Origin of the sequence: Frondihabitans sp. 4ASC-45 (assembly GCF_049472575.1) — a bacterium.
Classification (GTDB): Bacteria; Actinomycetota; Actinomycetes; order Actinomycetales; family Microbacteriaceae; genus Frondihabitans.
The window spans coordinates 171,410-226,766 of the sequence record NZ_JBCEBN010000001.1; the positions used below are offsets into that span (position 1 = coordinate 171,410).

The 55,357-nt window shown below is 68.7% G+C and carries 58 protein-coding genes (1 of these 58 only partly in view); 37 read left to right on the forward strand and 21 right to left on the reverse strand.

Annotated elements, in window-relative coordinates; translation table 11 throughout:
* Positions 1-462, reverse strand: partial view of a S53 family peptidase gene (locus tag VH571_RS00770; RefSeq protein ID WP_423262849.1) — the 5' portion only. The gene continues 1,167 nt to the left of window position 1, outside the view; 462 of the gene's 1,629 nt are visible here — the first part of the coding sequence; the start codon lies at positions 460-462; the stop codon falls past the left edge of the window.
* 116 nt (positions 463-578) lie between these two features.
* Here VH571_RS00770 and VH571_RS00775 point away from each other — a divergent pair, with 116 nt between their 5' ends.
* Together VH571_RS00775 and VH571_RS00780 are read left to right on the forward strand one after the other, a co-directional pair.
* On the forward strand, positions 579-1,130 hold the full coding sequence (locus VH571_RS00775) for a DUF805 domain-containing protein (RefSeq protein WP_423262851.1): 552 nt from the start codon (positions 579-581) through the stop codon (positions 1,128-1,130).
* 443 nt (positions 1,131-1,573) lie between these two features.
* The gene (locus tag VH571_RS00780; protein WP_423262852.1) at positions 1,574-1,996 is read left to right on the forward strand and encodes an organic hydroperoxide resistance protein; all 423 of its coding nucleotides are present in this window, start codon (positions 1,574-1,576) and stop codon (positions 1,994-1,996) included.
* Positions 1,997-2,080: 84 nt separating this feature from the next.
* On the opposite strand, the gene VH571_RS00785 is transcribed toward VH571_RS00780, so the two are convergent.
* Positions 2,081-3,058, reverse strand: a complete 978-nt coding sequence (locus tag VH571_RS00785) for a zinc-binding dehydrogenase (RefSeq protein ID WP_423262853.1) — start codon at positions 3,056-3,058, stop codon at positions 2,081-2,083.
* 75 nt (positions 3,059-3,133) lie between these two features.
* Positions 3,134-3,523: a DUF1304 domain-containing protein gene (locus VH571_RS00790; RefSeq protein ID WP_423262854.1), complete on the reverse strand. Its 390-nt coding sequence runs from the start codon at positions 3,521-3,523 to the stop codon at positions 3,134-3,136.
* A 77-nt stretch (positions 3,524-3,600) separates the two neighbouring features.
* Between VH571_RS00790 and VH571_RS00795 the strand changes: the two genes are divergently transcribed.
* From VH571_RS00795 to VH571_RS00805, 3 genes are all read left to right on the forward strand, one after another.
* On the forward strand, positions 3,601-4,203 hold the full coding sequence (locus VH571_RS00795; RefSeq protein ID WP_423262855.1) for a TetR/AcrR family transcriptional regulator: 603 nt from the start codon (positions 3,601-3,603) through the stop codon (positions 4,201-4,203).
* Positions 4,204-4,265: 62 nt separating this feature from the next.
* On the forward strand, positions 4,266-4,535 hold the full coding sequence (locus VH571_RS00800) for a hypothetical protein (RefSeq protein ID WP_423262856.1): 270 nt from the start codon (positions 4,266-4,268) through the stop codon (positions 4,533-4,535).
* 72 nt (positions 4,536-4,607) lie between these two features.
* Complete coding sequence (locus VH571_RS00805) at positions 4,608-5,231, forward strand: hypothetical protein (RefSeq protein WP_423262857.1); 624 nt, start codon at positions 4,608-4,610, stop codon at positions 5,229-5,231.
* A gap of 33 nt (positions 5,232-5,264) precedes the next feature.
* Here the strand turns inward: VH571_RS00805 and VH571_RS00810 are convergent, their stop codons facing one another.
* Entirely contained in the window at positions 5,265-5,879 is a 615-nt protein-coding gene (locus VH571_RS00810; RefSeq protein WP_423262858.1) for a TetR/AcrR family transcriptional regulator, read from the reverse strand.
* Between the two features lie 124 nt (positions 5,880-6,003).
* Here VH571_RS00810 and VH571_RS00815 point away from each other — a divergent pair, with 124 nt between their 5' ends.
* The 7 genes from VH571_RS00815 to VH571_RS00845 all read left to right on the forward strand — a co-directional run bounded on the left by VH571_RS00815 (position 6,004) and on the right by VH571_RS00845 (position 10,756).
* Complete coding sequence (locus VH571_RS00815; protein WP_423262859.1) at positions 6,004-6,642, forward strand: GNAT family N-acetyltransferase; 639 nt, start codon at positions 6,004-6,006, stop codon at positions 6,640-6,642.
* Positions 6,643-6,729: 87 nt separating this feature from the next.
* A complete protein-coding gene (locus VH571_RS00820) occupies positions 6,730-6,945 on the forward strand; it encodes a hypothetical protein (protein WP_423262860.1) in 216 nt (71 codons plus the stop codon).
* A gap of 66 nt (positions 6,946-7,011) precedes the next feature.
* Positions 7,012-7,860, forward strand: a complete 849-nt coding sequence (locus tag VH571_RS00825) for an alpha/beta hydrolase (protein WP_423262861.1) — start codon at positions 7,012-7,014, stop codon at positions 7,858-7,860.
* Positions 7,861-8,003: 143 nt separating this feature from the next.
* Positions 8,004-8,882, forward strand: a complete 879-nt coding sequence (locus VH571_RS00830; RefSeq protein WP_423262862.1) for an SseB family protein — start codon at positions 8,004-8,006, stop codon at positions 8,880-8,882.
* Between the two features lie 64 nt (positions 8,883-8,946).
* Complete coding sequence (locus tag VH571_RS00835; RefSeq protein WP_423262863.1) at positions 8,947-9,345, forward strand: DUF2809 domain-containing protein; 399 nt, start codon at positions 8,947-8,949, stop codon at positions 9,343-9,345.
* A 398-nt stretch (positions 9,346-9,743) separates the two neighbouring features.
* Positions 9,744-9,947, forward strand: a complete 204-nt coding sequence (locus tag VH571_RS00840) for a hypothetical protein (RefSeq protein ID WP_423262864.1) — start codon at positions 9,744-9,746, stop codon at positions 9,945-9,947.
* A gap of 38 nt (positions 9,948-9,985) precedes the next feature.
* Complete coding sequence (locus VH571_RS00845) at positions 9,986-10,756, forward strand: hypothetical protein (RefSeq protein WP_423262865.1); 771 nt, start codon at positions 9,986-9,988, stop codon at positions 10,754-10,756.
* A 97-nt stretch (positions 10,757-10,853) separates the two neighbouring features.
* Here the strand turns inward: VH571_RS00845 and VH571_RS00850 are convergent, their stop codons facing one another.
* A complete protein-coding gene (locus tag VH571_RS00850; protein WP_423262866.1) occupies positions 10,854-12,266 on the reverse strand; it encodes a hypothetical protein in 1,413 nt (470 codons plus the stop codon).
* Positions 12,267-12,427: 161 nt separating this feature from the next.
* On the opposite strand from VH571_RS00850, the gene VH571_RS00855 reads away from it, so the two are divergent.
* The 3 genes from VH571_RS00855 to VH571_RS00865 all read left to right on the forward strand — a co-directional run bounded on the left by VH571_RS00855 (position 12,428) and on the right by VH571_RS00865 (position 14,284).
* Positions 12,428-13,285, forward strand: a complete 858-nt coding sequence (locus VH571_RS00855; RefSeq protein WP_423262867.1) for an HpcH/HpaI aldolase/citrate lyase family protein — start codon at positions 12,428-12,430, stop codon at positions 13,283-13,285.
* 98 nt (positions 13,286-13,383) lie between these two features.
* Positions 13,384-13,662 (forward strand): hypothetical protein, encoded by a 279-nt coding sequence (locus VH571_RS00860; protein WP_123941748.1) that lies wholly within the window; start codon positions 13,384-13,386, stop codon positions 13,660-13,662.
* A 4-nt stretch (positions 13,663-13,666) separates the two neighbouring features.
* Positions 13,667-14,284: a hypothetical protein gene (locus VH571_RS00865; protein ID WP_423262868.1), complete on the forward strand. Its 618-nt coding sequence runs from the start codon at positions 13,667-13,669 to the stop codon at positions 14,282-14,284.
* Positions 14,285-14,347: 63 nt separating this feature from the next.
* Here VH571_RS00865 and VH571_RS00870 read toward each other — a convergent pair whose 3' ends face one another.
* Positions 14,348-15,340 carry an alpha/beta fold hydrolase gene (locus tag VH571_RS00870; protein WP_423262869.1) on the reverse strand — a complete coding sequence of 331 codons (993 nt, stop codon included), beginning with the start codon at positions 15,338-15,340 and terminating at the stop codon, positions 14,348-14,350.
* 180 nt (positions 15,341-15,520) lie between these two features.
* On the opposite strand from VH571_RS00870, the gene VH571_RS00875 reads away from it, so the two are divergent.
* Both VH571_RS00875 and VH571_RS00880 read left to right on the forward strand, forming a co-directional pair.
* Positions 15,521-16,186, forward strand: a complete 666-nt coding sequence (locus VH571_RS00875; protein ID WP_423262870.1) for a PadR family transcriptional regulator — start codon at positions 15,521-15,523, stop codon at positions 16,184-16,186.
* 221 nt (positions 16,187-16,407) lie between these two features.
* Positions 16,408-17,847 (forward strand): MFS transporter, encoded by a 1,440-nt coding sequence (locus VH571_RS00880; RefSeq protein WP_423262871.1) that lies wholly within the window; start codon positions 16,408-16,410, stop codon positions 17,845-17,847.
* A gap of 114 nt (positions 17,848-17,961) precedes the next feature.
* On the opposite strand, the gene VH571_RS00885 is transcribed toward VH571_RS00880, so the two are convergent.
* Entirely contained in the window at positions 17,962-18,654 is a 693-nt protein-coding gene (locus tag VH571_RS00885) for an NAD(P)H-hydrate epimerase (RefSeq protein WP_423262872.1), read from the reverse strand.
* A gap of 57 nt (positions 18,655-18,711) precedes the next feature.
* Between VH571_RS00885 and VH571_RS00890 the strand changes: the two genes are divergently transcribed.
* From VH571_RS00890 to VH571_RS00900, 3 genes are all read left to right on the forward strand, one after another.
* Entirely contained in the window at positions 18,712-19,512 is an 801-nt protein-coding gene (locus VH571_RS00890) for an alpha/beta fold hydrolase (protein ID WP_423262873.1), read from the forward strand.
* A 146-nt stretch (positions 19,513-19,658) separates the two neighbouring features.
* Positions 19,659-20,996: a M18 family aminopeptidase gene (locus VH571_RS00895; protein ID WP_423262874.1), complete on the forward strand. Its 1,338-nt coding sequence runs from the start codon at positions 19,659-19,661 to the stop codon at positions 20,994-20,996.
* Between the two features lie 180 nt (positions 20,997-21,176).
* Entirely contained in the window at positions 21,177-21,377 is a 201-nt protein-coding gene (locus VH571_RS00900) for a hypothetical protein (protein ID WP_423262875.1), read from the forward strand.
* A 165-nt stretch (positions 21,378-21,542) separates the two neighbouring features.
* Here VH571_RS00900 and VH571_RS00905 read toward each other — a convergent pair whose 3' ends face one another.
* On the reverse strand, positions 21,543-21,752 hold the full coding sequence (locus VH571_RS00905) for a PLDc N-terminal domain-containing protein (RefSeq protein ID WP_370544429.1): 210 nt from the start codon (positions 21,750-21,752) through the stop codon (positions 21,543-21,545).
* A 243-nt stretch (positions 21,753-21,995) separates the two neighbouring features.
* Between VH571_RS00905 and VH571_RS00910 the strand changes: the two genes are divergently transcribed.
* The 3 genes from VH571_RS00910 (at position 21,996) to VH571_RS00920 (ending at position 24,441) form a co-directional block, all read left to right on the forward strand.
* Positions 21,996-22,943 (forward strand): ABC transporter ATP-binding protein, encoded by a 948-nt coding sequence (locus VH571_RS00910; protein WP_123941729.1) that lies wholly within the window; start codon positions 21,996-21,998, stop codon positions 22,941-22,943.
* Positions 22,940-23,830: an ABC transporter permease gene (locus tag VH571_RS00915; RefSeq protein ID WP_423262876.1), complete on the forward strand. Its 891-nt coding sequence runs from the start codon at positions 22,940-22,942 to the stop codon at positions 23,828-23,830. The genes VH571_RS00910 and VH571_RS00915 overlap by 4 nt, the downstream gene beginning before the upstream one ends.
* 122 nt (positions 23,831-23,952) lie before the next feature.
* Positions 23,953-24,441, forward strand: coding sequence for a glutathione peroxidase (locus VH571_RS00920; protein WP_423262877.1), 489 nt, complete (start codon positions 23,953-23,955; stop codon positions 24,439-24,441).
* Between the two features lie 39 nt (positions 24,442-24,480).
* Here the strand turns inward: VH571_RS00920 and VH571_RS00925 are convergent, their stop codons facing one another.
* Positions 24,481-25,386: a helix-turn-helix transcriptional regulator gene (locus tag VH571_RS00925; protein WP_423262878.1), complete on the reverse strand. Its 906-nt coding sequence runs from the start codon at positions 25,384-25,386 to the stop codon at positions 24,481-24,483.
* 102 nt (positions 25,387-25,488) lie between these two features.
* Here VH571_RS00925 and VH571_RS00930 point away from each other — a divergent pair, with 102 nt between their 5' ends.
* On the forward strand, positions 25,489-26,181 hold the full coding sequence (locus tag VH571_RS00930; protein ID WP_423262879.1) for an SDR family NAD(P)-dependent oxidoreductase: 693 nt from the start codon (positions 25,489-25,491) through the stop codon (positions 26,179-26,181).
* Between the two features lie 82 nt (positions 26,182-26,263).
* A complete protein-coding gene (locus VH571_RS00935) occupies positions 26,264-26,593 on the forward strand; it encodes a hypothetical protein (protein ID WP_423262880.1) in 330 nt (109 codons plus the stop codon).
* Between the two features lie 37 nt (positions 26,594-26,630).
* On the opposite strand, the gene VH571_RS00940 is transcribed toward VH571_RS00935, so the two are convergent.
* Both VH571_RS00940 and corA read right to left on the reverse strand, forming a co-directional pair.
* Positions 26,631-26,993, reverse strand: a complete 363-nt coding sequence (locus VH571_RS00940; RefSeq protein ID WP_194603758.1) for a hypothetical protein — start codon at positions 26,991-26,993, stop codon at positions 26,631-26,633.
* 176 nt (positions 26,994-27,169) lie between these two features.
* Positions 27,170-28,168, reverse strand: a complete 999-nt coding sequence (corA, locus tag VH571_RS00945) for a magnesium/cobalt transporter CorA (RefSeq protein ID WP_423262881.1) — start codon at positions 28,166-28,168, stop codon at positions 27,170-27,172.
* Positions 28,169-28,254: 86 nt separating this feature from the next.
* On the opposite strand from corA, the gene VH571_RS00950 reads away from it, so the two are divergent.
* Genes VH571_RS00950 through VH571_RS00960 form a run of 3 tightly spaced genes read left to right on the forward strand, consistent with a single transcriptional unit; the run spans position 28,255 to position 34,201 of the window.
* Positions 28,255-28,863 carry a 4'-phosphopantetheinyl transferase family protein gene (locus tag VH571_RS00950; RefSeq protein WP_423262882.1) on the forward strand — a complete coding sequence of 203 codons (609 nt, stop codon included), beginning with the start codon at positions 28,255-28,257 and terminating at the stop codon, positions 28,861-28,863.
* Entirely contained in the window at positions 28,860-32,912 is a 4,053-nt protein-coding gene (locus VH571_RS00955) for a Pls/PosA family non-ribosomal peptide synthetase (protein ID WP_423262883.1), read from the forward strand. Before VH571_RS00950 ends, VH571_RS00955 begins: the two co-directional genes overlap by 4 nt.
* Positions 32,909-34,201: a M1 family metallopeptidase gene (locus VH571_RS00960; RefSeq protein ID WP_423262884.1), complete on the forward strand. Its 1,293-nt coding sequence runs from the start codon at positions 32,909-32,911 to the stop codon at positions 34,199-34,201. The genes VH571_RS00955 and VH571_RS00960 overlap by 4 nt, the downstream gene beginning before the upstream one ends.
* Before the next feature lie 1,159 nt (positions 34,202-35,360).
* On the opposite strand, the gene VH571_RS00965 is transcribed toward VH571_RS00960, so the two are convergent.
* Positions 35,361-35,888: a GNAT family N-acetyltransferase gene (locus VH571_RS00965; protein WP_423262885.1), complete on the reverse strand. Its 528-nt coding sequence runs from the start codon at positions 35,886-35,888 to the stop codon at positions 35,361-35,363.
* A gap of 107 nt (positions 35,889-35,995) precedes the next feature.
* Positions 35,996-37,441, reverse strand: a complete 1,446-nt coding sequence (locus VH571_RS00970) for a DHA2 family efflux MFS transporter permease subunit (protein ID WP_423262886.1) — start codon at positions 37,439-37,441, stop codon at positions 35,996-35,998.
* A 139-nt stretch (positions 37,442-37,580) separates the two neighbouring features.
* Between VH571_RS00970 and VH571_RS00975 the strand changes: the two genes are divergently transcribed.
* From VH571_RS00975 to VH571_RS00995, 5 genes are all read left to right on the forward strand, one after another.
* On the forward strand, positions 37,581-38,168 hold the full coding sequence (locus tag VH571_RS00975; RefSeq protein ID WP_423262887.1) for a TetR/AcrR family transcriptional regulator: 588 nt from the start codon (positions 37,581-37,583) through the stop codon (positions 38,166-38,168).
* Positions 38,169-38,245: 77 nt separating this feature from the next.
* Complete coding sequence (locus tag VH571_RS00980) at positions 38,246-38,932, forward strand: endonuclease/exonuclease/phosphatase family protein (protein WP_228514196.1); 687 nt, start codon at positions 38,246-38,248, stop codon at positions 38,930-38,932.
* 273 nt (positions 38,933-39,205) lie between these two features.
* Positions 39,206-39,907: a GntR family transcriptional regulator gene (locus tag VH571_RS00985; RefSeq protein ID WP_055959867.1), complete on the forward strand. Its 702-nt coding sequence runs from the start codon at positions 39,206-39,208 to the stop codon at positions 39,905-39,907.
* Positions 39,888-40,595: a GntR family transcriptional regulator gene (locus tag VH571_RS00990; protein ID WP_423262888.1), complete on the forward strand. Its 708-nt coding sequence runs from the start codon at positions 39,888-39,890 to the stop codon at positions 40,593-40,595. Before VH571_RS00985 ends, VH571_RS00990 begins: the two co-directional genes overlap by 20 nt.
* A 228-nt stretch (positions 40,596-40,823) precedes the next feature.
* Positions 40,824-42,272, forward strand: a complete 1,449-nt coding sequence (locus VH571_RS00995) for an O-acetylhomoserine aminocarboxypropyltransferase/cysteine synthase family protein (RefSeq protein WP_423262889.1) — start codon at positions 40,824-40,826, stop codon at positions 42,270-42,272.
* Positions 42,273-42,282: 10 nt separating this feature from the next.
* Here the strand turns inward: VH571_RS00995 and VH571_RS01000 are convergent, their stop codons facing one another.
* The 5 genes from VH571_RS01000 to VH571_RS01020 all read right to left on the reverse strand — a co-directional run bounded on the left by VH571_RS01000 (position 42,283) and on the right by VH571_RS01020 (position 48,869).
* The gene (locus tag VH571_RS01000) at positions 42,283-43,566 is read right to left on the reverse strand and encodes a glycosyltransferase family 87 protein (protein ID WP_423262890.1); all 1,284 of its coding nucleotides are present in this window, start codon (positions 43,564-43,566) and stop codon (positions 42,283-42,285) included.
* A gap of 206 nt (positions 43,567-43,772) precedes the next feature.
* Complete coding sequence (gene araA / locus VH571_RS01005) at positions 43,773-45,287, reverse strand: L-arabinose isomerase (protein WP_055959878.1); 1,515 nt, start codon at positions 45,285-45,287, stop codon at positions 43,773-43,775.
* Positions 45,284-46,006, reverse strand: coding sequence for an L-ribulose-5-phosphate 4-epimerase (locus tag VH571_RS01010; protein ID WP_055959882.1), 723 nt, complete (start codon positions 46,004-46,006; stop codon positions 45,284-45,286). Before VH571_RS01010 ends, araA begins: the two co-directional genes overlap by 4 nt.
* Complete coding sequence (locus tag VH571_RS01015) at positions 46,003-47,649, reverse strand: xylulokinase (RefSeq protein ID WP_423262891.1); 1,647 nt, start codon at positions 47,647-47,649, stop codon at positions 46,003-46,005. The genes VH571_RS01010 and VH571_RS01015 overlap by 4 nt, the downstream gene beginning before the upstream one ends.
* Positions 47,650-47,843: 194 nt before the next feature.
* On the reverse strand, positions 47,844-48,869 hold the full coding sequence (locus tag VH571_RS01020; protein ID WP_423262893.1) for a substrate-binding domain-containing protein: 1,026 nt from the start codon (positions 48,867-48,869) through the stop codon (positions 47,844-47,846).
* Between the two features lie 150 nt (positions 48,870-49,019).
* Here VH571_RS01020 and VH571_RS01025 point away from each other — a divergent pair, with 150 nt between their 5' ends.
* A complete protein-coding gene (locus VH571_RS01025; RefSeq protein WP_423262894.1) occupies positions 49,020-49,232 on the forward strand; it encodes a DUF1653 domain-containing protein in 213 nt (70 codons plus the stop codon).
* Between the two features lie 176 nt (positions 49,233-49,408).
* Entirely contained in the window at positions 49,409-49,873 is a 465-nt protein-coding gene (locus VH571_RS01030; protein ID WP_423262895.1) for a hypothetical protein, read from the forward strand.
* Positions 49,874-49,878: 5 nt separating this feature from the next.
* On the opposite strand, the gene VH571_RS01035 is transcribed toward VH571_RS01030, so the two are convergent.
* On the reverse strand, positions 49,879-50,703 hold the full coding sequence (locus VH571_RS01035; protein ID WP_423262896.1) for a hypothetical protein: 825 nt from the start codon (positions 50,701-50,703) through the stop codon (positions 49,879-49,881).
* Between the two features lie 72 nt (positions 50,704-50,775).
* Here VH571_RS01035 and VH571_RS01040 point away from each other — a divergent pair, with 72 nt between their 5' ends.
* Positions 50,776-51,549 carry a putative protein N(5)-glutamine methyltransferase gene (locus VH571_RS01040; RefSeq protein ID WP_423262897.1) on the forward strand — a complete coding sequence of 258 codons (774 nt, stop codon included), beginning with the start codon at positions 50,776-50,778 and terminating at the stop codon, positions 51,547-51,549.
* Here VH571_RS01040 and VH571_RS01045 read toward each other — a convergent pair.
* On the reverse strand, positions 51,546-52,610 hold the full coding sequence (locus tag VH571_RS01045) for an acyltransferase family protein (protein ID WP_423262898.1): 1,065 nt from the start codon (positions 52,608-52,610) through the stop codon (positions 51,546-51,548). The two genes, VH571_RS01040 and VH571_RS01045, sit on opposite strands and share 4 nt — an antisense overlap.
* Positions 52,611-52,939: 329 nt before the next feature.
* Here VH571_RS01045 and VH571_RS01050 point away from each other — a divergent pair, with 329 nt between their 5' ends.
* Positions 52,940-54,316, forward strand: a complete 1,377-nt coding sequence (locus VH571_RS01050; protein ID WP_423262899.1) for a Wzz/FepE/Etk N-terminal domain-containing protein — start codon at positions 52,940-52,942, stop codon at positions 54,314-54,316.
* A gap of 31 nt (positions 54,317-54,347) precedes the next feature.
* On the opposite strand, the gene VH571_RS01055 is transcribed toward VH571_RS01050, so the two are convergent.
* Positions 54,348-55,340, reverse strand: a complete 993-nt coding sequence (locus VH571_RS01055; protein WP_423262900.1) for a glycosyltransferase family 2 protein — start codon at positions 55,338-55,340, stop codon at positions 54,348-54,350.
* Positions 55,341-55,357 lie beyond the last annotated feature (17 nt).

Consider the following 55,357-nt stretch of genomic DNA (forward strand, 5'->3'; position numbering starts at 1 on the left):
CGGAATGCTGAGCGAGCCGAACCGCTGACGGTGTTCGACCCGCGGTGCCGCCACGCCGGCCGGATCGCCGCCGAGCTGGGGCGACTCGCTCGTAACGATCTCGAGCGAGGTGCCGAAGACCGCTTGGAGCACACGTGACGACCCTGAGACGCGTACGCGTCGGCTCGCTGCGTCGGCCGCGAGAATGGTCACGCCGAGAGGCTGGAGCGTCGCCAGGACGAGGTCGACGTCGGCTGGATCGGCGCCGTGCTCGGCAGCGAACGTGGCGGGGTCGACCGGATCGCCGCTGAGCAGCGCACCGGGAACCTCGGTGCGACGGCGCAGCACGAGCGTCGCCCAGACGATCTCGTCGGCGGTGCGGGCAGACAGGGCCGCCGGACGCACGCCCGGGGCAGGCGGACGCTCGCTGCCGGCCAGGGGCACGAGGTGGAGGTTCGCGAGAGGATCGGTCGCATCGGTCATGCTCCAGGAGTACTCCGGGCCTCCGACATTTGGTTTGTCGCTAGGCTCCGATTGACCTCTGGGCGCCGACACCATCGCCAGGGGCCTGAAAGACAGACACGTTCGAGGGGAACACCATGTCGTCGCACCTGCCGCCTCGCGGCTCCCGGAAGCCCGAACGGCCAGGTCAGCAGCCGCAGCCGTCGAAGCCGGGCGAGGAGCCGCCGCTCTGGGCTCCCTGGTACGGAATCGGCCTTCTCGCCGCCGTCAAGCGGCCGTTCTCGAAGTACACCGATTTCTCGGGGCGGGCCAGCCGGGGCGAATACTGGTGGTTCTTTCTGGCCTACTCGCTCGTTGTCGTGGTGCTGTACGCGATCTTCGGCATTCTCGGAATCATCTTCGGCGTCATCAACGCCAACTCGCTCGGCAACCAGGCGATGGCCGAGAACGTAATGGCTCCCCCCGGCTTCACGGCCGTCAAGGTTCTCTTCCAGATCATTTTCGTCGTGCTCAGTCTCGGGCTCCTCCTGCCGTATCTCGCCCTCACCTGGCGGCGCCTCCACGATGCGAACTACCCCGGGCCGTACTTCTTCCTCGGTCTCATCCCGCTGATCGGACCGATTCTGCTCATCGTCTACCTCGCCGGTGCCTCGAAGCCCGAGGGTGCGCGCTTCGACCGGCCTCGGTAACCCTTCGCGACTCACCGAACCGACCGCGAAAGCGTCACCGGACCGCGAATAAACACGGTCGGGTGACTGAAACACGGTCGGTGCCGCCCAGGAACAGAACAAGCCCGCCGCCTCGTCATCGAGGCGGTGGGCTTGTCGTCGGGAGAGTGATCATCAGCATCCCGTATTGCAGAGTCGCCGGTCATGCTCGCCCTGGTGGATTAGATCCCCCGCTGCGAAACGATAGACCCGCAAGGTGTGCTCGGCTATCAGCCAAAGGGATGATTCGCGAGCATTCCTCCTGTCTTGATTGCGGCGACCACGGGCATTCGAGTTGTGTCGTCTCCCTCTAGCTTCGAACTACCCGTGCGCTGTGCCGTGGTGCGCGTGGCACGCTGGTGGGTGGAGGACAACGGAGTTCGACCCACTCGAGCAACACGACCACCCACAGAAAGGCTCTCCTGATGGACAGCATCTACACCGCCGAAGCACTCTCGACCGGCGCCGGCCGCAACGGCCACGTCGCCACGGTCAGCGGCACCGTCGACCTCGATCTCGCGATTCCCAAAGAGATGGGCGGCGCCGGTGGTGGTGCCAACCCCGAAGAGCTCTTCGCCGCCGGCTACGCCGCCTGCTTCCACTCCGCTCTGCAGAGCGTCGCCCGCATGCGCAAGGTCGCGATCTCCGACACCTCCGTCGGCAGCCAGGTCAGCGTGCACCCGAACGGCGAAGGCGGCTTCGTCCTCTCCGTCACCCTCGAGGTCGTCATTCCCGAGCTCCCGCACGACGAGGCGCAGGCTCTCGCCGACGCAGCCCACCAGGTGTGCCCGTACTCGAACGCCACCCGCGGCAACATCGACGTGACGATCACCGTCTCCGACGACTGACACCACACAAAAGCGAAACGGCCCGGGTCTCATCGACCCGGGCCGTTCGGCTTTCGTGGCGCGCTTACTCAGGGGCGCAGCAGACTACGGACGCAGCAGGATCTTGCCCGCGCGACCGGGAGTGAAGTTCGCGGCGGCGGCCTGGCGGGCCTCTTCGAACGAGTAGGTGGCCTCGACGGGGAGGGTGATCGTGGAGTCCTGGATCCTGCGCACCAACTCTGCGAGAAGCGCACCGCGCTGGGCGGCCGGCATGCTCGTGCTGACCGTGCTGCCCCAGAAGCCCTTGACAGTCGCCTGCTTGAAGATCACGTCGCCCGACGAGATCTGCATGACGGGCGACTGCATCGCGCCGAACACGACGAGGGTGCCGTTCTCGCTGAGCAGCGACAGCACCTCGCCACTCGCGGGGCCACCGACCGAGTCGACACCGGCAAGGATCCGGGCGTCGCCGACGATCGCCTTCACGCGGTCGCGCCAGTCGGCCGAATCCGTTGCCACGACGTTGCCGATGCCCTGGGCCTTCAGCTCGTCGACGCCCTCGGCACGGCGGACGAGGCCGATCACGTTGATGCCGCGGGCAGCCCCGAGCTGGGCGACGAGACGGCCGACTGCGCCGTTGGCGGCGTTCTGCACCAGCCAATCACCCTCGGCGAGGTCGAGCGACTCGAGCAGGCTGATCGCACTGAAGGGCATGGAGACGAGCTGTGCGGCGACCTCGTCGGACATGTCGTCCGAGACGGGCAAAAGCGCGGCCGCCTTGGCGACGAAGAACTCGGCCCACACGCCGAAGGTACCGCCGGTCGCGACGCGCTGACCGATCTCGACGCCGGTGACGCCCTCGCCGAGCGCGTCGATCACGCCGACGGCCTCGGTGCCGGTGCGGGCCGGGAGCTCGGGCTTGAAGCCGTAGGTACCGCGGATCGTCCAAAGGTCGTGGTTGTGAATCGGCGACAGGAGGGTGCGGACGCGCACCTCTCCGGGGCCGGGCTGAGGCGTCGGGACCTCTTCGACCGTGAGGATCTCGGAGGGCTCTCCAAAGGTGGGGTGCATGACTGCGCGCATGGCGTTCTCGACTTTCTGTGGGGTGTTCGTGAAGCGGGTGGGACGGTGGGTCGGGTGAGACGGTGGGTCGGGCTTTTACACGTTCAGGGCGATCACGGTCGTGACGACGGCGATCAGCGGGAATGCGCCCTGGGTGACGGCCGCCCGGCGCTTGCCGGGTGTCGAGACGAACAGGACGAGCGCTGCCGCGAGCATCGAGCCGGTGCCGACCAGGATCAGCGCCTCGCCGATCGCCGACGACGATGCGAGGGCGAACACGATGCCGATCACGGTGGTCGCGGCGAGGAACAGGTTGTAGAAGCCCTGATTGAAGGCGAGCGGTGCCGTCGTCTCAACCTCGGCCTCTGTGGCCGGGCCGAAGGTCGCGCGAGCTCGGGGGCCACGCCACGCGAGCGACTCCATCCAGAAGATGTAGACGTGCAGGGCAGCGGCCAGGGCCGCGAACACGATGGATACGACGAGCACGAAAGCCTCCTGATTTGAACTGACCGTTTCACTATATACTGAAACGGTCAGTCCAGATCAACCCCGAGGAGCAGAGCATGGGTCGCACTCGAACCTTCACCGAAGCCGAGGTCGTTCGTTCAGCGCGCCAGGTCTTCTGGGATCACGGCTACGAAGACACCGCCCTGCCCGACCTCGAGCGCGCCACCGGCCTCAACCGGTCGAGCATCTATCACTCGTTCGGCAGCAAGCGCGGCCTGTTCGACGCAGCAGTCGAGAGCTATCTCGACGAGGTCATCCGACCCCGCCTCGCCCCGCTGCGTGCGGACGTCGTCGAGGTTGGAGCTCTCGAGACCTACCTCCTCGGCCTCCACGCCGCGATGACGGAGGGGCACACAGCCCTCGCCGCCAACGGCTGCCTGCTGCTCAACGCGACCGGCTCTCCCCTCGGCCGCGAGGAGGCCCTGCAGACCGTCGTGGCTGCGTACTGCGACAGTCTCCGCTCGGCGATCACGACCGGGGTCGCCGCCCGTCGTGCCGATCTCGACGCCGCCGAGCAGAAGAATCTGGCCACCACCTGCACCGGCCTCGTCTTCGCCGCGATGGCCATCGTCCGGGTCGACCCCACAGCTGCCGGCGACCTCATCGAAGCGGCGCTCGGCCACGTTCGTCGCGCTTCCTTCGAGCAAATCAGCAAATAACCCAGGATCCGGGGCACCGCACTCTCCCTCCCGTTCGTTCCCCTCCGGAGCTACGATCGGGCATGAACACTTCCGGGGGAATGTCCAGGGTCGTCGGGTGGATCAGCGTGGCAGTCCTCGCCGCTCTCGTCACGGTCTTCTTCGCGTTTGTCTTACAGGGAGGCTCGTGCCTCGACGCCGCCCCGGGTCAGGGCGAGAGCTCGTGCACGACCGGTCCGGCGATCGGGGCGACTGCCGCCCTCGTCGTAGGGGTCGTCGGATCCTTCGTCGTCATCCTCGCCGCAGCACGGGCTGTCGTGCTGGGTCGACGTCTTCGCCGCGCCGCGGCCTGACGGGTTGCACCCGCCAACCGTGGAGAATCCGGCTCAGTCCTGGCCAAGGGCCACCGACGCTAATGTCGATCCATGGTGAGCCAGGTCATTCTCGTGATGGCGGAATACTCGGTCGAAGACTCGCCCCCGTGGTTTCGCCTCTCAAACGACAAAATCGGGCTAGCCGATGCAGGGGAGCTAGGGCTCAGCGCGGGCCTTCGCCGTGACCTCGAAGTCTGGAACGACGTCTTCGACGCCATCGCCGGATCAGGATTCCGCTTTCCCTCCGCCGAGATACACGACCACCATCGCGCCGAGGCTTTCGACCTCGCGGCTCGAGTCCAGGACGAACTCGGCGACGAGACCCACGTCTGGTGCGGTGCCGGAGAAGGCGTCGACTTGTTCCCCAACCTGAGCGACTCGCTCGTCGTGGCCGCTGATTCTCGTGGAACATCGGTTGAGCAGTACACCGGTGGCCGCGCACGGAGCATCACAACAGCGTCAGCCGGCGGTCGGGAGAGAACAGCCAGGGCCATCATTCGATGGCGCGCGTTGACGGAGCGCGCCGGCTCGCCGTTCGGCGACGCTCAAACAAGGTTTGACGGACTCAGGGCGGCCGAGGCCCTTCAGAGAGACATTGGCGCACTCAGCCAGGTCACCTTTTTCGGTGGGGCTCGCAGCCCAGGTGACTACTTACACCACTACGGCCTCGAGTAGACGAAACCGAAGCCCCCTGGTCCATTCGCTGCCTTACTGCTCAGCAGTATCAACAAGAGAGGCGATTGTCCTGGCCCCGAGGGTGACGGCGTCACGGGCCGCCTGGTCGTTGCGATCGGCGAGCCATGACGTGCTGATGCCGTCAGCCAGGGCGATCAGCAACGATGCGACCTGAACGGTCGGAGCCGACCACCGCATGTTCGCCGCGGCCGTCCATTCGTCGACGTTGCGGGCCACCTCGCGTAAGTACTCCGCCTGTTCCCATCGCATCAGGTGGCTTAAGGCTGGGTCGCGATAGGAGAAAGCGGAGAGCTCAGCCAACGCGAGGGCATGGTCGGGGCGGCCCGTGACGAGGTCGAGACGTGCTTGGAGGCCGACTGTAATCCGTTCGGTGACCGTCACGGGTTCAGCTGGCGGATCGAAAGCCGCAGTCATGGTGACGCGAATCTCTTGGGAGAGGATCGCCGAAAATAGATCGGCCTTTGACTCGAAGCAGTAGTCGAACGAGCCATGAGGAAGGCCAGCGCGACCTGTGACGGATCGCGTGGTGACCGCTGCGACACCCTCCTCAGCCATGACCAGCACGGCGGCATCGATTAGCTGCTGGCGGCGTTCGCTCCTCGGGCGGTGTTCGCGAGGAGCAGTCATATAACGACAATACGAGGTAGTGGCCAGTTGGCCAACTGAGCTTTCGCCCGACGAATGCCGAGGAGTCACCGGGAGCTGGGCAACATTTGGCCACTTGGCCAATTTGGGGTCTTACAGTCGAGGCATGACTCAACTCTCTAAGGCCCGGTCCGTCATCATTCGTCCCGCTCGAAACGGCGAGCGCGGCGCCACGAAGCCGCTGGTCGACGCTTTCGCTGAGGATCCGGTGATGGCCACGTTCGTCTCCGCTGGCAGTGACCGGCGGGGTCGCCTCGAGAAGCTGTTCTGGGCAATGCTCCGATCGGGGCCCCTGGCGGCACGAACGGTCGACGTCGCGGTGGATGAGAACGGGTCGATCCTCGGAACCGCGGTCTGGGAGGAACCTCGCCGGGGACAGGAGCGTTCGCGACCGTTTCTCGGGCAGATTCCGGCCTATCTCGACGCGTTGGGACTCCGAGGGGCTTTCTCCGCTCTTCGATACCGAGCAGTACTCCAGCGCCCGAGGCCGGTACTGCCGCACTGGTACCTCGCCGAGATCGGTGTCTCCCCCGAGGCGCGAGGCCTCGGGGTGGGCTCTCTTCTCCTCGCGCACCGACTCGGGCTCGTCGATGCGGCCCGGGAAGGCGCGTACCTCGAGTCTTCGACGGAGAGGAACCGTGCTCTCTACCGCCGGTTCGGCTTTGTCGAATTCGGCACCATTCAAGGGCTCCCCTCGGGTCGGCCGATGGCGATGTGGCGACCGGCGGTCGCCCACGCCCTCTGAGCTAGTTTGTGGCGACGTGGGTGAATTTCTGACAAACCGGACACTCACTATCTTTCGCAACTACCGGGTCGGTTCTACTGTCAGAGAATGCTCTCGGCACTCATCGTTCTGGCTGTCCTCGTGATCCTCGCCGCAGCCATCGTCATGGTTCTTTTCCTCGGCGTGCGCCGACGCCGGCAGGCGCAGGTCGACCTCGCAGCAGACCCCGGGCGTGGGCGCCGCGCCGGGGATGAATCGGCCAAGGCGGAGGAGTCCGCAGACGTCGCGCGCGGTCGCGGAGCGAACACGGGTCTGAACTTCTAGGGGGGGGTGGCGGGAGCGAGCCCCGACCGGATGACCGCGTGAACCACCTTTCGGTTCACCCTCTAGATGGACGCGCGGCGCTGCCCCCATGCATCACGGTCAAGTGTGACCAAGCGACCTGACGCCACCTCGCTCCGCTGGTACACGCCGCCGGACGGCGAGGCTTCAGCTGGACCCACCTTGCTCTGGCTGCATGGCGGCGGATTCTTTCGAGGAAGCCCCGCGCAACCGGAGGCCCACGACGTCGCGGACTCGCTCGCGAGACACGGGCTGACTGTCGCCACCACGGGGTACCGCCTCTCTCCGCCTCCCGGAACGGCGAGGGCGAGTTCGGGTGCCGGGCGGGCATGCGGCCGATTCCCCGACGCTCTCAACGATGTCGTCGCCGCCTACCGCGCAGTGGCTTCTGCGTCGCCGTTGGGGGTGATCCTCGGTGGAGCCAGCGCGGGTGCCTGCCTCGCGGCGGCTGCAACCCTCCAGACCCTCGATGAGGGGTTTCGTCCGGCAGGCGCCGTCTTCGCCTACGGTTTCTTCCACGCCACCCATCAGCGCCCACAAGATGACCGGGCACGATCCCAGGGGCACCGCCGGATCACGCATGCGCCGTGGGCGTTGGACCTCATGAACCGCAACTACGCCGGCTCGAGGGATGCGCTGGCGAACCGACTGGCTTTCGCGGGTGGCCATGACCTGACCGGCTTTCCGCCAACTCTCGTGATCAACGCGGAACACGACAACATGCGCGCATCAGGCGACCTCTTTGCTCGCGAACTCAGCAGCACCAGAGTCGACGTCGAGCACCACGTACTTCCGGGCACGCACCACGCGTTTCTCAATCGACCGCACCTCGACGCCTTCGCGTCCGCGATTGATCTGATCGCCACGTGGAGCCTGTCTATCCATCAACGTCAGTGATCGGCGTTTCGGCACGGACGACCGGCCGTGGAATGAGCATTCAGCCGCGCCGCTGCGTTCGCCCGGTCTAGGGCCACAGGTCAGGCACACGAAACAGACGCACGTCGAGCGTCAGAGTGAACACCCGCTGGTAGCGTCGAAATATGGGGATCTTTTCGAGAAAAAGCAAGAAGGACGACGTAACAACGAACGACGCGGGGGCGGCGGACAGCACGCAGCCGAGCGTGACTTCCGGGGGAAGCAGCTTGGTCGTCAACCGCTTGGTGCAAGACGCACTCCGGCCGTGGAGTTCCAGCCAAAATGCGCAGACGATGTACGCCGTACTGCGTCAGTGCGCCACTGGCGATCTACTCCTCGACGCCTCGGGGTCGGAGATCGCCGATAAGGCAGCCCCGTTCGCGAAAGGCGACACCCTCGCCATCGGAACGCAGGTCGACAACGCGGGCAAGCGTCTCCTCGTGGCTTTCACGGACAACGACCGCTTGGCGGTGTACCGACAGAACGGAGGAGCGACCACCCCTCCGATCTCGCTTGGGCAATCTGCCTCCGCAACACTCCAGATGGCTGCGACCACTTACGACGGGATCGCAATCGACCCAGGTTCGCCCGAAACGGTCTTCATCGCGTATGCCGACGAGATCCGCCGCGGACTCACCGATGAGGCCGGCGTCAACGAGATCTTGAAGACCGCCATTGTGGCGGGCAGCCCGGTCGAAGAGATCATCGACCGCGCTGAAGCCGCCCCGGTGGTCTTCGTCGGTCTCTCCGCACGCAGAGATGACAAGGGAGAGGTCGAGAGCATCATGGTCCCGGCCCTGAAGGGGCCTGACGGCAGCATGTACCATCCGGCGTTCACATCCCCCGCGGAGGTCTGGGCTTGGGCGCCCGACCTCGACGCTCAACCGACCGGTTTTGCAAACATCGCCCGGTCTGCTCGGGAGGACGGTCAAGCCGGTATCGTTTTCAACCCCGCGGGCAAACCTGCCGTGGTGCCGATCGCAGCGATCGCCGAACGATACTGACGGCGGTCATCTATCAACCGGGCGCACGACGCGAACCGGCGCGGCGGGACGGGACGATCGGGGTATGACATCTCGATCGCGGCTGGGAGTGGTGGCGGCAGGGATCCTCGACGTGATTGTCGGGGTTTTCGCGAAGCTGATCGTGCCGGGGCTGCCCGGAGATCTGCTCGGGTCGGCCTGTTACACCGCCCTCCTCTTCGTGTTGGCGGCAATCGTGCTGCCGCGATCACCCGGCGTCGGCCTCGCAGTTTTCGCGTTCGTCGTATCGACGATTGTCGAGGTGCTGCAGCTCACCGGCCTGCCCGACGCCGTCGCGCGAGTGGCACCCCTGTCTCGGTGGGTGCTCGGCAGCACGATCGTCGCGACCGACCTGCTGGGCTACGCGGTGGGTGCCCTCGTGGCAGTAACGATCGACACCGCCTGGCAGCGATCACGGCCGCCCGGCACGAGGAGGCCGACATGACAAAGCGGCTCACCCCCAGCAGGTGACCCGCTCGTCTGGCTCGCATACCTGATCCGACTACGCGAGACACTCTCACGTTAGCAGTACCCTGTTAGCAGGACGATCATCCTGCCGAAATTGCACACAGTGCAAACAGGCTGACACGCGACATGCCCCCGGCCGAAGCCGAGGGCATGCGGGTGTCGAGAGGAACGCCAAGCCACCCGCAACTCGGATCAGGAGAAGAACGGGAGCTTGTCGTCATCGACACGGGCGACCGGTAACCAGCCGGCTCGCTCGTATACAGTAGCGAATCCCTCCGGCAAGAGGGAGCCCGTTGCGCAACACGTATAGTCAGACCGGCGTACTCGCTCGACGTCGAGAGCGACCACCCGGTCTCACCTGCGATAGTGGATAGCGTGACCATCCTGATCGTGTCCGTGCTCGGGGCAGCCCTCGTACTGCTGCTCGTCGTGCAGGGCGTCTCCCGCCACCGCCGCCTCGTTCGGCGCGAAGAAGCGGGCCAGACCACCCTGCCGCGCAGCACCTGGATCGTCTTCGGCCTCGCTACCGCCTTCTTCCTGTTCGCCGTGTTCGTGCTGCCCCTCGTGCTCAAGAAGTGAGCGCGTCGCCCGAGATTCCAGTGTCTCCGGGGGGCTCAGTGTCTCCGGGGGGCTCAGCGTCCCGGTGGCGCGACCTCACCGTCGCGATTGAGCTGCCCCCAGCCGCATTCGGCGCCGCCGTCGACGTCGACGACCTGCTGAGCGAACCTGATCTGCACTTCGCCACCGGTGCCCCCACCAGCCGGCTCGTGCTGATGCCGAGACTCGGCACGTTCTCGCGCCTGGTGCTCGAATGGGAGACCCTGCCTGAGATCGGCATCTTCTCGGCGACGTCGTGGCCAGCCGATACGTTCACCACCGCCGAGATCGCCCGCCTCGAGACGTGGATGCGTGACGTCGCCTCGGTCTGCCACGCTCACCGCGATCGGGTTCGCGCGACGGCCGAGCGAGCCGTCCGCGATGCGTCGAGCGGCCTCGACCGAAGCGAACCGAGCACGGTCGGAGCCGGCGACGCGACTGGGCACGTGGTGTCGGCGCACGTCGGCACCAGGGCCGCGGGCCCGACGCCCGGCGCGCGGTACCCGATCGTCGATGTGACGGGCCCTGTCGGTGCGCCGTCGGATCCTTCGGTTCGTGAACTCCGGTTCGTCGACCGAGCGACCGGCACCGAGCTGGGGCGCCGATTCACCGCCCACGACGATGCCGAGTCGGCGTTCGAGCCGCTGGCCGACGGCGTCACGAGAGACGACCTCGCCGACTGGTACGACGAGCACATCGTGCGAGAAGTGCTGTTCGACGACGTGTGGCAGGTGTGCGTGCACCTGCTGGCCGGGCTCGAGGCGCCGGCCGACGTCGTCTACTTCAGCTGACGCTCGCGGCGAGAGTGCAGAAACTGCCGCCTACCGGCCGAGCAGAGGGCGATTTCTGCACTCTTGGCGCGGGCGGGGGCGGCAGCGTCAGGTCTAGCTAGGCCTCTTCGACGGCGAAGCGATCGACCTTCTTGTGGAATCTCATGCCCGCGAGACCACCGAGCAGGGCACCGCCGATCGACAGGACGACGATCAGCCCTTCGGCGATGAGGGCCTCGACCGAGGTGAAGGTCTGCAGCGTGACGGGATCCATCTGGTCTTGCAGCGTCGAGACCGTGGTGCTCTGGCTGGCGACGACGATCAGCACGACCGCGGCGATGACCGTCATGAAGACGCCCCATAGCCAGACGGCGAGACCCTGCTTGACCCCGGAGAACCGTGCCATCCGCCCGGCGACGAACCCGCCGACGAAGTACGACAGGAACAGCACGACGAGCACGATCACCAGCGCGGTGATCTGCAGCGTCTGTGCGCTGAGCTCGGAGCCGAACGACTTGACCGTCGCCTGCTCCCCCGTCAGCAGAGAGGGCTGCGCGAAGCCCGAGACGCCGGCGATGCCACCGACGATGACATAGAGCAGACCGGCGAGGCCCACTGCGGCGAGCCAGCCGAAGAAGCCGGCGCCGAAGTTGATACCACCGAATTCCTGCTTCTGCTGGAACGCCAACTCGTCGCGGAACTGCCGACGCTGCGCGATCTCCTCGGGCGAGAATCCGTTGTCGCCGGCGATGCCGTCGGTGAATCCGAGGCTCTCGGCGGGCGAGGTGCCGAGGTTCGAGATGGGCGTCGTGCTCGTCTGCGCGGGCATCGCCTGCGTCGGAGGCGCGTACGGAGTCGGCGTGATGACCGATGTCGGGGCCGCGTACTCGCTCGGCGACGCCGGGGCGGGGGGCGGGGTCCACGCGGCGGTCGAGCTGGTCGCTGCGGCACCCGCGCCCGCGCCGGCACCGGCGGCGGTCAGGCGCGTGTCGCCGAGGTCGTCCGACTCGGGAGCCGGAGCGGAGCCCGGCGCGACGGGGGCAGAAGGCGAAGGATCCGACGGCTCGTCCGAGCGAGCGGCCTCCGCTGCACGCAGAGCACTGTCGTCGTGGAGGACTCCCGTCGCGGGGGCACCCGTCGACACCTGGCTGGTCGGCTCGCTCAGCGGCGGTACCGGGCGGTCTTCGGGTGCGACGGCGGGCTCGGCTGGCTCGGACTGCGCAGCGACTGCGGAGTGCTCAGCTACTGCGGAGTGCTCGGAGGCGGGCTCGGCACCAGCGGGCTCCGCGGGCGTGGCTGCGTTGGAGTCAGCGGCGGCTGCCGGATCCTGCGCTGTTTCCTGAGCTGCCGTCTCGTGCACCTCGGGCTCGGGCACGCGGTCTTCCGGGGCCACCGCGGGCTCCAGCGGCGCGTCGTGCTCGGTGGTCTGGCCGGTCTCGGTCTGGTGGTTCGGAACGGCTTCGGACTGTGCTGTCACGGGCTCGTCGCCGTCGTGCTCACCCTTCGGGGCGGGCGTGTTCGGATCCGTCATGATTGCTCCTCGTGATCGGTAGTCACGCGGACAGTACCCCGAGTGGAGCTCTCGAAGCGGCTCCCCCGCCGCTCCCGGCGGAACCGGCGCGTCCAGGCGAGCCTCTGCCGCGGCCCGGTAGCGTGTTATCGACGTATCGACGACGAACATCACGAGGTGCCATGAACGAGACTTCCGCCAGCCCCGCGCCGGCCCGCCAGCGACCCGATGCCGAGATCGCCCGATCGTGGCTGCTCGTTCCGGGCACCAAGCCGGAGTGCTTCGACTCGGCAGCAAAGTCGCGAGCCGATCAGATCGTGCTCGACATCGAAGACGCCGTCGACCCGAAGCGCAAGCCCGCGGCCCGCGACGACGTGGTCGCCTGGCTCGAAGGCGGCGGCGAGGCGTGGGTGCGCATCAACGACCGCTCCAGTAACTTCTGGTCGGACGACGTCGACGCCCTGGTCGGCCTCCCCGGGCTTCTCGGGGTCATGCTCGCGAAGACCGAGGCCGCCGAGCACGTCACCGAGACCTTCGACCGCCTGCACGGCGTTAAGCGGGTGCTGGCCCTGGTCGAGTCGGCGGTCGGTATCGAGCTCTCTCCGTCGATCGCGAGCGCGCGCGGCGCGTTCCGCCTGGCGTTCGGCTCGGGCGACTACCGCCGCGACACCGGCACCAGCGCGGACGACATGGCGATGGCCTACCCGCGCTCCCGGCTGGTCGTCGCGTCGCGGATCGGCGAGCTGCCCGGCCCGATCGACGGCCCCACGGTCGGATCGAGCCACCCCGTGCTCCGCGAGCAGTCGTCGATCGCTGTGGCCCTCGGCCTGACCGGCAAGCTCTGCCTCGACGTCGACCAGCTACCGGTGATCAACGAGGTCATCAGCCCGACGTCGTCCGACACGGCGTGGGCGCGCGACTTCCTCGCCGACTTCGAGAGCCGGGGCCGCGAGATCCGCGACGGGAGCGATTTGCCGCGTCTCGGCCGGGCACAGAAGATCGATCGTCTCGCTCGCGCGTTCGGCGTGCTCCCGAACTAACCGCGCCCAAACGGGGTGCCGCCTCGACCGCGGCGCCCCGGGGCCACACCGGGAAGCACCGCCGAGCGCGTCACAGCCCGACGTGGCACGCTGGGCTCATGCCTGGTCACCCCCGCCGCAGCGTGACGCGCATGACGCTGCCCGAGGCGGAGCGTATCGTCGCCCTCGCGCACGACGGCGCGCTCGACCGCTCCGACGAGAGCGTCGAGCGGATCGTCCGCGAAGCGCACGTGGTCGTCCAGCGCAGCTCGATGTGGGGCTCGGCGCCGGGCAATCCCGCGCGGAAGCGCACGGTCGTCGTGTTCCTCCTGTCCGGGGCGCTCCTGGGCGTCTGGATCGTCGGGTTGCTCGCACCCCTGATCATGGCCGGGGAGTGACTCCATGGCGACCCGCCGTCGGATCCTTTCGCCGTCTCTCGCTCTGATCGCTGCCCTCGCGGTCGTCGGCCTGATCGCCGGCATCGGCGTCGCGCACGACCGAGCAACATCGACGAGCCTCGCTCACGGCGAATCGGCCCAGCCGCCCTGGCCCGCTCCCCCGGTCGGCGAGCGACGCGAGCGCGCGGCAGTCGCCGACCTGCCGAACGTCTACGGCGTGAAGCTCCGGCAACACATCCACACGCACCTGTCGATCACGATCGACGGGGTCGCCGCGACGGTGCCCGGGCAGATCGGACTCGACGAAGACAACCGCTACGCGACGGCGCTGCACACGCACGACACCTCCGGCATCATCCACGTCGAGTCGCCCGACCGGCGCGACTTCACGCTCGGGCAGTTCTTCACGGAGTGGAACGTGCGGCTCGACGCGCGCCACGTCGGCGCCCGCGGCGGCGACATCGGCGAGGTGCTCACGGTCTTCGTCGACGGTCAGCGTCGCGCCGGCAACCCGGCGTCGATCGTGCTGCACAATCTCGACAGCATCGATCTCGTGGTGGCTCCCGCCGGCACGACGGCCCGCCCTACGCCGGCGTTCGACTGGCCCGGCAACTACCGCTAGTCGCGCCCCGAGCCGCGACTCGCCCCGAGCCGCGACTCGCCCCGGGCCGCGACACCCGAGCCTCTACTCTTCGGCGCGCTCGTGCGCCTCGTGCATCGCCTCGGCGTGCTCCGTCTTGCCCTCGGCGATCAGCGCATCGTCGCGCTTGAGCATCCCGAGGGCCTCAAGGATCCGCCCGCGCACCCCTTTCACGAACGTCGCCGGGGATTCGTCGATCGACGGCCGCTGGATTCCGGCGGCCTTGTGGTCGAACACGCGCAGGGTGCCGCCCTCGTCGTATTCGATCGGCTGCTGAGCGTGCTCGACGCAGAGCCGAGCCACCTCCTCGGCGTTGGCGTGCATCACCGAGTGCGCCGCCCCCGGGATCTCCCAGAGCCGCGACGACGGCAGCAGCTCACCGACCCGCTTGACCCAGGCACTTGGGGCGACGGCGTCGAACTCGCCCCGAATCACGAGGGTGTCGGCCTTGACGTGGGGCAGCGCTCGCTCGAGGGGGAAGGTCATCATCTTGGGCAGGATCCGCGAGAACCACTTCACCCCGCAGAAGAGGTAGGCAGAGAAAGCCAGCGCTTTCACTCGGCCGGGCTCGTGCAAGGCCGCCTGCACGAACCGGATCGCCTGCGTCAGGAGGCGTCGCTCGTTCGGGTTGATGACCGGGCCGATCAGCACGACGGTCGAGAGATCGGGTCGGCGGGCGACGAGGTCGGTGACGACCTGCGTTCCCATCGAGTGGCCGACGACGACCGGGTCGTCGAGCTGCATCTCGTCGATGACGCGACCGACCAGGTCGGCGTACTGGCGGATGGTGAGGGCGCTGTCGGGGTGCGGCACACCGGCGAAGCCGGGCAGGTCGAGCGCGTGCACGGGGCCGAACTGGTTGAGGTTCGGGGCGAGGCGTTCGAAGTAGTTGCTGGCGACGCCGATTCCCGGCACGAGCACGAAGGGCCTGGTGCCGGAGTCGCCGATCGTCGACACCCGGACGTAGACCTCGTCGCCGCCGTTCAGCGTCGCCTCGACGCGAGACACGGTGACGTCGGTGGAATTGCGGTGAGCCATCGGCCCAGTCTGGCAGGGCGGTGCGGCGAGCCGTCGGATCCTGGCTTTTCTCGTCCGTTGGTGTTGACTTAACGAACTATCGCGATATATCTTTGAGCTATCGCCGGAAGGAACCGGCGCGAGCGGCCCGATCATTCGCCCCGCCCCCCACTTTTTTACTCTTCACGAAAGGAGTACCCCATGGGTACCCACTACGAAAACCACAGCAATCACAACGACAGCCACGACGGTCCCCAGCGCCGCCACCACGACGACCGCCCCACCGGGCGCAGCGATTTCGGGCCCTTCCGCGGCCGTGGCCGCGGCTTCGGCGGCGGCGCGATGGGCATGGGCATGGGCCCCGGCTTCGGCTTCGGCCCCGGCGGCCCCGGCTTCGGCTTCGGCGGCCCCGGTCGCGGTGGCCGCGGTCGTGCCCGCAAGGGTGACGTGCGTCTCGCGATCCTGTCGCTGCTCGCCGACGCTCCGGCCAACGGCTACGGCCTCATGAAGGCCATCGGCGAGCGCACCGACGGCGCGTGGCGCCCGAGCCCCGGCTCGGTCTACCCGACCCTGCAGCAGCTCGTCGACGAGGGCCTCATCACGGTCTCGGGCGAGGGCCGCCAGTCGGTCTACGAGCTCACCGACGAGGGCCATGTCTATGTCGGCCAGCACGGCGACGAGATCGCCAAGGCCTGGGGCGACGCGACCGAGACCGACGCCCACCACGACGAGTTCATCGGTTCTGCCGTCAAGCTCGCCGGAGTCATCAAGCAGTTCGCCTTCGATGCCACGCCGGAGCAGCGCACCGCCGGCAAGGAGAAGATCGACGAGCTGCGTCGCGCGCTCTACACGATCCTCGCCGACTGAGCCCTGGCGGGCTGAGCTCGTCAACCGCGCCTAAACCCTCGCGGGAAGGCCTGCGAGGTGGTCCCACGACCACCTCGACGGCTGCCCGCGAGGGTTTTCGTCGCTCCACAGGCTTTTGCACACCCCGCAGGATTTTCCGGACAGCGGCTTGCCCCGCGACTATCGTCACCTCGAGTTGCACCACCCATCGGCGGTGCGCCCACCGCGAGAGGGAGAGACGGATGTCGACTGCGACGAACACCGGAGGGCCGGTGAGGAGCCTCGTTCCGGCCCGGATGGACCGCCTGCCCTGGACGCGATTCCACTGGTCGATCATCGTGGGCCTCGGTATCTCATGGGTGCTCGACGGGCTCGAGATCCAGATCGTCGCCTCGAACGGGTTCTCCGACGAGTTCAACATGACGTCCGGGCAGATCGGTGCCCTTGGCACGACCTACCTCCTCGGCCAGGTGGTCGGCGCAATCGTCTTCGGCCGCCTCTCCGACAAGCTCGGCCGCAAGAAGCTCTTCATCCTCACGCTCGTGATCTACCTCGTCGGCTCCGGTCTCGCCGGCCTCTCCCCCGCAGTCTGGTTCCTGTTCGCGATGCGGTTCGTCGCGGGTCTCGGCATCGGCGGCGAGTACGCCGCGATCAACTCGGCCATCGACGAACTGATCCCCGCGAAATACCGCGGCCGGGTCGACATCGCCATCAACGGCACCTACTGGGGCGGCGCTGCCCTCGGTGCGGCCACCAACTACTTCTTCCTGAACCGCGCGATCTTCGACGTCAATGTCGGTTGGCGGCTGGCGTTCTTCATCGGGCCGGTGCTCGGGATCCTGATCATCTTCCTGCGCCGCAACATCCCGGAAAGCCCGCGGTGGCTCATGACGCACGGCTACGAGAAGGAGGCCGAGGCCACCGTCGACGACATCGAGGCACGGGTGACGCGCGAGGGCGGCCACCTCGAGCCGGTCGACGACAAGCTCGCCATGGAAGTCAAATCGACCGACAGCATCCCGTTCAAAACGATCATGCACGTGCTGTTCAAGGTGTACCCGAAGCGGACCCTCGTGGGTGCCACGATGATGATCACGCAGTCGTTCCTCTATAATGCGATCTTCTTCACGTACGCGCTCGTGCTCACGAACTTCTACGGTCTGAGCGACAGCAACGCGCAGCTGTACTTCTTCCCCTTTGCCATCGGCAACCTGGTTGGGCCGCTTGTGCTCGGACCGCTGTTCGACACGATCGGCCGTCGCAAGATGATCTTCAGCACCTACTTCATCTCGGGTGCCGTGCTCGCGGTCTCGGCCGCGCTGTTCAGTGCCGACCTGCTGACCGCCACCACGCAGACGATCTTCTGGTGCGTCGCGTTCTTCTTCGCCTCGGCCGGTGCGTCGAGCGCCTATCTCACCGTGTCGGAGATCTTCCCGCTCGAGATCCGCAGCCAGGCCATCTCGTACTTCTTCGCGATCGCGCAGATCTTCGGGGCTATCGCACCCGTCGTCTACGGCGCGCTCGTGGGCGAGGGTACCGACCGCGGCCCGCTGACCATCGGCTACTTCCTCGGCGCGGGCATCATGATCGTCGGAGCCGTGGTCGCCGCGATCTTCGGCGTCGACGCCGAGCGCAAGGGCCTCGAGTCGATCACGCAGCCGCTGAGCGTCGTGAAGCCCTAGGGCCGGGGCGCCTGGCACCACATTTCGGGCATGACACCGTCGATGGGCGGAGTCATGCCCGATTTGTGGTGTCGGGCCGCCTTGTGGTGTTGGGCGGCTGCGGGTGTCGGGCGGCTACGCCACGACGACGGGCTCCACGCCAGACAGGTCGAGCCCGATCTCGACGAGATGCACCCGACCAGCGAGGCCGGAGGCCGGCGGCAGCAGCAGCCCGGCCTTGACGGCGCCGAACGTCACGGTCACGAGCGCCGGCAGCACCAGCCGATCGGGCACGCTGCCGTCGTCCGGCCCCACACCCGAGGGCACGTCGACCGCCACCACAACGGGCGCACCGGCCATTCGCATCAGCACCCGCGGGCGAACGGCCTCGACGACGTCGCGGGCGCGACCACGAAGCGAAGGATCCGGGGCGGCGCCGATCCCGAGGATCCCGTCCACCACCACATCCACGCCGCTCAGCACGGCCGCGAAGGCGTCCGAACCGACCGAGGCGTCGCGCGCGGAAGCCGACGCGCCCGCAGCAACCGCGGCGGCGAGCCCAGCGTCGTGGACGCGCGAGCCGGTGGTGAGAATCCGCACGTCGTGCCCCGCTTCGGCGAGCGCGGCCCCGGCGTAGAGCGCGTCTCCGCCGTTGTCGCCGGATCCTGCGATCACCAGCACCACGCCCGGTGTCGTTCCTCGCGTGGCGAGCACCCGTTCGATCTCGGCCGCAAGTCCAGCTGCGGCGCGCCCCATCAGCGGCTCACCGCGGTCGAGCAGAGGTTTCTCGGCGGCGCGGATCTGGTCGGACGAGTATCCAAAAGTCATCCCGCCATGCTGGCACCGCGGTCGCTACAGCGCTCCGCCGCACGCCAGAATGGTCTGATGCGTGCGACCACCCGAAACCCGACCGACGGCACCGAAATCGCCTACGAAGTCTCAGGATCCGGCGACCCTCTGCTCCTCGTGCACGGCTCGGGCCTGTCGAAGGGAACCTGGCGCGGCCTCGGCTACCTCCGCGACCTCGAACGTGATTTCACGGTCATCGCCGTCGACCTCCGCGGCCACGGGCGCAGTGGCAAGCCGCACGACGCGGCGTCGTACCAGCCGGAGGCATTTATCGCCGACGTGTTCGCGGTACTCGACGCCACCGGCCTCGGCCCGGTGCACTTCGTCGGCTATTCGATCGGTGCCCGCATCGGCCTCCGGATCGCCGCCGCGAACCCTGAGCGCCTCCGTACCCTCACGACGATCGGCGGATCGTTCGAGGCGATGACCGACAAAATCGCGCTGACCTTCTTTCCGACCTGGCGTGAGGCGCTCGACACCGGGGGCATGGACGCCTTCGTCGAGGCGTGGGGCGCCCACCGGGGCCAGGCGATCGACGCTTCGACAGCTCTCGCCTTTCGGCAGAACGACCCTGTGGCGTTGCGCGCGTACTTCGACGGCATCGAGGCCGCCGAGCCGCTCGGCCTCGACGGGGCTGCGGCGATCACCGTGCCGACCCTGCTGCTGGCCGGCACCGACGACCCCGACCGCTTCCGGCAGTCGCGCGAGGCCGCCAAGCGCATGGCGACCGCCAGCTTCTTCGAGCTGATCGGCCAGGATCACAGTTCGTCGCTGCTGCCCGTCGACGAAGTGTGCGACCTGATCCGCACCTACGTCGAGCTGCAGGGCGCCGCGTAGCCCGTGCGTGCGTGCGTGCGTGCGTGCGTGCAAATTTGAAGGAGAAACCGCCGGGCGACCCCCGCCGATCGGCATGACTGCGTTCAGCCGAAGGTGTTTCTCCTTCAAATTCGGCGGCGGGGCGCATCTGAGGCAGTCTTGACGGCGTGACTACCGCGCCCGACACCTCCAATCACGGCAACACCTCGCACGACACCCACGCCCTCGATACCCACGTCGCCGACTTCGCCTCGTTCATCCAGGCCTCGCCGTCGTCGTACCACGCTGCAGCCGAGGCCGCCCGGCGTCTGACCGAGGCCGGCTTCGACAGGCTCGAAGAGCGCGACGCCTGGCCGGCAAGCCCCGGCCGCCGCTTCGTCGTGCGCGACGGCGCCGTCATCGCGTGGATCCAGCCGACCAACGCGACGCCGACCACCCCGTTCCGCATCGTCGGCGCGCACACTGACTCCCCCTCGTTCAAGCTCAAGCCGAACCCCGACACGGGCAGCCACGGCTGGTTGCAGGCGGGCGTCGAGGTCTACGGCGGTCCTCTGTACAACTCGTGGCTCGACCGCGATCTCGAGTTCGCCGGTCGTCTCGTCACCCGTGACGGTTCGGTGCACCTCGTGCGTTCCGGTCCGGTGCTCAGGATCCCCCAACTCGCGATCCACCTCGACCGCGGGGTGAACGACGTACTGACCCTTGACCCCCAGCGGCACCTGCACCCGATCGTCGGCGTGGCCGGTGGCACGGGACGAGGATCCGACATCCTCGCCGAACTCGCAGCTCTCGCCGGTATCTCGGCCTCCGACGTTCGCGGGCACGACGTGCTCGTCGCGGACACCGCGGCTCCCGCCCGCCTCGGATTCGGCGGCGAGCTCCTGGCTGCGGGCCGCATGGACAATCTGACCAGCGTCCACGCCGGGCTCACCGCGCTGCTGCGCGACGCCGACGCCCTCGCCGACTCCGATTCGATCGCCGTCTTCGCGGCGTTCGACCACGAGGAGGTCGGCTCGGAGAGCACCTCGGGTGCCAGCGGGCCGTTCCTCGCGAACGTGGTGGCTCGGGTATCGGCGAGGCTCGGCGCCGACGAGGCCGACCGGATTCGCGCTCTCGCCGGATCCTGGTGTCTTTCGTCGGACGCCGGCCATGCCGTGCACCCGAACTACCCGGAACGCCACGACGCCGGCAACCGACCCGTTGCGAACGGCGGCCCGTTGCTCAAGATCAACGCGAAGCAGCGGTACGCCACCGACGGCCCGGGCAGCGCGGAGTTCGCCGCCGCGTGCGAGCGCGCCGGGGTGCCGTTCCAGCCGTTCGTGTCGAACAACGCCGTTCCCTGCGGGTCGACGATCGGACCGCTGACCGCGACGCGCCTCGGCATCCGCACCATCGACGTCGGCGTGCCCCTGCTGTCGATGCACTCCGCCCGCGAACTCGCGGGGGTCGAGGATCTCGTGTCGCTGGCTGCTGCGGCCGGCGCGTTCTTCCGCGGCCGCGACTGAGTAGGCCTCCCGCACGTGCGGAGGTTTGCATAGGCGTCGTCTTTACTACTCGCACGAACGCACACGCGTCAAGCCTCCGCGCTCCACTTGATGCCGACTCGACCATCTGTCATATTCGTTTGCATGATGCTATACGGGAGCCTGTGGGGCGGTTCACGGTGAGCTGGAGCGGTCGCGGCCATGACGAGTAGCTACTCGAGTGATCCGCGTGTGCCGCCGGTGCACGTCGAGCATCTCGGCAAGCGCCGCAGGCCTTCTCCGCAGGCTGCAGAAGAGCTCCCGCCCGTGAGGCCGTCGGCCGATCAGGGCCCCTCGTATGAGGACTTCCTCGAGCTCGAGTCCGAGCCCGGCACCGACGAGCTCCCCACCCAGGCCGGCTAGCTCGCGCTTCCTCCCCCTGGCGCCGCGCCCGCGAGCCCCCGCGCCGCGCCGCAAAGCCGCTGACGCACCCCGTCTGGCCAATTCCGGGCTGGCAACCGGGGGTCCTTTGGCCATCCGGGGGTGCGTCACGCTTCGGCGGCGCACCCGCCGCTCACCAAGGCCGGACTACCGGCGTACGGCGGCGATCGCGCGTTCCGCTCGCGACGTCTGCGACCCAACGAGGTACCAGGCGAGTGATCCGATCAGCGGCACGCAGATGATCGCCCCAAACCAAGCGATACGAGCCCACTCACCGACTGTGCGCGATCTCCATACCTCTGCGAAGGCCACGACTGTAAAGGCCGCGTAGCCGAGCAAGACGAGACCCGCGACCACGCCTATTCCGGTCGCTGTCGGTGACGAAAAGTCCAAGATTAATCTCCTTTAATTCGACGTGACGCTGAAATTGATCTTTAATGTATCAAGCGCTAAGCCGCCTCACACCTCAAAATCGACCAGGATCCGTGGATCCTCGTGGTCATTTTTGAGGTCTCACGCAAGGTGCCACAGGGCGTGGTACCGCAGGACGATGTGGCCGCGACCGATCGCCAATAGCGTCAGAGCCATGGAGCAAACAGCATGATCCACGCACAGAATCTCACCAAGCGCTACGGCGACCGGGTCGCACTCGACCACGTGTCGTTCGACGTGAAGCCCGGTATGGTCACCGGGTTCCTCGGGCCGAACGGCGCCGGCAAGTCGACCACGATGCGCCTCATCGTCGGCCTCGACCGCGCCTCCGAAGGAGACGTGACCGTCAACGGCAAGCACTACTCCGAGCACCGCGCCCCTCTTCGCGAGGTCGGCGTCCTGCTCGACGCGAAGGCCGTCCACCGCGGACGCAGCGCCTTCGACCACCTTCTCGCAATGGGTGCCACCCACGGCATCGGCAAGAAGCGCGTCGACGAGGTCATCGCGCTGACCGGCCTCGAGTCGGTCGCCAAGAAGCGTGTCGGCGGGTTCTCGCTCGGCATGGGGCAGCGCCTCGGCATCGCGGCAGCACTGCTCGGCGATCCGGCGACGCTGATCCTCGACGAACCGGTCAACGGTCTCGACCCCGAGGGCGTCGTCTGGGTGCGTAACCTCGCCAAGCACCTCGCTCGCGAGGGTCGCACGGTGTTCCTGTCGTCGCACCTCATGAGCGAGATGGCTCAGACCGCCGACCACATCATCGTGCTCGGTCGCGGCCGCGTCATCGCCGACGAGTCGGTCGACAAGGTGCTCGCCCGTGCCAAGGGCGACGGCGTCCGCGTCCGCACGCCCCAGGTCGCGGAACTCACTCCCCTCCTCAACACGGCAGGGGTCACCGTGACGGGAACCGCCGCAGACCTCCTCGAGGTGCACGGCCTCCCGTCGTCGCGCATCGGCGAGATCGCCGCCTCGCAGGGCCTCGTGCTGCACGAACTCACGCCGCTCGCCGGCTCCCTCGAAGACGCCTACATGGCGCTCACCGCCGACGAGGTGGAGTACCGCGACACCGCGGCCGCCCCCTCGACCGCCACCAAGAACCCGGAGGTCGTGCGATGAGCACCGCTACCGCTCCTGCACCCAGCCGCTCGTCGACGCACTTGACGCTGTCTCGATTGACGTTCGGCGGGATCCTCCGCTGCGAATGGATCAAGCTCCGCTCGCTGCGCTCCACCTTCTGGTGCTACCTGCTGATCCTGGTGCTGAACATCGGCTTCGCCGCGCTGGTGGCGTCGGTCGGTGTCGGAAGCGGCGGCGGGCCGGGTGACGGCTCGACGACATCCGCGGCGGCAGGATCCGGCATGGCCAACGCTACGGTCGCGGTCACTCTCGGAATCAACTTCACTGTGCTCATCGCCGCCGTGCTCGGCGCGCTGATGATCACCGGCGAATACGGCACCGGCATGATCAAGTCGACGTTCGCCGCCGACCCCCGCCGCACCGGCGCGCTGTTCGGCAAGGCGATCGTGTTCGGCGTCGTGACCTTCGTCGTCGGCCTCGTGTCGCTCGTCATCGCGACACTCGTCGCCACTCCCCTGCTCGACTCGGAGAGCAACATCTCGATCGATTGGTCTGACGGCAGCTTCTGGCTCGCCCTCGTCGGCGGGGCCGGGTTCTTGGCTCTCGCAGGGCTGATCTCGCTGTTCCTCGGCGCGATCATCCGGGCGAGCGCCGGTGGTATCGCGGCGGGCATCGGCCTTCTGTTTGTCATGCCGATCGTGCTCCAGATCTTCACCGGTCTGACGAGCGCGAAGTGGGCGGCGAACATCGCATCGTTCCTGCCGTCGAATGCGGGCGGACTCATGTTCGGCTACAGCGCCGGCGAGGCGAAGGTCGTCGACGGGATCGTCACACTCGATCAGTTCTTCGGGTTCCTGGTGATGGTCGGCTGGGTGATTCTCACGGGCATCCTCGCCGTGATCCTGGTGAAGCGCCGCGACGCCTAGCGCCTACGCCTCACGGCTGAGTATCGAGATCGCACTTGTGGTCGGGGACACCCGACGACAAGTGCGATCTCGGCGTTGAGGCACGCGGTGGGCGCGACAGGTGTCGGTCGTAGGCTGGACGCATGAGTCTCTACGACATCCCCGTCGACACCGCGACCGGCGACACCACGACGCTCGGCGCCTACGACGACAAACTGCTGCTGGTCGTCAACGTCGCCAGCCGCTGCGGGCTGACCCCGCAATACGGAGACCTCCAGCAGCTCCAGGAGAAGTATCGCGAGCGCGGCCTGCAGGTGGTCGGATTTCCGAGCAACCAGTTCAATGGCCAGGAGCCCGGCACGAACGCCGAGATCCAGGAGTTCTGTGTCGCGACCTACGGCGTCGATTTTCCGGTCTTCGCGAAGGTCGACGTCAACGGCGCCGATCAGCACCCGGTCTACGGCGAGCTGACGCAGGTCGCAGACGCGACGGGCGAGGCCGGCGACGTGGCCTGGAACTTCGAGAAGTACCTCGTCGCCCCCGGCGGCCGGGTCGTCGCCCGTGTTCGCCCGCAAGAGAGCCCCGCGGCCGACGAGTTCGTTGCTCTGGTCAAGGCGAACCTCCCCGCCTGACTCCAGCGAAGCGAAGCCGCGATGAGGGCGCAGGATCCGCTACACCGACCCCGACCCGGCCGATGCAGAGGGCTGCGCCTCGAGCGCCGACACCGCTGCCACCGCCGACACGCGCAGGAAGTCGAGCTTGTCGGCCGCGGACGAACCCACCGCGGCCGTGTACGCCACGATCCGGAGGTCCGACCCGGCGGCGCTGAACACGTCGCAGTCGAGCTCGATGTCGCCGACGAGCGGGTGCAGGATCGTCTTGCGCTCCGACTGGTGCTCGGAGACGGCGGCGGTCGCCCACATAGCGGCGAAGCGGGGGCTCGAGACGAGCAGGTCGTCGACCAGTCGTCGCACTGACTGGTCGTTCGGGTACCGCCCGTGCACCCCGCGCAGGTCGGCCACCAGCGAGCGTTGCAGATGCTCGGGGTCGCCGCTCGCCGACCGCACGGGATGCCCCTCCGGCCCGGCCAGGAGAGTGCCGCCGAACGACGCGCGCAGCAGGTTGCGCTCGCCCGCCGCCAGGGTGGAGGGGTTACCGAGCAGGGCCGCCCAGAGCGGACTCCAGGTGAGTAGCTCCCACGATGCGGTGAAGACTGCCACGGGGGTGGCTCCGAGGCGGGCGACGAGGCGCTGCACCCCGGGCGGGATGTGTCGCGGCAACTCGCCCCGCGACGGCGGCAGCAGGCCGGCGACGACGAAGAGGTGGTCGCGCTCCTCGCTGGTCAGCTGCAGGACACGGGCGATCGATGCGACGACCTGATCGGACGGGTTGCGAGACCGCCCCTGCTCCAGCCGCACGACGTAGTCGACGCTCAGCCCGGCGAGGGCGGCGAGCTCCTCGCGGCGCAGACCGGCGGCCCGGCGGTTGGGGCCCGCTGGCAGCCCGACGTCGGCCGGTGAGAGTCGATCGCGCCACGACTTGAGCAGGCCGGCGAGATCGCCGTGAGGATCCGACATGGTCACCATTGTCTCCCCGCCCGGCGTCGACAGGGTGGTACCGCGGGTCCGTCCCCTGACCGGAGCCTGGGCGACGCTCGGTGCGGGGCGCAGACTCGAACCATGACAACCACACTCATCTCAGGAGCCAACAAGGGTCTCGGCTACGAGACCGCCCGCCGCCTCATCGAGGCCGGCCACACCGTCTGGATCGGCGCCCGCGACACCGCCCGAGGACAGGCCGCCGCCGATGCTCTCGGCGCCCACTTCGTTCAGCTCGACGTCACCTCCGACGCCTCAGTCGATGCGGCCGTCGCGACGGTGAAGGCCGCCGGCGGCCTCGACGTACTCATCAACAACGCCGGCATCACCGGACCGCAGAAAGACGCTGCCGACATCGCCGGCGATGACGCCGCTCTCGTCTTCGGAACGAATGTCGTCGGGATCGTGCGGCTGACGCACGCCTTCCTCCCGCTGCTGACGGCCTCCGCGGCGCCGACCATCGTGAACGTGACCAGCGGTCTCGGATCCTTCGCTTCGGTGCACGACCCCGACCGCATCGAATCGACGGTCATCGCGCCGCTCTACACGGCCTCGAAGTCGGCCGTCACGATGCTGACGGTGCAGTACGCGAAGGCGCTGCCCGGGATCGCGGTGAACGCAGCCGACCCCGGCTATACGGCGACCGACCTCAACGGCAACTCGGGGCACCAGACCGTCACCGAGGGCACCGACGCCATCGTCGAGCTCGCCACCCGGGGTGCTGGCGCGCCGAGCGGCACCTTCATCGACCGCGACGGAGTGGCCGCCTTCTAAGGGTTGCGGGCTGTCGGAAGCACAACAGGTGCCGCCGACAGCCCGGAGTTGCGTGTTCACCTTCGTAGGCCACAATGTGCTCGTGACCAAGAAGATCGACACAGCCCTGAAAGATCTGACCAAGGCCCTCGAGAAGCACGCGCAGATCGTCGGCCTCAAGCCCGTCCCGCGCAAGAAGGCCGGCCGAGCCGCCGCCGAACTGCGCAGCGCGGCAGCCGCCTACGCGAACATCGTCGAGGCCAAGACCGGCCAGACGAACCCGTTCATCGACTTCCTCGACCCGGCGACGATCGACTCGCTGTCGAAAGAGCGCGAGCTCATCGTCGCGCACAAGGCGGCCGAAGACGACGCGCAGAAGAAATCGGAGAAGAAGTCCGACACCGTTGAGTCGAAAGCCGCCGATCGCGAGTAGCGCCTAGTCGGCTGCGGCTGCGGCTGCGGCGGCTGCGCTACAGCGTCCAGTCGACCATTGCGACGAAGCGGCTGCCGATGTCGTCGACCTCGGTGCGCGAGTACCCCTCGGCCGGCGCAGGGACCTCGTCCGCCCCATGGAAATCGCACGAGAGGTACGTCCACTCCGGCCACCACTTCTTGGGGCGCACGTCTTCGGAGAAGCCGCAGACGACGCACTCGAGGTGGGCCCAGACGGGCTTCTTGCCCGTGCGGTTGGCACGGGACTGCACGAGCCACGCCGGCGGATCCTGCTCGATAGCTGCCAGCTCGGTCTCGCTGAGGCGAGCCGGGATGCCGTGGCGCGTCGCCATCTCGAGGGGGATGTCGAGGCGGAGGGCGGCGTCGCGGCGTGTGGGCATCCGACCACTCTAGGCGGGTGGGCGTCCACGATCTGCTGATGCTGCAGGTGGCACGGCGCGACGCTGCTGCCGAATTTGAAGGAGAAACCTGCTGGCGAGGGCCGCCGATCCGCATGTTCTCGTCAGCAGGCCGCGGTTTTTCCTTCAAATTCGGACGAGGTCGCCCGGGCCCAGCCTCAGAGCCAGCGCCGCGACCGGAACACCCAGAAGAGGCCGAACCCGGCGGCGACCATCAGCAAGAGCGCGAACGGATAGCCGAAGCGCCAGCTCAGCTCGGGCATGTGCGTGAAGTTCATGCCGTAGATCGAGGCGATCAGCGTCGGCGTGAACAGGATGGCCGCCCACGACGAGATCTTCTTGACCTCCTCGTTCTGCTGGATGCTCTGATCGGTCTGCCGACGCGTGACGATGGTCGCGTGCACGGTCAGCGCGTTGTCGAGGATCGCCCGGAACGACGAGACCCGCTCGACGATGAGCAGCGTGTGGTCTTGCACGTCGCGGAGCGAGCGCTGCAGCTCGACGTCGACGCCGTACTTCTCGCTGCCGCGCTGCAGCCCGTCGAGCATCTTCACGAGCGGAACGACGGCGCGCTGAAAGTTGATGACCTCGCGCGACAGGTTGTAGATGCGCTCCGAGAGGCCGGTGCTCTCCTCGTTGAAGAGGTCGTTCTCGATCTCGTCGATGTCGTTCTCGAGGCCCGCGATGACGGGTTCGTACTCGTCGACCACCTGGTCGAGGATCGCGTAGAGGACCGCTTCGGGGCCGAGCGCCAGCAGATCGGGCGATGCCTCCATGCGGTGGCGCACCTTCATCAGGTCGGGCGACTCGGCGTGACGGATCGTGACCACGAACTCCGGGCCGAGGAAGATGTGCAGCTCGCCGAACTCGACGGTCTCTTCGCTGTCGATGTAGCGGGCGGGGCGGAGCACGGCGAAGAGGATGTCGTCGTACCGCTCGAGCTTTGCGCGCTGATGGCCGAGCAGGGCGTCCTCGACGGCCAACGGGTGCAGGTCGAACTCGGCCGCAACCGAGCGAATCTCCTGCGGACTCGGCCGATAGAGGCCGATCCAGCCCATGCCGCCGCCCTCGTGCATGAGCCGGTAGGTCTCTTCGAGGCTCGCGGGGGTCTGGGTACGTTTCCCGGCGACGTACACGCCGTTGTCGATCAGTGGCATGCCGACCAGGATGCCCCCTGCGGGTGAACGGCGCGTGGGTGGCGCGCCGCGGGTGGGCGGCTGCGGCGACTGGGTAGCGTCGAGCCATGGCGGACGTGTACCTGATCGACCTCGACGCCGCGAGCGCGCCACCGGAGGGTGCGTCGACCCCGCTCGACGCGGCAGAACGAGAACGAGCGGGGCGATTCCGCGACGAGCGCGACCGGCGGCGGTACATCGCGGCGCACATCGCTCTGCGGGAGGTTCTCGGCGAGACGCAAGGGTGCGACCCGGCGAGCGTTCGGATCCTGCGCGCGCCCTGCGTCGTCTGCCTCGAACAGGACCACGGCAAGCCGTTCGTCGACGGCGGCCCCTACTTCAACCTGTCGCGATCGGGTCGGTGGGCACTGATCGCGATCGCCGACGAGCCGGTCGGCGTCGATGTCGAAGAACCGCAGGATCCGGGGCGCCTCGACGCAATCCGGGCCGACGTCCTTGCGCCGGGTGAGACGACGAGCGGCACCCCCGACGACCTGCTCCGCATCTGGGTGCGGAAGGAAGCGCAGCTCAAGGCGTCCGGAGACGGTCTCACACGGTCGATGGCGTCGTTCTCGGTCGACCCCCGTGTGGTCGACCTCGTGTTGCCGCACGGGCTGGTGGGCGCGGTCTGGTTCACGAGCGAGACACCCGCGACCACTAGGGTGCGACACCGATGAACACCTTCGAAGGCGGCCCGGGTCTTCTGCTGGGCACCGCGCGCACCCCACCGACCCGCACCCTGATCGCCGTGCTGCGGCAGACCGTCGCCGCTTTTCCCGAGGCGTCGGCGCTCGAAGACGACCGCGGCGCTCTGAGCTACCGCGAGCTCGCGGCCCAGGTGCGGGCCGCGGCCGGCGTTCTGACGGCGGCCGGAGTCGTGCGAGGCGACCGAGTCGGCGTACGCATGCCGTCGGGCGACCGCTTCCTGTACATCGCGATCCTCGCGGTGCTGACGGCCGGTGCCGCCTACGTGCCGGTCGACGCCGACGACCCGGAGGAACGCGCGACTCTCGTCTTCGGCGAGGCCGGCGTGGTCGGAGTGATCGGCGCCGGGGGCCGGTTCGAACCGACCGGTCAGGGCACGGAGACACCGGGACGAGCTCGCCCCGCGGCGATCTTCGCGCAGGACGCCCCGCACCGCAGCACGGCCGACGTGACCGATCCGGCGCTGGCCGCGCAGGCCCCGACGCCCGACGATGACGCCTGGATCATCTTCACCTCGGGCTCGACCGGAACCCCCAAGGGTGTCGCGGCGAGCCACCGGTCGGCCGCCGCGTTCGCGGACGCCGAGGCCCGCATGTTCCTCGCGGGCGACGGCGTCGACCCGCTCGGACCGGGCGACCGTGTGCTCGCCGGATTGAGCGTCGCCTTCGACGCCTCGTGCGAAGAGATGTGGCTGGCCTGGCGGAGCGGCGCCTGCCTCGTGCCCGCACCGCGCTCGCTCGTCCGCACCGGAGCCGACCTCGGGCCCTGGCTCGTGCTGCACGGAATCACCGTCGTCTCGACCGTGCCGACGCTCGCCGGGCTCTGGCCCGCCGAGGCGCTCGAGAGCGTGCGGCTGCTGATCTTCGGCGGCGAGGCGTTGCCGCCCGACATCGTGGACCGGGTCGCCGGCGACGGTCGCGAGGTCTGGAACACCTACGGTCCCACCGAGGCCACCGTCGTCACGACCGGCTCGCTCGTGCTGCCGGGCGAGGTCGTGCGCATCGGCCTGCCCCTGGACGGCTGGGACGCCGCGGTCGTCGACAGCGACGGCAGGCCCGTCGCGGAGGGCGAGGTCGGCGAGCTGATCATCGGCGGGGTCGGGCTCGCTCGTTACCTCGACCCGGCAAAAGACGCCGAGAAGTACGCCCGCCACGAGGCGCTCGGCTGGGAGCGCGCCTACCGCTCCGGCGACCTCGTCCGCTTCGAGCGAGCGGGTCTGGTGTTCCAGGGCCGCGCCGACGATCAGGTCAAGGTCGGCGGTCGCCGCATCGAGCTCGGCGAGATCGAAGCCGCGCTGCTCGCCCTCGCGGGAGTGGGCGGAGCGGCCGCGGCCGTGCGCACCACCGACGCCGGCAACCGGATCCTGGTCGGGTATCTCGCAGTTCAGGATCCCACGGGGTTCGACCGCAGCGCAGCTCTCGACCGCCTGCGCGACGAGCTGCCCGCAGCCCTCGTGCCGCTGCTCGCCCTGGTCGAGGGCGACCTCCCGACCAAGACGTCCGGCAAGATCGACCGCGACGCACTGCCGTGGCCGCTCCCCGCGACAGGCCCGACGGCAACGGGCACGGCCGGAGCGGCCGACGGGGCGAGTGACGGGATGACGCCCGACGAGCAGCTGCTGGCCGCCGACTGGCAGGCGGTGCTGGGGCTCGCCGTGACCGACCGCGACGTCAACTTCTTCGACCTCGGGGGCGGATCCTTGGCTGCCGCGCAGCTCGTCGCCCGAATTCGCGAGCGCGACCCGGAGTTCACCGTCGCCGAGATCTACGCGCTGCCCCGGTTCGGCGCGATGGCCGACGAACTCGCTCAGCGCGGCGGAAGCGACGAACTCGCTCAGCGCGGCGGAAGCGCGGCCGTGAACGACGACTACCACCGGCCCGCGCCGACTCCCCTGCGCATGCAGTGGGTGCAGACGGTGCTCGGTCTTCCGCTGCACATTCTGAGCGGCATCCGCTGGCTCACGTATGCGTTGACTGCGTCGACCGTGCTGCGCTCGGCCGACCCCGCTGGATTCGCCTGGCTGCCAGGCGTGAGCTGGATCGTCGTCGCGGTGCTGCTGCTCGTGTTCGTCACCCCGCTCGGCCGAATGGCGATCTCAGTCGTCGCAGCGCGTCTGCTGCTGCGCGGAGTCCAGGCGGGCGATCACCCGCGCGGCGGCGGCGTGCACCTGCGGCTGTGGCTGGCCGAGCAGGTCGCGCATCAGATCGGCGCCGTCGGCCTCGCCGGAGCGCCGTGGATCAGCTACTACGCGAGAGCCCTCGGCGCGAGGATCGCGCCCGACGTCGACCTGCACGCCCTGCCACCCGTCACCGGCCTGTTGCGGGTCGGCCGGGGCGCCTCCATCGAACCCGAGGTCGACCTCTCGGGCTACTGGATCGACGGCGACGTCGTGCGGATCGGCGCCATCAGGATCGGCGCCGGGTCGACCGTCGGAATGCGCTCCACCCTGCTTCCCGGCACTCGGATCGGCAAGAACGCCTCGGTGGCGCCCGGTTCCGCCGTCTTCGGCCGCGTGCCCTCCGGCCAGGAATGGGCCGGCTCCCCCGCAGCCAGGGTCGGCAAGAACCGTGCCTGGTGGCCCGCCGACCGGCCGTCCGCGCCCAAGCGCTGGTTCGCCGCGTACGGGCTGTCATCACTCGTGCTGTCGATGTTGCCGGTGGCGTCGCTCGCGGCCGGCGGGGCTGTGCTGGCAGTCGGTGTCGCCGGATCCTCGTCTCTCTCCGATGCCTTCTGGCGCGCTCTCGCCTGGCTCGTGCCAGCCACGCTGCTCGCCGGCTTCACGGCCGCGGCGCTCGTCGTCGGGCTCGTGCGGCTGCTCGGTCTCGGCATCTCGGAGGGGTCGTTCCCAGTGCGCTCGCGCGTCGGCTGGCAGGTCTGGAGCACCGAGCGGCTGCTCGACCTCGCCCGCACGTTCCTCTTCCCGCTCTATTCGAGCCTGTTCACGCCCGTCTGGCTGCGCCTGCTCGGTGCCCGGGTCGGCCGCGACGTCGAAGCTTCGACCGTGCTGCTGCTGCCCGCGATGACGACGATCCGCGACGGGGCCTTCTTGGCCGACGACACCCTCGTCGCCTCGTACGAACTCGGCGGCGGCTACCTGCGGGTCGCCCGCGCCGAGATCGGCGAGCGGGCGTTCCTCGGCAACTCGGGCATGACCGGCCCAGGGCACCGGGTACCGAAAGACGGCCTGGTCGCCGTGCTCTCGGCGGCGCCCCGCAAGTCGAAGGCCGGATCGTCGTGGCTCGGCTCACCCGCCGTCCGCCTCCGCCGCACCGTCGCCGTCGTCGACGAGGCGCGCACGTTCCGGCCGCCCGCTCGCATCCGGGCCGCGCGCGTGCTGTGGGAGCTCGGGCGCGTGGTTCCCGTCATCGTCACCTGCCTCGTCGGCCTGGCACTCCTGTTCGCGCTCCTCGGCCTGGTCGACGCCCTCGGGGTCGGCTGGACCGTCGCGCTCTCGGGTGCCGTCATGCTCGCGACCGGGGCCGTCGCCGCTCTGATCGCGACCGCGGCTAAATGGGCTCTTGTCGGCCGCATCCGCGTCTCGGAGAAGCCGCTCTGGTCGAGTTTCGTGTGGCGGAGCGAGGTGGCCGACGTGTTCGTCGAGCTGTGCGCTGCCCCCTGGTTCGCCCAGCCCGCCGCAGGCACACCTGCTCTCGTCTGGTGGCTGCGGTCGCTCGGAGCGTCGATCGGCAAGGGCGTCTGGACCGACAGCTACTGGCTTCCCGAGGCCGACCTCGTGCGCCTCGGCGACGGAAGCACCGTGAATCGCGGCTGCGTTGTGCAGACGCACCTCTTTCATGATCGAATCATGAGCATGGACACCGTCACCCTCGACGCCGGAGCGACCCTCGGGCCGCACAGCGTCGTGCTCCCCGCCGCCCGCATCGGAGCCGACGCCACCGTCGGCCCGGCCTCCCTCGTGATGCGCGGCGAGGGTGTGCCCGTGGGCAGCCGCTGGTCGGGCAACCCGATCGGCCCGTGGCGCGAGGTCCGCTTCGCCGACTACCACGCCGTCACCCAGTGAGCCTTTCGCACACCTACCTTCCTGACAGCGGAAACCCGGGGTATCGGACGATCTCGTACGACCTCGACCTGTCGTACAGGGTCGCCACGAACCGGCTCGAGGCAACAGCTACCATTCGCGCCGTGGCCCTGGCCGACCTGCGTCGCGTCACCTTCGACTTCGTGCGCCTGCGCGCCTCCAAGGTCAAGATCGACGGCTCTCGGGCTCGCCACTCGCAGACCACCGCGAAGCTCGCCGTCGTGCCCGCCTCGCCGATTGCCGCGGGGGAAGAGTTCGTGGTCGCCGTCGACTACGCCGGAGCTCCCGCGCCCCGCTCGAGCACCTGGGGCACCGTGGGCTGGGAGGAGCTCACCGACGGCGTCATCGTGGCGTCGCAGCCGAGCGGCGCGCCCACCTGGTTCCCCTGCAACGACGACCCCGCCGACAAAGCCAGCTTCAGGATCCGGATCGCCACCGAGCAGTCGTACATCGCCGTCTGCAACGGCGAACTGCAGGGGCGCACGACGCGCTCCGGCAAGACCACGTGGGAGTACCGGCAAGACGAGCCCACCTCCACCTACCTCGCGACCGTGCAGATCGGTCGCTACGAGCTCGTGCCGGTGGCGTGGGGCGGAGTCCCGGGTGTACTCGCCGGGCCGCCCGCCCTCCGCTCGAGGATCGGCCACGACTTCGGCCCCGTCGGCGACATGATGACGCTCTTCGCCTCGCGCTTCGGGCCCTACCCGTTCCCCTCCTACACGGTCGTGGTCACCGACGACGAGCTCGAGATCCCGCTCGAAGCCCAGGGCCTCGCCATCTTCGGCGCGAACCACGCCGACGGCCGCTCCGGCTCCGACCGCCTCATCGCGCACGAGCTCGCCCACCAGTGGTTCGGCAACAGTGTCGGTGTCGCCTCCTGGGGCGAGATCTGGCTCAACGAGGGCTTCGCCTGCTACGCCGAGTGGCTCTGGTCGGAGGAGTCGGGGCGCGCGACGGCGGCGTCGCTCGCGGCCTCCACTCACGCGCGCCTGTCGCGCCTGCCCCAGGACATCGTGGTGGGCGACCCCGGCCCCGCGCTCATGTTCGACGACCGTGTCTACAAGCGTGGTGCCCTGACGCTCGCCGCTCTGCGCGGGGTCGTCGGCGACTCTCGTTTCTTCGCGATCCTGCGAGCCTGGACGGACACCCACCGCCACGGCACCGCGACCACGAGCGACTTCGTGGCGCTGGCGTCGGCTACGGCGGGCGAGCCGCTCGCGGGGCTGTTCGACGCGTGGTTGGCGCGGGAGGCGTTGCCGGCGCTGGGCTAGGGGTGTGCGGGTGCGGGTGCGTGTGTGCGTGCGGGTGCGGGTGCGCGTGCGGGTGCACGTGCGGGTGCAGGTGCGTGTGCGGTTGCATGCGCGGTTTTCAGGCATGCAGACGCGGGCGTGCGTGGCGGTGCGGGACTCCGTGGGGCGCGCGCCCACACTACTGATGCGCGAACGCCGGGCGCGGATCCTCGTGGCCTGCCCGGTTTTCAGGCATGCAGGCGCAGCGCCCGCACCCTCACGCAGAAGTACGAGGCGCACGCGCCCACACTCCTGACGCGCGAACGCCGCGCACACATCAGGCATGCAGGCGCAGCGCCCGCACCCTCACGCGGAAGTACGTGGCGCACGCGCCCGCACTCCTGACGCGCGAACGCCGCGCACACCTCAGGCATGCAGGCGCGGGCCCGCACGCTCACGCGGAAGTACGAGGCGCACGGGCCTACACTCCTGACTCGCGGACGCCGCGCACACCTCAGGCATGCAGGCGCCGGCACGCACGCTCATGTGGAAGTACGAGGCGCACGCGCCCAGACTCCTGATGCGCGAACGCCGCGCACACATCAGGCATGCAGGCGTTCAGCCCGCACGCTCATGTGGAAGTACGTGGCGCACGCGCCCGGACTCCTGATGCGCGAACGCCGCGCACACATCAGGCATGCAGGCGAAGGCGAGCGCGCCGGGGCGAGAGTGTGGAGCACCCGCGACTGAACTCCTGCTGCGCAAACGTCGGGCGCGGATCCACGTGGCCTGCCCGGTTTTCAGGCATGCAGGCGTTGAGCCCGCACCCTCACGCGGAAGTACGAGGCGCACGCGCCCACACTCCTGACCCGCGAACGCCGCTCGCACATCAGGCATGCAGGCGCAGGCGAGCGCGCTCACGCGGAAGTAGGTGGCGCACGCGCTCACACTCCTGACGCGCGAACGCCGCTCGCACATCAGGCATGCAGGCGGAGGGCGAGCGCGCCGGGCGAAAGTGTGGAGCACCCGCGACTGATCTCCTGATGCGCGAACGCCGGGCGCGGATCCTGAGCCCCTGCTGCGGCTGCGGCTGCAAATTCGAAGGAAAAACAGGCGCGCAGAGACGCAGAATCAAGGATCCGGCGGGGTTGCGAACGCGGACCTCCTTCAAATTTGCAAACCGAAGCAAGAAAGGGCGCATCTACAGCACCTTCTCGAAGCAGATGCTGAACGGGATCGTCGTGATGTACGGGTCGTAGGTGGGGATCGGGGTGTACCCGGAGCGCTCGTACAGCCGCACGGCGTCGGGCTGCATGTCGCCGGTCTGCAGGATGATGCGCGACGCCCCACCGGCCCGCGCGGCCGCCTCGAGTTCGGCCATGAGGCGCGCGCCAATGCCCGAGCCGCGGCGTGACGAGTCGACGATGACTCGCTTCATCTCCCAGTCGCCGCGCAGGTCGCGGAGTGCAGCGTGCCCGACCGGAACACCGTCGGCGTCGCTGATCAGGATGGTGACGAAGACGCCAGCCGGATCGACCGACAGCGCCCGGTGCAGCGCGGCCTCCTGCTCGGGAGTTTTCCCGGCGTCGCGGCCGGCGTACCGGATGCTCATCTCGGCGTCCATGTCGGCGCGGAGGCGTTCGGCGCGGGGATCGTTCCACTCGACGTGCTCGACCCGAAGCGACGAGCCGGAGGCGGTGGGGGCGGGGTTCTGTGCGGCAGTACTCACCCGACTATTCTGCCGCGTCCGGTCGAGGTACTCACCGCACGCAGACGCCGAACGGACTACCCGACCCGCCGCGGCAGGCCTGGTAGTCCGTTCGGGGTCGCTAGGCCCTAGCGGACAGAGACCAACTCAGGATCCGCGGCCACCCCGACCTCGACCGACGCCTGCTCCCGACGCATGATGCCCGAGGGCAGCAGCGCCGCGAGCAGCGCCGATCCGAGCAGCACGCTCGCTCCGACCAGCACGGCCGGCACAGCCGCCGACACGTAGCCGGTCGGGGTGAGCTCGCCGCCCGCCCCGACGAACACCGCGGTGAGCACCGCGATGCCGAGCGCCACGCCAATCTCGCGCAGTGTGGAGTTCGTTCCGGTGGCCTTGGCGTGATCGGCCGGGGCCATGTTGATGAGCACGGCCGTCGAGATCGGCGCGAAGACGAGGCCCATGCCGATTCCGGCGAGCACGAATCCGGGCAGCAGCGTGAGGTAGGCGACGTCGGCGTTCATCGTGAGACCGATCTCGAAGAGGCCAGCCGAGAGGAACAGCAGCCCAACCACGATCAAGAGCCGCGTGCCGACGCGCGGCGCGATGATCCCTGTGAGCGGGGCGACCACCATCGGCGCCAGTGTCCAGGGCATCGTCGCGATTCCGGCCTCGAGCGGCGACTCTCCCTGCACCACCTGCAAGAACTGGATCAAAATGAAGACCGCGCCGAAGGCCCCGAAGCTGAAGGTCATGGCCACGAGGTTCGCAAGGGTGAAGCTGCGGTCGCGGAAGAGGCGGAGCGGAAGCAGCGGAGCCTCGACCCTTGACTCCCACACCACGAAGGCGATGAGCAATGCGGCGCCGGCGATGAGGGCTGCCAGCACCTCGGTGCTCGACCAGCCCGCGTCGTTGCCGCGGACGACCCCGTAGACGACCCCGAGGATCCCGGCACCCGCGAGCAGCACACCCACGACGTCGGCTCGAACCCGCTCCCCCACCGTGTTCGGCAGCGCGTAGAGGGCGAGTGGCACGGCGATGATGCCGATCGGTACGTTCAGCCAGAAGATCGACTCCCAGCTCCAGCTCTCGACCACGGCACCGCCGATCAACGGGCCGAGGGCGACGCCGAGGCCCGAGACGCCACTCCAGATTCCGATGGCCACGGGCCGCGCCTTGTCGGACACGGAACCGACGAGGAGGGTGAGCGAGAGCGGCATGACGGCGGCGGCTCCGGCCCCTTCGAGGGCGCGCCAGGCGATGAGCATCTCGGAGGAGGTGCTGAGAGCGGCGAGCGCCGACGCCACGGTGAAGACGACGATGCCGCCGACGAAGAGGTGCCGTCGACCGAACCGGTCGCCGAGGCTGACGGCCAGGAGCATGAGAGCGGCGAACGAGAGCGTGTAGGCATTCGTGATCCACTGCAGGCTCTCGACCGAGGAGCCGAGCTTCTCGTGAATGACGGGCAGGGCGCTGGTCACCACGAGGTTGTCGAGGGTCGCCATGAACATCGGCAGGGAGGCGGCGACGAGCGCGAGCCAAAGGGGAATGCGGCGGGTGCCGGACAGTGTGGTCACGATGTTCTCCTGGGGAGCTACGGGCCGGGAGGTTGTAATCGGATGATTACTAATCGGCTGATGCCTAGACACTAAGTAATCGACTGATAACCTGTCAAGTATGAATTCGACGTCGGCAGCCCCCACGACCGAGACGCGCATGTCAGCTGCGGATCGCCGCGAGCAGATCCTCGACGTCGCAACCGGGCTCTTCGGCGATCGCGGCTTCCATGGCACGACCACCGACCAAGTAGCGCAGGCCGCGGGGATCAGCCAGCCCTACGTCGTGCGCATGTTCGGCACGAAAGAGAAGCTGTTCCTCGAGGTGCTCGACCGCGCCCTGGGGCTGCTGCTGCAGACGTTCCGCCGGATCCTGGAGTCCCCCGCGGGCGACGACGATCGCCCGATGCAGGCACGACTCGGCAGCGGCTACGTCGACCTCCTCGGAACGCGCGGGGTCCACCGCACACTGCTGCACGCGTTCGTATCGGGCAACGATCCCGTGATCGGCGCCGCCGCACGACGGGGCTTCGTCGACATCTACCGCTTCCTGCGCGACGAGGCGAAGTTCACCCCGGCGGAGGTCGAGGTGTTCCTCTCGCAGGGAATGCTCTTCAGCGTGCTGCTCGGCATCGAGCTGCCGGCGGCGTTCGGGCAGGATCCGGATGCCGACGAACTCATGCAGGTCGCCTTCGCGGACAAATGCGGGGTCGTGCTCGAAATGGCCGGTCCGGGCACGGCACGCTGAGGCACACCGGATGACGTTCCTGTGAACGCGGCGGGTTCCTGAACGCCACACCCCTCGCGAGAGGCAAGAATGTCGGAATGGAACCCGATTTGAGAATCGTCAGCTACAACCTCCGCGAGCACCTCGCGATCGGTGAGCTGACAGCACTCGTCGAGGCTCACTCGATGGATGTGCTCTGCTTGCAGGAGTGCGACAGCACCGACATCCCCGACGAGATCCTCGGCCTGAAACTTGCCGCGTCGACGAAGACGAACCGCCTGGGGCTTGCCCTCTACTACCGCGAGAGCCGCTTCGAACTGCTCGGCACGAGTCTCTTCGCCCTGATGAAGTCGATGCACGACCGCGTCATGGCGCCGGCCCACGAGCGCCTTCTTGCCGCACGACTGCGCGATCTGCACACCGGTGAAGAGATCGTGGTGGCCGACTTCCATGCCGCGCCGCTCACCGCGTCGAATGGCCTGCGCCGCAAGCAGATCGGCCTGGCTCACGAGAAGCTCAAAGAGCTCGCCGACGGCGTGCCGACTGTGATGGTCGGCGACTTCAACTACCCCTGGTTCCGCAAGGGGCTGCGGAAGCATCTCCAGAAGACCGGGTACGAGCTCTCGATCACCGACGAACCGACCTACGCGCGGTCGGGCTTCAGCGGCCACTTCGACTTTGCCACGACGATGGGGATGCAGATCGCCGGCGTGCTCTCTCTGCCCCAGGGCAAGTCGGATCACCGGCCGATCCTGCTGCTCGCGACCGTCGCAGAAAAGGTGTGAACGCTCACATACCGAGCGGAATGTTTAGCCAGGTATGTTGCAGTGGTCCGGTAATCTGATTACCATCGGAGGACGCCACTGATCCGGCGGTGGCGGGAGCTCTTTTATTCGGGTAAGAGACTCCCGCCTTTCTCTTTGCACCGGTAAGCCGTCGCGTCTGCACCGTCGGGCGCCGCGAGAACACGCCGATCGGCGCCGCGTGTACTGTCTGGAACGCCCACGTCCATCCCGCCCGACGACGTCGGCTCTGAGGGCATTCGACTGAAGGACGCCATGGCCGACGACAAGATCTCGCGGACTCTGTTGCGCGAGCAGGTCCTCGTCACGATCAGTACCGCCATTCTCGACGGAACCCTGCTGCCCGGTGAGCGCCTCCGCGACGACGAGTTGACCGCCTGGCTCGGCACCAGCCGCGCACCCATTCGGGAGGCCCTCGATCAACTGGCCGACATCGGCCTGGTCGAGATGGCGCCCAACCGGTTCACGAAGGTCGCCGTGATTTCGCCGCGCCTGTACGCCGAGAGTGCGGCCGTCTGGTCAGCCATGGTCACGCGCGGAATGTACTGGGGCATTCTCCGATTTCCCGCAGACCACCTGCCCGAAGTCGAGGCGATCAATGCCGAGCTCGCCCACGCTGTACCGGCCGAGTTCCCGCCCGGCCCGACCCCGGTCGATCGCTTCGTCGCCGCAGTACTGAAGCACTGCGACAACCAGGTGCTCCTCGAGAGCATCCGCGCTCACGACCCCCTGCTCGCACTCGGGGTCAACCGCTTCAAGGATTCGATGGACGCCGCCCCCATCCACGCCTTCTTCGTCGGGCTGATCCGTCGATGCCGCGACCACGACGTCGAGGGCTTCGAGGCAGACATGCGCGTGTTCCTCGACGGGCCGATGACGAGCTTCATGGCCCGGGTCTCCGGGTACGACGACGCCGACGAGTACGAGAAAGACCGCAATGCCGGTACCCTCCGCTGACCCCGCCGCGCCGTCCCCGCGTCGCCTCCTGACCAATGACGTCTTCGAGCGCCTCCGCGACGACATCGTGCGGGGCCGGCTCGAACCCGGCCAGCGCCTGCACGATCAGGAGCTCGCGGCCCGGCTCGGCCTCTCGCGCGCGACCGTCCGAACAGCCCTCCTGCGCCTGAAGCACGTCGGCCTCGTCGAGGCGGTGCCGAACCTCTACACGCGGGTCACGCCCCTCGACCTCCGCCGGTATCTCGACACGCAAGACACCGCGTCGGCCCTCTACCTCTTCGCCGTCCGCTTTGCCACGCCCATCCTCTCGGACGAGAGCATCCACCGGCTCCAGACCTGGGTCGCGCAACTCGGCAGCACCCGCACCGACCCCCGGGTCATCGACCGCGAGACGATCTTCACCGGCGCCGTGTTCGAGGGATTCTTCCGGGTGTTCCTCGACACGCTAGACAACGGTCCTCTCGACCGGACGCTGGCGCGACTCCGCCCGCACCTCGAGCGCATGTTCGGACTGTTCTCCGAGTTCCTCCCGGCCGAGACGATCGACACCGCCTTCCGTCGCGCCGTCGAGGGTGCCGCCGCCCGTGACCCCGAAGCCGCCACCCTGGGGGTGCACCTCTTCCTCGAGGAGGCGCTCGGCGACTTCCACCGGCGGATCCGCGAGCTCCCCGAGTTCGCTGGCGCCTGACGCCTCTCCTTCGAATTTGAAGGAGAAACGCAGGGCAGACCCCCGCCGATCGGCATGAACCGGCTCCCGGCCGCGGGTTTTTCCTTCCAATTTGCAGCCGGGGCCCGCGCGAGGCCGATTGTGTACGCGTGTGACGCCTCCCGTGAGCTCCCGAGGCGCTTCGGCTAGCCTGCCAAGACGCGACAAGCCCACCAGCACGCCGACCCACGCCAGAGAGCCGAGTAGCCCATGACCAGCCCGACCTTCGACTTCGAGACCCGCCAGATCCACGCGGGCACCGCACTCGACAGCGACTTCGGCGCTCGGCTTCCCCCGATGTACCAGTCGGCCGGGTTCGTCTTCGACTCGTTCGACGACGGGCGCGGACGCTTCGACGGGTCGGTGCGCGCGGCGGCCTATGCCCGCACCGACAACCCCACCAACGCGGCTGTGGCGAGGCGCCTGGCCGACCTCGAGGGCGGCGCCGGCGCCCTCCTGACCGCGAGCGGCACCGCGGCGATCGCCCTCACGCTCAACGCACTCGCCGTCTCGGGCGACCACGTGCTCGCGACCGCCAGCCTCTATGAAGGCACACGCACACTGTTCTCGAACAGCTTCGCCCGCCAGGGCATCGAGATCGAGTTAATCGACGCCGACGCTCCCGACGAGGTCTGGCAGAACGCGATCCGGCCGACCACCAAGGCGCTGTTCACCGAGACGATCCCCAACCCGAAGAACGACGTCGTCGACCTGGAACGTCTCTCGCGCATTGCGCACGAGGGCGGCTTCCCCCTCATCGTCGATAACACCGTCGCGACGCCCTACCTCAACCGTCCGATCGAACACGGTGCCGACCTCGTGATCCACTCCACCTCGAAGTGGCTGTCCGGCCACGGGGCCGTTCTCGGCGGCGTCGTCGTCGACTCGGGCACGTTCGACTGGGTGTCGCAGGCGTCGCGCTTTCCGCAGATCGCAAGCCCGAGTGCCCGGGGGGTCGCCTCGTTTGTCGACCGCTTCGGATCCTTGGCCTTCTTGACCTACCTCCGCAGCGTCACGGCGCTCGACTACGGCCCCACGCTGCCCGCCACCAGCGCATTCATGCTGCTGCAGGGCATCGAGACGCTGTCGCTCCGCATGGACCGCCACGTGGCGAACTCGCTGGCGCTCGCACAGTGGCTCGAGCACCACGACCTCGTCACGAACGTCGACTACCCGGGTCTCGTCGGCAGCCCGTACTACGCCAGGGCCCAGCGGTATCTTCCGCAGGGCCAGGGTGCCGTGGTGACGTTCGATCTCGTAGGGGGCATCGAGGGATCGAAGGCGTTCATCGATTCGCTCGAGCTCATCAGCAAGATGACGCACCTCGGCGACGTGCGGACGCTCGCGATTCATACCGGGTCGACGATCCACGGGCACCTGACCGAAGAAGAGCGCCTCGGCCGTGGCATCACGCCGGGCACCATCCGGCTGTCGGTCGGGCTCGAGAGCGTGCGCGACCTGCGACGCGAACTGGAGCGGGCCCTCGAGGCCGTCCGCGTGGTCGTCGCGGGGCAGGGCGAGGCTTCGCAGGGTCAGGCTTTTCAGGGTCAGGGCTCGCAGGGCGAGGCTTCGCAGGGCGAGGGCTCGCAGGGCCAAGGCCCGCAGGGCGAGGCTTCGCAGGTCGACGACGAGCAGGATCCGGCGGCTGACGCCGCCTGAGGCTCAGCGTCTAGTAGCTCCTGGTCCGTACCTCGGACCCGAACGGCCGCGTCGACAGCGGCAGGGTGACGGGCACGAACGCGGCGCGCGCGAGGCGGTATGTTGCCCAAACGAAGATCACGATCAGCAGCAGGTTGCGGACGGTGAGCAGCAGCGCCGTGCCGACACCCCCGGCGAGCAGATCGTCGTACAGCACCGGGTAGACCAGCGTCGTCAGCACGCAGACGATGACCAGGACCGCACCGGGAAAACGCCACTCCGACCGCTTCGTCATCAGCCCGACGGCGACGATCGGGGTGAGCCACAGGACGTACTGCGGCGATCCGACCTTGTTGAAGACGATGAAGGCCGCGGCGAGACCGAGAGCACCGAGCAGAACGAGATCGAGCTCCCGGCCCAGCGGCTTCGCGAAGGCCGAGAGCCGACGCGTGGCAAGCGCGAGCAGGACGAGCAGGGCCACCATGACCACGACCATGATGAGCGTGCCGTTCGAGATGAGCCAGGAGTCGCCCGGCCCGGTGACCTCCTCGGTGACCAGCTTGTGGTCGTGATAGATGTGCGCGCCGGGAACGCCGGCAACCGTCATCCACAGCCACGGGGCCGCGAACGGCGCCTCGATCTGCAAGCCGCGTGAGCCCTGCTCGCCGACGAAGCTCGTGAGGTAGCGGGCTCCTCCCGCGGCGAGGACCACACCGACGACGACGGCGCTGGTCAGGATCCCGGTGACGAGAGCGATCCACCGTTTCGACGAGGCGATGACCATCGCGAGCACGACGGCGGCCGGCCAGACCTTGATCCAGGTGGCGGCAGCGAGCAGAAAGCCTGCCACGCGAGGCCGAGCTGTGACGACGAGCAGTGCCACCACGACAGCCGGCCCGACGAGCCCCTCCAGCCGCATCAGGGCGACCGGTGCCAGGATCGCGATCGTCGCGACCCAGAACCACGGAGCGGTGAGGTCGTGACGCCGCTTCGACTTGTCGAGCAGCAGCCACAGTGCGACACCGTTGACGACCGCCATGAGCACGAGCCACACGACCTGGTACAGCCCGAATCCGAGCACAGCCGGGATCAGCATGGGCACCAGCGCTCCGGCCGGGTACACCCAGTCGTGGTCGAAGACGGGCCAGTCGCCCGTGAAGATCGCGTGGTGCATCCAGCCCTGGTACACCGACACGTCGCCGCCGGCCGTGCCCCGGAATGTGAACGGCAGCGTGCCGACGAACACGGCGATATGCACCGCCGCGAAGACGATCCAGATCAGCAGGGGCGATCGGGAGGCGCGGGCGAGAAGCACCATTCGAGTGTAGGTGCTTGCGGCTACGGTCGGGTTCGGGGCGGGCTGCCCTGGACCTGTCTTGCTGGGCTCGGCGTCGGCGTCGCGGCCGCCGCAGGCCGACTGCAGCCGCGAAACCGCCAGTCGGCCCCGACACCAGAAAACGGGCACGACACCGCCGAAAGACGGCGCCGTGCCCGAAAGGTGGCGTCAGGCGCAGAGGCGCGCTACAGGCCGCGAGCCAGGCGGAAGTACGCCGCGTTCCACTGCACCTCGCGGCGGAACTCCCGAAGCGTCGTCGACTCGTCGATGATCAGCAGCTCGGTGCCGGCCATGAGCGCGAAGTCTTCGAAAGCCTCGAGCCCGACGGCGTTCGACATGACCGTGTGGTGCGCGGCACCGGCGGTGAGCCAGGCCTCGGCCGAGACGGCGAACGAAGGGCGGGGCTCCCAGACGGCGCGTCCGACCGGGAGGTTCGGCAGGTCGGCATCGGGGGCGACGACGTCGACGACGTTCGCGGTGAGGCGGAAGCGGTCGCGCATGTCGCTGAGCGCCACCACGACGGCCGGGCCGGAGTCGGCGGTGAAGACCAGGCGCACCGGGTCGTCTTTGCCGCCGATGCCGAGGGCATGGATCTCGAGCGACGGCTTCGACGAGGTGAGCGACGGCGAGACCTCGAGCATGTGCGCCCCGAGGATCTTCTCGGCGCCGGGCACCAGGTTGTAGGTGTAGTCCTCCATCAGCGAGGCACCGCCGGGGAGGCCGGCACCCATCACGTTGGCGGCGCGTACCAGCACGGCCGTCTTCCAGTCCCCCTCGGCGCCGAAGCCGTAGCCCTCGGCCATGAGGCGCTGCACGGCGAGACCCGGCAGCTGCTTCAGCGAGCCGAGGTCTTCGAAGTTGGTGGTGAAGGCCGAGAAGTCGCCGGCCTCGAGGAACGACCGAAGGCCGAGCTCGATGGCGGCGCCGTCGCGGAGAGACTGATGACGCTCTCCGCCCGGGAGCAGCGCCGGCACCACGTCGTACGAGTCGACGTAGACCTGCACGAGCGCGTCGACGTCGGCGTCGGTGGCGGCGTCGACCGCAGCGGCGAGCTCGTTGACGCCCCACGTGTTCACCGAGACGCCGAACACGTGCTCGGCCTCGGTCTTGTCGCCCTCGGTGACGGCGACGTTGCGCATGTTGTCGCCGAAGCGCGCGAGCTTCATCGAGCGGGTCGCGGCCCAGCCGGCGGCGGCACGCATCCAAGTCGAGATCTGAGAGACGACACGAGGATCCGAGACATGGCCGACGACGGTCTTGCGCGCGACGCCGAGACGCGACTGGATGTAGCCGAACTCCCGGTCGCCGTGCGCGGCCTGGTTGAGGTTCATGAAGTCGAAGTCGATCTCGGCCCAGGGCAGCTCGACGTTCGCCTGCGTGTGGAAGTGCAGCAGCGGCTTGCGGAGCGCGTCGAGGCCGGCGATCCACATCTTGGCGGGGCTGAACGTGTGCATCCAGGCGGTGACGCCGATGACCTCGTCGCGGGCGTTGACCTCGAGGGCGAGCTTGCGGATCGCGTCGGAGTCGGTGAGCACGGGCTTCCAGACGACCTTGACCGGAACCCCGGCGGCCGCGCCGAGGGCATCAGCGATCTCGCGCGACTGGTCGGCGACCTGGCGGAGCGTCTCTTCGCCGTAGAGGCCCTGCGACCCGGTGAGGAACCAGACCTCGTACTGGTCGAGAGAGGTGTTCAGGGTCATTTCGTGGCTCCTTCAGGCGCTTGGCCGTAGACGTTCTGGTAGCGGTCGAAGAGAGCGTCGATGCTCTCCTGCGGGATGGGAATGAGGTCGCCGAGCTGACGGGAGAGATGAACGGTGCGGGCCACGTCTTCGGCCATGACCGCGGCCTTGACGGCGTCGCGGGCGTCTTTGCCGATGGTGAAGACCCCGTGGTTCTGCATGAGCACGGCGCGCGACCGGTGGCCGGTCAGCGTGGCGACGATGCCCTCGCCGATCGACTCGTCGCCGATGATCGCGAACGGCCCGACCGGGATGGGCCCGCCGAACTCGTCGGCCATGGCGGTGATCACGCAGGGGATCTCTTCGCCCCGGGCGGCCCAGGCGGTGGCGTAGGTCGAGTGCGTGTGCACCACTCCCCCGACCTCGGGCATGTGTCGGTAGACGTAGGCGTGGGCGGCGGTGTCGGACGACGGCGACTTCTCGCTGCCGGGGCTTCCGGCGATGACGTTGCCGTCGAGGTCGCACAGAATCTGGTTCTCGGGGGCGAGGTCGTCGTAGTCGACGCCGCTCGGCTTGATCACGAAGAGGTCGGCGCCCGGCACCCGGCCCGAGACGTTACCGCCGGTCCAGATGACGAGGCCGTACTTCGTCAGCTCGGAGTGCAGCGTCGCGACCTGCTCTCGTGTCGTCTGGATCGCCTGCTCGACGGCGGGAGAGAAGGATCCTTGGGGTTCGGTCATGAGGCGGCGCCTTCTTTCGGGGTGGTCGGGTTCGAACGAGTGGGGGTGGCGGCCGCTGCTGCTCGCTGCAGCGGAAGCGCGGTGCGGTAGCGCTCGAGGTAGGCGGCGAAGCCCGCCTCGTCGGCCGACGTCGGCTCGACGGTCACGGCCTCGCTGCCGCCGAAGACCTCGCCGTCGAGGAACTCGGCGAGCGTGGTCTCGGACGCGCGCTCGAGGTAGGCGGCGAGCACGGCGATGCCCCACGCGCCGCCCTCGCTCGCGGTGGTCTCGACGGTGATCGGCACGCCGAGGGCCGCGGCCAGCAGCTGCTGCGAGGCACCGGGGGTGCGGAACAGGCCACCGTGCGCGAGGAGGCGATCGACCCGCACGTCTTCGTCAGCGAGGATCTCCATGCCGATGCTGAGCGTCGCAAAAGCGCCGAACACCTCGGAGCGGATGAGGTTGGCGAGAGTGAAGCTGCTGCCCGGGGTTCGGACGAACAGGGGTCGGCCGTCTTCGACGTCGGTCACGGGCTCACCGGCGAGGTAGTTGAACGACAGCAGGCCACCGGCGTCGGCGTCGCCCTCGAGGGCCTCGGCGAAGAGGGTCGTGTAGACGTCGTCCATGGGCGTGGCCGCACCCGACGCCTCGCTGAATCGCCCGAACACCCGCGCCCACGACGCCAACTCGCTCGCACCGTTATTGCAGTGGACCATGGCGACCGCATCGCCGACCGGCGTCGTGACCACGTCGAGCTCGGCGTGCACGGCCCGGAGCGGCTCGTCGAGCACGACCATCGCGAAGATGCTCGTGCCGACGCTGACGTTGCCGGTGCGCTTCGCGACCGAGTTGGTCGCGACCATGCCGGTGCCGGCGTCACCCTCGGGCGGGCAGAACGGGATGCCCGACCGAAGCGTGCCGGTGGGGTCGAGCAGGGCGGCGCCCGCGTCGGTGAGGGTGCCGGCGTCGGCTCCGGCGGGCAGGACCTCGGGAAGCAGCGCGGCGAGGTCGAGGCCGGAGGTGTGTGCGTCGAGACGCTCCTGGGCGATCTGGCGCATGGAGGCGTCGTAGCTCGACGTCGCGGGGTCGATCGGAAACATGCCGGACGCGTCGCCGACGCCGAGCGCGTTGCGGCCGGTCAGCGCGTGGTGCACGTATCCGGCGAGAGTAGTGAGCGAGGCGATCTCGGAGACGTGGGGCTCGTCGTCGAGCACCGCCTGATAGAGGTGCGCGATCGACCAGCGCAACGGGATGTTGAACCCGAGCGCATCGCTGAGCTCGGCCGCGGCGGGGCCGGTCGACGAGTTGCGCCAGGTGCGGAAGGGCACCAGCAGCTCGCCGCCCGCGTCGAGCGCGATGTAGCCGTGCATCATGGCCGAGATGCCGATGGCCGCGAACGTCGTCGGGACCACATCGAACTTCGCCTGCACGTCGGCGACGAGGGCGGCGTAAGAGGCCTGCAGGCCGGCACGGACGGCCTCGATCGAGTAGCTCCAGCGACCGTCGACGAACTCGTTCTCCCATTCGAAGCTGCCCGAGGCGATCGTGGCGAAGTCGCCGCCGATCAGGCAGGCCTTGATGCGGGTCGAGCCGAACTCGATACCGAGGGTCGCGCGGCCGTCGCTGATCAGTCGAGCGGAGTCGGTCGGGGCGGGAGAGGTCATGGAGACATCCTTGTCTTCGTCAAAGGGGCACAGCCATTCTGCCATGTGAGCGCTCACTTGGGGAGGCCGAAACGCGAGTGCCGCCAAATGCCGGCCGGGCGTCGCGCCCGGCGGCAATTGGCGGCACTCGCGACGCGCGCGCACGACAGGCGCGCGACGGGCGCGCGCGACGGGCTGGCGACGGCGGAACGACGCTAAGCCGGAGCGGGGCCGGTCGACTCGCGGACGACGAGCGCCGGCGCGGGAGCCGGAGCGGCCTGCACCACCGGCGGCGCACCCTGGGGCACGAGCAGCGCCTCGACCGTCGACATGATCTGCCGGCCGAGCGCCGCGAAGTCCTGCCGCACCGTGGTGAGCGGCGGGATGTAGTGCGCGGCCTCGGGCACGTCGTCGAAGCCGACGATGCTGACCTGGTCGGGCACTCGGATCCTGCGCTCCGACAAAGCGTGCAGAATGCCGAGCGCCATCTGGTCGTTGGCGCAGAAGACAGCGGTGATCTCGCCGCGGTCGGCACGGTCGGCGAGATCGAGGCCGATGCGATAGCCGCTCTCGGGCGACCAGTCGCCGCGAACGACCGGGAGCGGTTCGACTCCGGCCGCGGTGACGACATCGCGCCAGCCGCGCTCGCGCTCGCGGGCGTCGGTCCAGGTCGAGAGCCCGCCGACGTGCACGATGCGACGGTGGCCGAGCTCGACGAGGTGGCGGGTGGCGAGAACGGCTCCGGCGTACTGGTCAAGCGAGACGGAGACCAGGCCCTCACTCGCGGTCGAGTCGGCGGCGACCAGCGGCCGGCCGACGTCGACGGCCCGGATGGCGTCGATTCCCGCGGTGTCGGGAGCGATGAGCACGATCGCCTCGACGTTCTGGCCGAGGAGCGCATCGACGGCGCTCCGCATCCCGGCCGCGAACGTGGTGGAGTCGTCGGTGGGCAGGCTGGCTATCGACACCTGGTAGCCGGCTTGCCGGGCAGCGCCGTCGAAGCCCTGCATGATGCTCGACGGGCCGAAGAGAGGGCCGCCGGTCGAGATGAGCCCAAGCGTGCGCGTCTTGCGGCTCGCCAGCGCTCGGGCAGCGGCGCTCGGCCGATAGTTCAGTTTCGATACAGCCGCGTCGACGCGGGCTTTCGTCGCCGGTCGCACGGTCGGATCGCCGTTGACGACCCGCGAGACCGTTTGGTGCGAGACACCCGCCTCGGTCGCCACGTCGAAGATGTTCGCCACAGCGCCCGAGTCTAGAGGGGAGGATCCGTCAGCTGTCGTGTAATCCGCCGTCTGGCAGAGCGCCTGGCTCGCCGAGTGGCGCCGAATGCGCTCTCGACCCGGCTACGCAGGGCATTTGGCGGCACTCGGCACACGGCTACCCTCAGTGAGATGACCGACGTGCACCCCGGCCGCTACCGCCACTTCAAGGGCAACGACTACGAGGTGGTCCTCGTGGCCCGTGACACCGAGACCGAAGAACCGGTCGTCGTCTACCAGGCGCTCTACGGCGAGCGCGGCCACTGGGTGCGCTCGCTCGCCGACTTCACTGCACGGGTCAACCGCGACGGCTACGACGGGCCGAGGTTCGTCCGTATCGACTAGCGCAGGATCCGCGCCCACCGCCACCGACCACCGCGAGATGGCGCGATCTACCGCGATCTCGCCCCGCGCCCGGCGATCAGGCGAGCTCGCGAGTCGCGAGCGGCGTGCGGCGTGCGGCGAGCGGCGAGCGGAGTACGGCCCAGCGCAGCCGGGCACGAGCGCGCTACGCTCCGCAGATGGTGAGCGACGCACGGTTCGGGATCGAACTCTACGAGGATCCAACAGACCGGCAGACCGTCGACGGCGCGTCCGTCTTGATCGTCGGCCACGTGTGGAGCCCCGACGCTGAGCGCATCGTCGAGACTCGCGACGGCCGCGTGCTCATCATCGACCCGAGCGGACGCAACGCCACCGGGCTCAACCGCTCCCTGGCCGACACGGAGGCGTTCCTGGAGGCCTTTCGCGTCTTCTACCTCGGCGATCGGCCGCCCGTGGCTCCTCCGATGACGCGCGACGAGGCCCGCGCGCGACTGGCGGCCCTCCAGCGCGGTGAGACTCTCACGCCGCCGGCCACTCCCGAGCCGATCCCCCGCGAGGAGCGCGTGCGTCGTCTGCGCCGGGCGCTCGACGAGAGGGACGCCCCCGCGGTCGCACCGGGAACATGGTGGGCGCGGATCCTCGCCCGGCCCGAATTCGACTAGCCCGCCTACTTCGAGCCGACCGTCACGCTGACCTGTCCACCGAACCATGAGATCGTGTAGTCATCGGTCATGTAGGTCAGACCGCCCTGGGCGAAGTCGCTCCGGGTGGCGCAGCTTGCCGAGGCGGAGCTGTCTTGCGCGGAGCGGACTCTCCCGGAGATGAGGAGGCAGAACCCTCCGTCGGGTTGTGCGGCGCGGGCCACGAAGACGTCGGCACTCGTTCCCGCCGCCGTGACCAGACGAGTCGACTTCGTCTCGAAGACGTCGTTGGCGTCGAATGACAGCGGGTATTTGTCGGCCGCGGTAGCGCGACGCGCGAGCAGCGCATCGGCGGCCTCCAGATTCGTCTGCAGACTGTCGGAGCCGACAGCCGCATCTCCGGCGGCGAGACGCGAGGTCTCGGCCGGATCGCCGGTCGCCGGCAGCAGGTCGGACGTCGAGCCCGATTCTGTGGCCGAGTCGTCGTTGGTTGCAGCTAAATCACTTCCGAACGTCAGCACGGCACCCGCCCCGACACCCGCCCCGACGAGCAGCGCGAGGGCGGCGACGCCCGCGACCACGCCGCGCGAGAAGCGGCGACGCGACACCTCGATAGGCGCCGAGTCGAGATCGGAGGGGGCGTCGGCGCGTTCGCTCGGCCCCGTGGGATCCTGCGCCTCCGAGACCGAAGGATCCGCGACACTCCCGCTCAGAGCAGCCGTCCGCTCCGCTGCCTCCCGCCGGGCCGCGCGCCGCTCGAGCCACTCGCGCTGGGCCGCAGTGCGCTCGTCGCCCGACGCCGCTCGGCCATAGGCCCTCGCGTCGAGAGCGCCCCGGTCGTCGTCAGCCATGCTCGAATCGTAACCGGGCCTCGCGCCACCGGCCCGGGGAGTGGCAGTCTTGCCGTGACGAAGGAGGTCGCCATGACGACCATCGTCGACGAACTCCGTCTGGCGGGCTGCGTCTTCGCCGAAGACGAGGCAGCACTGCTCGTCGAGGCGGCCGCAGACCAAGCCGAGCTGCGGCTCCTCGTCGCCGAGCGCGTCGCCGGGCGCCCGCTCGAGTACGTGCTCGGCTGGGCCGAATTCGCCGGAATCCGCGTGCGCGTGACCGACGGCGTGTTCGTGCCTCGGCTGCGGACAAAGCTGCTGCTCCAGACCGCTCTCGAGGCGGTGGCATCGATCGCGGCTCCGCGGATCCTCGAGCTTTGTTGCGGGTCGGCAGCCCTCGCCACCGCTCTCGAGAGAGCGCGCCCCGACGCGATCGTGCTGGCGAGCGACCTCGACCCGCGCGCCGTGGAGTGCGCGAGGCTCAACCTCGGCGACCCGGGCCGAGCCTTCGTCGGAGACCTTTACGACGCGGTGCCGCCCGAGCACGCGGGCCGCTTCGACGTGATCGTCGCCAATGCCCCGTACGTGCCGACCGGCGAGATCGCGTTCATGCCGCAGGAAGCGCGGCTGCACGAGGCGGCCATCGCCCTCGACGGCGGACCCGATGGCACGGCACTGCAGGCGCGGGTGGCCGAGGGCGCTACCCGGTGGCTCGCGCCGGGCGGAACCCTCGTGGTCGAGACGAGCGTTCGGCAGGCCGACGCCACGTGCGCTCTGTTCGAGAGGGCGGGTCTGGTGCCGCGGATCCTTCGTGACGATTCTCTGGACGCCACCGCAGTTGCCGGCGTCTCCATCGAAGAGGGCTAGGGCTGGGCGGTTGGGGCTGCTGGAACGACGGTCGGCGTCGAACGGACGCGGTCGGCGACTCGTGCCAGCGGCGTCGGCAGCCCCCAGAGCCAGGTGATACGCCGGGTCAGACGATGAACTCCGAGCGAGACCAGGATCGCCGCCGCGGTGAAGACAAGCGGCACGATCGGGGCCAGAGGGCTGAGGATCCGCGAGAACGGCGCCAGCACAGCAACCCCGATCAGGATCGGGTAGAAGTGCACGAGGTAGACCTGCAGGGTGTTCTGTCCCAGCCGCCGCAGCCAGTCGAAAGCCGGTAGCCGCGAGAGGAGCACCGCGAGCGAGCAGCCTGCCGCGATGGCCAGGATGCTGACGACGACTCGCACGATCGGAAAGGTCAGGAAATCGAACTTGGCACTCGTGACCGCGGTGAGACCGTAGAGCGCGAAAGCCAGGAGGGTGAACTTCCAGGTGACGCGTGGAGCCCACGCTCGAACTCGCCCCGACACCTTCGTGGCCAGGAGGAAGTACAGGAAGTACATGCCCATCTTGTCGAGTGCGCCGTTCGGGGAGTCGATCAGCTTCGTTCCGAAGAGCTCGACGATCACGAGTGCGATGGCGAGCTGGGCGACGAGCGGCAGCGGCTTGATCAGCCAGGCCAGGGCGAAGTAGATCGCCAGGCCGTAGATGAACCAGGTGCTCTCGTTCGGCCAGACCAGCGACAGCAGGAGCGACGAGACCGACGAAGCGGATTGGCCCTCGCCGACGAGGGGGATGAACTGGAAGGCGACGAACCAGATCGTGCACCAGAGCAGGAACAGCCAGACGAGCCGGGCGATCCGAGACCAGAACAGCGTCGGGAAGTCGCGCGAGATCGCCTTCTGGGCGAACATCCCCGCGGTGAAGAAGAAGAGCGGCATCCGGAAGGTATCGAGGAGGGTTGCCGGGGTCTCCCACGGGCCGGCGAGGTGGATCTCGGCGGGGAAGATGATGGAGTGGAAGAGCGCGACGAGGATGATCGCCACGCCCTTGGCGATGTCGATCCACGTCTCACGGGGAGTCGTTCGGGGTGCAGCGGGCATGAGTCACCAGATTCGGGCCGATGAGGATGATCTCGGAATTCGGGTGCCGTGATCCACGGCTCAGACTAGCGGCGCACGCGTCCGGGCTCTACTGCCGGCATCAGGTCGGCTGCCCGACGAGGAGGCTGCGTGGTCACCAGCCCCGCAGACTGGGGGCACCACGGAGCTCGCCTCGAGCTCGCGGGTACTCCCCGCCACCCCGTAGGCTGAGCGGAACCGTCGCGGTCCGTGCTGTTGCCCGCACTCGCCGCGGTCGCCGAAGGCCCGGAAGCCCGAATCTTCCGCCCATTGATGTCGGCCCACCCTGATCAGGAACGGAATCTCTGTCGATGGACCCGAACGACTACTGGAAAGCACTCCGCAAGAGCTGGATCGTCATCGTCGCGCTGACGATCGTCGGCGGGCTCCTCGGAATCGGCTATACCGCCACTCTCGCCGACTCGTACCGGGCCGAGACGAGCCTCTTCGTGGCGTCGAGCACGAATTCGAACGGCAGCGACCTCTCACAGGGCTCCACGTTCGCTCAGAACGTCGTGCAGTCGTACGCGGGTCTCGCCACGACGTCGGCCGTACTGACGCCGGTCATCGCCGACCTGAACCTCAACACGACACCGACCCGCCTCGCTCGGCAGATCACCGCGCAGACGCCGCTCAACACCGTCTTCGTCAACATCTCGGTCACCGACGGCTCGGCCCAGAACGCGACGAACATCGCCAACGCCGTGGCCCGCTCGCTCCGCACGGTCGCGATCGACCTCGCTCCGACGTCGACGACCGGACGGTCGCCCATCGCGATCTCCATCGTCGCTCCCGCACTCGTGCCGCAGAGCCCAGCCGGCCCGAACCGCCACTTGATCACGATCACCGCGGCCGCGATCGGTTTCGCGCTCGGCATCCTCTACTCGATCGGTCGGCTCCTCTTCGATACCCGCCTCCGCACGGCTGACGACATCGAGTCGATCTCGGAAGTCCCGGTCGTCGGTGCTGTGCGCCGAGGTTCTCACGGGCGCATCGCGCTTCGGGACGACCCAGAGGGCGCCCAGGCCGAAGACTTCCGCCGTATCGGCGCCACCCTGCGTTTCGCGGGCAATGGGCGCGCAGTCCGCTCGGTCACGCTGACCGCGGCGTCGCACGGCGAGCAGGGCCCCGAAGTCGCTCTCGATCTCGCCCTGGCGACGTCCGAACGATCTCTCCGAGTGCTCGTGATCGACGCCGACCTCCGAGCACCGTCGCTGGACCACCTCACCGCCGAAGGTGCCGGATTCGGCCTCACCGACGTCCTCGATGGGGCTGCCTCGTTGGTCGACGCCACTCGCCCGTGGGCGGACGGCGTCGATCTGCTGGTCGCAGGGAGCGGCCATTCCAACCCGCACTTCGCACTCGGTTCGACGGCAATGGCTCAACTCGTCCAGACGGCGACCGCGGCCTATGACTTCGTCATCGTGCAGGCCGCCTCGGTGCTCGACTTCGCGGACGCCCTCACGCTCTCCCACCTCACGGACGGCACCCTCGTGACCGTGCGGAGCCAGACGACCAACCGTCGACAACTCCACGAGGGCTTGGCCGCTCTCGACGGAGTCAAGGCGAGCGTGATCGGCATCGTGCTCACCGAGGCAAGACTCGACGGACGCCGTAACTCGACTTCCGGCTCCCGTTCGCTGACGCCCGCGACGTCGGCCGCCTCCGCACCGAGCGTGGGTCGCTGACCAGGCCGGTGGCCGAGTGACGACGACCCCGCTACTTCGCCCGGCGGTACTCCTGGTACCGGTAGCCCCAGGCGCCGCCGAGCATCCCCGCGCCGCGAGCCAGAGTGCGGACGCCCTTGGCCCGCTGGGCGATGGAACCGAGAAGAGTACCGCGAAGGATCCTGGCGACCCCGCCGAGAACCCGGACGAGCCCGCGCGCCGTCAGTCGAGCTCGCACCCAACCTCGTGCCAGGGCCCCCGGCGCCAACATCACCGACGTCAGGCTCCACCCGTTTCCACTCGAGAAGGCGCGCAGTACCACCCAGCGCCGGGTGAGCCGCGCCGGCGGTACGACGTCGGTGACGAGCGCCTCCGCGCACCAGAGCATGAGACCGCCTCGCGCGACGATCTGTCGCGTGAAGAGCGTGTCTTCGCCGCCGTGGACCGCCAGCTCGGCATCGAACCGAAGTCCTTCGCGACGAATGAACGCGAGATCGAGGAGCAGGTTGTTCGTCGCCGCGACGTCGACTGCGGTCCCGGTCGGGAGGCGACGCCGAACGAAGAACTCGCCGGCTGTGATCCACGGATCGGGCTCGTGGGCGAAGGCCGACACCACCGGGCCGACGACGGCGGCGGCATCCCGTTCTCGCTGAAGCGCGAGGAGATCGGCGAGCCAGGTCGCCGACGGACGCTCGTCGTCGTCGATGAACACCAGCAGGTCGAACTCACTCGATTCGGCGAGAGCACGGTTGCGGGCGACGGCGATACCGGGCTCGGTCTCGGAGACGTAGTCGATGCGCACGCCCCGCTGATCGGCAGCGGCCCCAGCCACCGTGACGGCATCGCGAGCGGAAGCGGCCGGATCGTTGTCGACCACGAGCACGCGAGCCGTCGCCTGCCCCGATACCGAAGCGGCCTGCTCGACGAGAGCCGGCAGGATCGCGCCCAGGTCGTCCGGGCGCCGGAACGTCAGCACCGCGATCGTGAGCGTCGGAGTGGTCGTGCTCGAAGAGGGCGTGCTGGAAACGGTCGTCACACTGCCCATTATCGCGGTCTCGGCCG

Coding starts and splice junctions, on each gene's coding strand:
- VH571_RS00775 (WP_423262851.1), top strand. CDS start 579: ATGTCGTCGCACCTGCCGCCTCGCGGCTCCCGGAAGCCCGAACGGCCA.
- VH571_RS00780 (WP_423262852.1), top strand. CDS start 1,574: ATGGACAGCATCTACACCGCCGAAGCACTCTCGACCGGCGCCGGCCGC.
- VH571_RS00785 (WP_423262853.1), bottom strand. CDS start 3,058: ATGCGCGCAGTCATGCACCCCACCTTTGGAGAGCCCTCCGAGATCCTC.
- VH571_RS00795 (WP_423262855.1), top strand. CDS start 3,601: ATGGGTCGCACTCGAACCTTCACCGAAGCCGAGGTCGTTCGTTCAGCG.
- VH571_RS00800 (WP_423262856.1), top strand. CDS start 4,266: ATGAACACTTCCGGGGGAATGTCCAGGGTCGTCGGGTGGATCAGCGTG.
- VH571_RS00805 (WP_423262857.1), top strand. CDS start 4,608: ATGGTGAGCCAGGTCATTCTCGTGATGGCGGAATACTCGGTCGAAGAC.
- VH571_RS00810 (WP_423262858.1), bottom strand. CDS start 5,879: ATGACTGCTCCTCGCGAACACCGCCCGAGGAGCGAACGCCGCCAGCAG.
- VH571_RS00815 (WP_423262859.1), top strand. CDS start 6,004: ATGACTCAACTCTCTAAGGCCCGGTCCGTCATCATTCGTCCCGCTCGA.
- VH571_RS00820 (WP_423262860.1), top strand. CDS start 6,730: ATGCTCTCGGCACTCATCGTTCTGGCTGTCCTCGTGATCCTCGCCGCA.
- VH571_RS00825 (WP_423262861.1), top strand. CDS start 7,012: ATGGACGCGCGGCGCTGCCCCCATGCATCACGGTCAAGTGTGACCAAG.
- VH571_RS00830 (WP_423262862.1), top strand. CDS start 8,004: ATGGGGATCTTTTCGAGAAAAAGCAAGAAGGACGACGTAACAACGAAC.
- VH571_RS00835 (WP_423262863.1), top strand. CDS start 8,947: ATGACATCTCGATCGCGGCTGGGAGTGGTGGCGGCAGGGATCCTCGAC.
- VH571_RS00850 (WP_423262866.1), bottom strand. CDS start 12,266: ATGACGGATCCGAACACGCCCGCCCCGAAGGGTGAGCACGACGGCGAC.
- VH571_RS00855 (WP_423262867.1), top strand. CDS start 12,428: ATGAACGAGACTTCCGCCAGCCCCGCGCCGGCCCGCCAGCGACCCGAT.
- VH571_RS00860 (WP_123941748.1), top strand. CDS start 13,384: ATGCCTGGTCACCCCCGCCGCAGCGTGACGCGCATGACGCTGCCCGAG.
- VH571_RS00865 (WP_423262868.1), top strand. CDS start 13,667: ATGGCGACCCGCCGTCGGATCCTTTCGCCGTCTCTCGCTCTGATCGCT.
- VH571_RS00870 (WP_423262869.1), bottom strand. CDS start 15,340: ATGGCTCACCGCAATTCCACCGACGTCACCGTGTCTCGCGTCGAGGCG.
- VH571_RS00875 (WP_423262870.1), top strand. CDS start 15,521: ATGGGTACCCACTACGAAAACCACAGCAATCACAACGACAGCCACGAC.
- VH571_RS00880 (WP_423262871.1), top strand. CDS start 16,408: ATGTCGACTGCGACGAACACCGGAGGGCCGGTGAGGAGCCTCGTTCCG.
- VH571_RS00885 (WP_423262872.1), bottom strand. CDS start 18,654: ATGACTTTTGGATACTCGTCCGACCAGATCCGCGCCGCCGAGAAACCT.
- VH571_RS00890 (WP_423262873.1), top strand. CDS start 18,712: ATGCGTGCGACCACCCGAAACCCGACCGACGGCACCGAAATCGCCTAC.
- VH571_RS00900 (WP_423262875.1), top strand. CDS start 21,177: ATGACGAGTAGCTACTCGAGTGATCCGCGTGTGCCGCCGGTGCACGTC.
- VH571_RS00910 (WP_123941729.1), top strand. CDS start 21,996: ATGATCCACGCACAGAATCTCACCAAGCGCTACGGCGACCGGGTCGCA.
- VH571_RS00915 (WP_423262876.1), top strand. CDS start 22,940: ATGAGCACCGCTACCGCTCCTGCACCCAGCCGCTCGTCGACGCACTTG.
- VH571_RS00920 (WP_423262877.1), top strand. CDS start 23,953: ATGAGTCTCTACGACATCCCCGTCGACACCGCGACCGGCGACACCACG.
- VH571_RS00925 (WP_423262878.1), bottom strand. CDS start 25,386: ATGTCGGATCCTCACGGCGATCTCGCCGGCCTGCTCAAGTCGTGGCGC.
- VH571_RS00930 (WP_423262879.1), top strand. CDS start 25,489: ATGACAACCACACTCATCTCAGGAGCCAACAAGGGTCTCGGCTACGAG.
- VH571_RS00940 (WP_194603758.1), bottom strand. CDS start 26,993: ATGCCCACACGCCGCGACGCCGCCCTCCGCCTCGACATCCCCCTCGAG.
- corA (WP_423262881.1), bottom strand. CDS start 28,168: ATGCCACTGATCGACAACGGCGTGTACGTCGCCGGGAAACGTACCCAG.
- VH571_RS00950 (WP_423262882.1), top strand. CDS start 28,255: ATGGCGGACGTGTACCTGATCGACCTCGACGCCGCGAGCGCGCCACCG.
- VH571_RS00955 (WP_423262883.1), top strand. CDS start 28,860: ATGAACACCTTCGAAGGCGGCCCGGGTCTTCTGCTGGGCACCGCGCGC.
- VH571_RS00975 (WP_423262887.1), top strand. CDS start 37,581: ATGTCAGCTGCGGATCGCCGCGAGCAGATCCTCGACGTCGCAACCGGG.
- VH571_RS00980 (WP_228514196.1), top strand. CDS start 38,246: ATGGAACCCGATTTGAGAATCGTCAGCTACAACCTCCGCGAGCACCTC.
- VH571_RS00985 (WP_055959867.1), top strand. CDS start 39,206: ATGGCCGACGACAAGATCTCGCGGACTCTGTTGCGCGAGCAGGTCCTC.
- VH571_RS00990 (WP_423262888.1), top strand. CDS start 39,888: ATGCCGGTACCCTCCGCTGACCCCGCCGCGCCGTCCCCGCGTCGCCTC.
- VH571_RS00995 (WP_423262889.1), top strand. CDS start 40,824: ATGACCAGCCCGACCTTCGACTTCGAGACCCGCCAGATCCACGCGGGC.
- araA (WP_055959878.1), bottom strand. CDS start 45,287: ATGACCCTGAACACCTCTCTCGACCAGTACGAGGTCTGGTTCCTCACC.
- VH571_RS01010 (WP_055959882.1), bottom strand. CDS start 46,006: ATGACCGAACCCCAAGGATCCTTCTCTCCCGCCGTCGAGCAGGCGATC.
- VH571_RS01015 (WP_423262891.1), bottom strand. CDS start 47,649: ATGACCTCTCCCGCCCCGACCGACTCCGCTCGACTGATCAGCGACGGC.
- VH571_RS01025 (WP_423262894.1), top strand. CDS start 49,020: ATGACCGACGTGCACCCCGGCCGCTACCGCCACTTCAAGGGCAACGAC.
- VH571_RS01030 (WP_423262895.1), top strand. CDS start 49,409: ATGGTGAGCGACGCACGGTTCGGGATCGAACTCTACGAGGATCCAACA.
- VH571_RS01035 (WP_423262896.1), bottom strand. CDS start 50,703: ATGGCTGACGACGACCGGGGCGCTCTCGACGCGAGGGCCTATGGCCGA.
- VH571_RS01040 (WP_423262897.1), top strand. CDS start 50,776: ATGACGACCATCGTCGACGAACTCCGTCTGGCGGGCTGCGTCTTCGCC.
- VH571_RS01045 (WP_423262898.1), bottom strand. CDS start 52,610: ATGCCCGCTGCACCCCGAACGACTCCCCGTGAGACGTGGATCGACATC.
- VH571_RS01050 (WP_423262899.1), top strand. CDS start 52,940: ATGGACCCGAACGACTACTGGAAAGCACTCCGCAAGAGCTGGATCGTC.
- VH571_RS01055 (WP_423262900.1), bottom strand. CDS start 55,340: ATGGGCAGTGTGACGACCGTTTCCAGCACGCCCTCTTCGAGCACGACC.